A 45,503-nucleotide genomic window follows, 5' to 3' on the forward strand; every position below is an offset into this window, starting at 1 on the left:
AGCCCCCCGCATGGCTCTTCCCATGCCTGATGCCCCCATAGAAAATGATGATGATCTGATGCCCCCCTCCTCTATGCAAAATGTGGATTTTGAAACATCTGAGCTCAACAAGAAAGACGCGGCAATAGCCGCTCAGAAAGTTTACAACGGGGATTTCACCAATTACGAAGTCCCAGAAGACACGCTTTTAACAAATCCCAAAAATATTGACCAAACCCTGCTGAAGAAAGATTTACAACGCCAAGCCGAAATTCTTGAAGAAACCCTCAATAGTTTTGGCATTGAAGCAAAAGTTGGACAGATTCACTGTGGCCCAACCATTACATTGTTCGAGGTACATCCTGCCATCGGCGTCAAAGTGCAAAAAATTCGCACGCTTGAAAATGACATAGCCCTCAATATGCAAGCCAAGTCTATCCGCATTATTGCACCTATTCCAGGCAAAGCCGCCGTGGGAATTGAAGTACCAAATCAAAATCCTCAAGAAGTTGCGTTTAAAGATATTTTGCATGCTTACCAGCAAGGTGGCAGAAAATTTCACATACCCGTACTCCTGGGAAAAACGGTTCTCGGAGAGTATGTCATGAGCGACTTAGCAAAAATGCCCCACTGCATTATTGCAGGTGCCACAGGATCCGGAAAATCTGTTTGCATTAACACCATTGTGATGTCGATTTTGCTCAACGCAAAGCCCGATGAAATCAAATTGCTTATGGTAGATCCGAAGAAAGTCGAATTGACTCCTTATACCCGCTTACCACACATGCTAGCCCCTGTCATTACAGAACCGCACGGAGCTTGTGCCGCATTGAATTGGCTTGTAAAAGAAATGGAAAATCGATACGAGCTCTTAAAAATTTTATCCGTTCGAAATATTGAATCTTTTAATCAACGCAAACGCGACATTGCTTTTGAAGAAAGCTTAGAAAAAGAAATCCCCGAAAAACTGCCTTATATCGTGGGGATTATTGACGAGCTTGCCGATCTGATGATGGTGTCTAGCAGTGACATTGAAACTCCAATTGCCAGAATTGCACAAATGGCTCGCGCTGTAGGCATTCACTTAATTCTTGCGACCCAACGCCCCTCTCGCGAAGTAATCACAGGGATTATCAAAGCAAACTTCCCGACGCGGATTTCATTTAAAGTGGCTAGCCGAGTGAACAGTCAGATTGTGTTGGACGAAACAGGTGCAGAATCTCTGCTTGGAAATGGAGATATGCTCTTTCTTCCCCCAGGAAGCTCCCACCTCATTCGCGCTCAAGGCGCTTATATTCGAGATGAAGACATTATGGGTGTGGTGAAGAAAATTTGTGATCAAGCCCCACCAAATTACGTCATTAACTCTTTTGATCAAGGATCTTTTGAAGATTTTCAAGCAAGTCAAGCAGAATCCCCCGCTGATCAACTCTATGATAATGCCCTTGAAATTGTGCTAAGCACAGGCAATGCATCCACAACATTTTTACAACGTAAATTGAAAATAGGATACGCCAGGGCAGCTAGTTTGATTGATCTTTTAGAAAGTCAAGGTGTGATAGGACCAAATGAAGGCAGCAAGCCAAGAAAAGTTCTCCTCTCTAGAAAAAATGGGGGGGAAGAAATTTCTCACAAAAATGCAATCGCTATCGATGATGAGTAAGTTATTTTTTATCAGCGGGTAATTTTTTCTTCTCAAACTTGAGTAATCCCCCCCGCGAGTCTAAATTATCAATGAAATGCTGGTTAAGTTTTTCAAAACGTTCCAGCATTGCCTTGATGTGTGCTTGTGTCTCAGCATCAAAGCTATGTGATAGATGGCTACGCGCTAATTCTTGATCCAACTCCTGTAATTTACTAAGCAAATCGAATTCCAATAACTGTAATCGATTGATTTCTTCTTCCAGGGGAGCTTGTGTGGATAAAACATTGAGTTTTTCGGCCACCTCAACTAACTCCCTTAGAATAAGTTCGATGTGATTAATGAGAGTGATATTTTCACTTTTCATAATAAAGACCTCGGGTTTTTAATTAAGAATTATGAAAATTGCATGCCACTTTATAAAAAAACAAGCATGACGGCCTAATTACCGCCATGCTCAAAAAATTTTAAATCCTAGAAAGATATGCCTTTACTGAATCCATTTTCATTACTATACCAATAATCTCAAGCTCCCCTCGCTTTAGTGCAATATCGTAAGGGCGTTCGTCTTGCGTCTTCTTAAAAAATAGTTCCGGATCTTTTTCAATCATAAGAATGACTAATTCAAGCCAATCCTTATCGTTAAGAAATTTTTCGTAGAGAGGTAAAAAATACCTTTTTGATTCGTCGCCATAATTTTTCAATAAATAAGAACCAATATCAATAGATTTACCACTAAGAACGGCATCCCATATTTTTGCTAAAAGGGGATCATCTATAGTCACTTCCTGGAGAAGTTTTTCAAAGAAGGGCGAATAGCAACTTTTTACTGAACTAATTAACGCTTCACGATAGGCCTTTAGACGAACCCCTTCCGCCAGTTGAGCCACTACTTGCATAGCCTCAACAAATACGACATGATCTTTCGTATAAACAGCCAATTTTAAGACGGCATTTGGATCTTTGGCCGCTTTCTTAGTCTTCAAAAACGAACTAAAATAGCCCGCCCCCCTTCTCACATCTTTTTCAGAAGGGACACTCGAACTTTTGCAAAGAAACAGGAGTCTTTCCACATCTTTGTAGGCTGCATTCATTCCCTCGCTTAATTGCTGAGCTTGGATAACGATATCTTCAACTAAAGCATTTTCATCTTCCTCTAGCATAACGCCAGGATACGTTTGGCTTGTACTTTGAGATTGGGCACGGATGATTTGATTGAGCTCCGCTTTAATTCTGTCTTCTTCAGATTTTGTCGGCTGGCCATTTGTTTTTTTAAGAATCGCTAACTGTGCTAATAGCGCATTGACTTGTTCTGTTCCCTTATCATTTTCTCGCTGTGCTAACAGAGCTAGATTTATAAAATCATCAATATTTTTTTCGTGATGTTGCTGAATTGACTCTTCAAAGAAAGGTGTTTTTTCGGAAACTGGGGCTGAGGACAGTAATTTAAGCTCCTCCTCTAATAATTTTTTTTGATGCTTTTCTACCTGTTTGGCTTCATCAAATTTTCCCTGAGCTGTCAAAGATTGAATTATTTGCTCATCGTGAACTAACTCCTCATTCAACTTTTGCGCGAGAGGAGAAACATTTGATTGAGCCTCTCCATCTTCCACATAGTTTTCCAATTCAGATTGGAATTTTTTAATCTTTTCCTGGATATCTTCTATACGTTTTTGTTCTCTTTCGTAACTATCTTGTTCTTCTTTTAATTTTTTAAGCTCTTCTTCAGCCTTTACGATCTGCTTTAAAGGATCCATACTTCGATATGGATCCTCAGCCATTAAGCAGGAATTTTTTTTTTAGCGTTTTCTAATTCCTCTGAAAACTCACGCGCTGATTCAATGACGCTTTCCAGCTGTTGAACGGGATCTTTTTCCCTTTTCTCACTGGCCTCTGAAACTGAGGATTCAATCACAACAGCTGCACCATTTGAAACATCCTGGTTAACTTGCTGCGCCACTTCACTCTTGTTACCTGCAGGAATTGGTTCATCTTGCGAAACCCCTGATTTTCTAGTTATACGTACTTCCGCATTGATTTCCTCTTCTTCTTGCTTTATGAGTTGTTCATCGGCAAGTCTTTTTTCTTCTTCAGCTTTTGCTGCTTCCTCAGCTTTTTGTTGGGCTTCTAAAGCTGCTACACGCTCTTCTTCTTGCTTTGCAAGTTGCTCATCGGCAAGTCTTTTTTCTTCTTCAGCTTTTGCTGCTTCTTCAGCTTTTTGTTGAGCTTCTAAAGCTGCTACACGCTCTTCTTCTTGCTTTACAAGTTGCTCATCGGCAAGTCTTTTTTCTTCCTCAGCTTTTTGTTGGGCTTCTAAAGCTGCTACAGGCTCTTCTTCTTGCTTTGCAAGTTGCCCATCGGCAAGTCTTTTTTCTTCTTCAGCTTTTGCTGCTTCCTCAGCTTTTTGTTGGGCTTCTAAAGCTGCTACACGCTCTTCTTCTTGCTTTACAAGGCCTTCTTCAGCGTGATTTTTCGCTTCTACTTGAGTCGCGCCATCTTTTTGCTCAACTTCTAAATTTTCTTTTGAGGAATCGTTAGCTAAATCACCTATGATTAACTCTTCCGCAATTCGTCGCTCTTCAGCTTGCTCCGCTTTTTCTACTTCAGCTTTTTGCTGAGTGTCTGAAGCTATTTCTTCCTCAAAATTAGCTATAATATTTTGTTTGGCTTGCTCTTCAGTTTCTTCTTGCAGAGTTTCAGCTTCATTGGAAGTCTCTGCTTCTGATTTTTCTTCCTGTGCTTTCGTTTCCTTTTCTGTTTCAGCTTCCGGAGCATTTTCTTCTTCTGCTATTTTTTTTTCATCGTCTGTCGCTTGCTCTTGAACACCAGCTTGCCCTCCCACAGGTTCATTTTCAGGAGCCTTTGGTTCAGTTTTTTCACCTTCTTGAGTGTCTTGGCCTGTTTTTTCCTCTTTTTCTTTATTAGCTTGCTCTTCCGCAATTCGCTGATCTTCTGCAGCTTTTTGTGCTAATTCTTCTTGTAATCTCAGGGCCGCTTCTTGAGCAAGCTTCTGTTTTGTTAACTCCTCAGGACTAAATAGCGCCTTGCATTTTTCAAAATGCATTTTATAGCATTTTCCAACAGAATCATTTCGATTTCTAATTTTTAGAGGGAGGATTCTATTTAAGATAATTTCAAGATTTTGGCTATTTTGATTTACATGACTAAAATCTTTTATTAACTCATCTTTATTTGAATTGATATAATCGTGTAATTTTTCAGCAATATGCACAGAATCTCTACGGTCAATTTTAAAACCCAATAACTTTAAAAACCCCCTAAATGCTCTCCATAAACGTCCGTTGTATACAACCTGTAGCTCTGAAGAAAGCCATTTTCCTTTCTGCATGCTTTTTGCTACAGCATCTAAACGATTATTAATTGGCTCTTCGCCATTTTTTAAACTTATTTTTGGGGAATTCGTCATCATAGTCTCCTATTCAAGTAATATTTACCCAACTAACTTTTTTTTGATTTTTTCAACGCAGAATATGTTTTAGCACCAAATTAAGTCAACATAATAATTAAAAACCGATTCTTGTTAAAAAAACGCCCTTTATCCTTCCAATGATTCCGTATGTATGCTAAAAATGCTGGTTTAATCTCTTAAATTCATGGTTTCAAATGGAAGGTTTTTGTCCCTTAGCTTCAGGTTCCAAAGGAAATTGTATCTATGTTGGAACGCCCCATACAAAAATCTTGATTGATGCGGGTATTAGTGGAAAAAGAATTAAAGAAGAGCTCGCTCAATTGAATGTCGAATTAACGGACATTGATGCGATTTTTATTACCCATGAACATACGGACCATATTCAGGGACTAAGAGTTTTAGCTTACAAATTAGGAATCCCCGTATTTGCAAATCATGAAACTGCAAAGGGGATTGTAGAATGCTTCCATGATTGCCCAAAATTTAAAATCTTTACAACTGGAGAATCATTTCTTTTTGGAGATTTGGAAGTTCACCCTTTCAGTATCCAACATGACACGATCGATCCGGTCGGCTTCACCATTAAAACAGATCAATTGAAATTAGGGTTTTGCACTGATTTAGGTTTTGTCACCTCACTTGTACGCCATCAATTACAAAATTGCGATTACTTGTATGTCGAAGCCAATCATCAACCCTCTATGGTACATGCCTCTCCACGACCGATGGTTTACAAGCAGCGCGTATTAAGCCGTAGTGGTCACCTTTCAAATGAAGCCTGTGGGGAATTATTGTGTGATATTGCGCATGAAGGGCTCAAACATGTGCATTTAGCACACCTTTCGAGTGAATGTAACACGCCGGAAACAGCTCTTCAAGTTGTGCAAGGAGCTCTTCAAAACAGAGGAATTAAACTAGATATTAGCATCGCTCTTCAGCATAAAAGCAGTAAGCCAATCTATTTTAGTGAGCATCCTGCCTTAACACGATAAATAAAAAACCCTCAAATAGTCTAAAAAACTTACTTGAGGGTTTAAAAATGCGTATGGCTAACAGTCACTCTTAATGAAAAAGCCCCTTAATTTTATCTAGAAAGCCTTTGCGAGTAGGAAGATTGGTTGCATCTTCTAATTGAGCAAACTCTTCGAGTAACTCTTTCATTCGCTTACTGAGTTTTGTCGGGGTTTCGACGAAAATTTTTACTAAAAGATCACCTTTTCCTTGTCCATGGACATTCGGAAAACCCTCCCCTTTTACTCGGAAAACTTTCCCATTTTGGGTGCCTTCAGGAATGGTAATTCGACAGGTATGCGCTAATAAAGAAGGCACTTCTTTTTTGCAACCTAATGCAGCTTCCGTAAAACTAATCGGCAAATCGAGCAATAGATCATTGCCATCTCGTTCAAAAATTTCATGGGCTTCGACTTGGATAAAAACATACAGATCTCCGGGAGGGCCTCCACCCTGACCAGCATCTCCATAACCACTCATGCGTAAGCGCATGCCCGTATCAACACCAGCAGGAATATGCACTTTTACGTGTTGCTTTTCTTTAACAAGACCGCTTCCACGACAGTCAGAGCAAGGATCAACGATCATGCGTCCCTCACCATGGCATTGAGGACAAGTCATAGACATACTGAAAAAACCACGCTGTTCAAAAACCTGTCCAGCACCGCCACAACGATTACATTTTTTTATGCCTGCAGAGGATTTAGCACCTTTACCTGCGCACTCTTTACAAGTCACATAGTTTGTGACAACGAGTTCTTTATCAACTCCGCGAGCCGCTTCTTCAAAAGATAACGTGATATTGACCCGCTTGCTTGCACCTTGTCTGGCTCCCTGGCCACCGCCATGCCCTCCGCCAAAGTCACCGCCACCGAATACACTATCAAAAATCGAATCAGAGCCCATTCCACCGAAAGCACCCATAAAGGTACGCAAAGCTTCTTCCATGGAAGAATAGCTTGCCCCCCCAGCTGCAGAAGCACCCTGAACACCTTCTTTTCCGTATCGATCATATAACTGTCGTTTGTTGGTGTCGCTTAAAACTTCATAAGCTTCGGAAATCTCTTTAAACTTTTTTTCCGATTCTGCATCGCCTGGATTTTTATCTGGATGGTACTTCAAAGCCATTTTACGATAGGCTTTTTTTATCTCATCTTGAGTAGCGTTTCGCTGAACTTCTAGAGTATTGTAATAATCTGACATATGCTATTACCAAGTGGGTTCACACTTATGAGCGGTTGGCAGTACATAAGTACCCATGTCACGCTATAATTTGGATTTAATTGGAAATTTGATCTTTATAGAGGGCTGAATGACATCCCAATTTATCTCCTCGATCATAAGAGAGAAATTTAAGAAAAGGCCGCATAAACCGACATGAGCGTTATCTGACAGCCTTACTTTTTTTTAACGCTGCTTTTTATATTTTAAGGCAGCTTTAGACTTAGCTCGTTTTTTTACTGATGGTTTAGAATAAAAACGATGGGCTTTAACAGACTTCATGACGCCTTCTTTGTCGAGTCTTTTTTTAAGAGCTCTAAGAGCTTTATCAAGGGGTTCTCCCACCCGCACTTTAACAACTGTCATTTAACCTTAACCTACTTTTTAAATTTATCTTGCATAAATGCTTATTAAGTCAGGGGTGATTTAGTTTACAATTATTTTAAAATCACTCTAAACTTTCATAGTTAGCATTATCATACGAGAGTCGCAACATATAAATCAACCTAGAAATGCAACTCCCTAGATAAAACAATTTCATCCGTTGGCAGAATAGGTGACGTAGGTTTGGACACGATTTAGCCATCCTTCTAGCCATCTCTTTTCATTTCTTTGCGGAGGGGAATTCTCCACGCGATTTTTAAGAACAGCACTCGCACTCCGCGCAAATTCTTTAACAGGCTCAGAAGATGGATTCATACCAAGCAAAACTTGCCGTAACCCCCATCCAATTCCTTGATATCTTTCTTGAGGAGAAACACCCTCTCCCTTAAAATTTACATAATCCAATAATGCATAGGTTCCCGTCACAGATTCACTTAATTGACAAAATTGCGTATGAATTTTGTTTTGCTCTTCAGAAGTTAGGTTTTCAACTAGAATGGGCAGAGACTTTTCTAAACGCTCGAACATGAAATAAATTTGCAGATCAATATTTTCTAGTAAAAGCTGACGTAAACGCGTCAGCTTTTTTTCATCTTGAGCCGCAAGAAATTCCTCTCTCGTCTTCCAAGGGCATCCGTCTGCTTGCATTAACCAATTAGGAAGCGCAATCCCTTGCTTACACAAAAACTTGATTAGAGTTGGAAAGGATTCTTTAAAAGGAGAATCAGAACCTTTGGGGTGCCAAATAAAATGCCCGATCCCAAGCGAAGCAAACTCCTCCCCTGCATTCCAAGACGTTAAACCCGCAATCGATTTTTTACATTCATTCTTCCAAATTTGCTCACCCAATTGGCGAGCCTGCTCAGGAGAAATTTCAAGAGCATGATTTGGCAAAGCAAAACAAAGTAAAAGTCCTAAAACAGAAAAAATTAAGGGTTTGTAGTCGCGCATTGATACTCCTGGCGAATTAAATGTGCAGCAGAATTAAAAGAGCAGCAAACAGGGCTGTAAGTGCAAATGACAATCGATGCTTTTGAAAATAAAGTTTGATCCCAAGGATCTCGCCCTGCAACCACAATAACAGGAAGCCCCTCTTTTATCAATGCCTCAACAAACGTGACTTGTTGCGGATATCGCCATGCATTGTAAGTACAGAATACGCATAAGTCGGACCGCGCAGCTAAGGCTACCCCCGCATCAAACGCTTCCTTTTCAGGACTTAATGAATCATAAAAATACCGGGTTGTCAAAGGAGCTAAGTGCACTAAGTCACTTTTTTCTATTGCCTCCTGACAAATAGAAGGTGACACAAGAAGGATGCGCTGAGTCTTTAAACTAACTTTTTCTTGAAGCTGACAATACTTAACTTCTGTGGCAGTATCCGCTACTTTTTGTGCCAATTGTTGATGAATAGATGGATCAAATGATAGAGCAAGATCTTGGCATGCATAAATTTTTTTGGCTGCTAGAATTCTCCGAACAGATGCGTCGAGTCTCTGCTCAGAAATTTCTCCCGTTTGGACTAAAAACACAAGGGTCTGATGGATTTTTGCAATCTCATCGATCGTGATTTCAAATCCCCCTCCTTCTCCCAACAGCTGCTTTCCACCCAATAAAAGCACATCATGACCCGCTTTAAAGCTTTGAATGGCAGCATCGACGACACCTTGAGATTGCCCTAAACATCCTTGCATAGCCAAAGAATCTGTCAAAATCACCCCTTCGAAACCCATCTCTTTTCGAAGGACTTGCGTCACAGCATCGCATGAAAAAGTGATACATGTTTTTGCATCAAGCGCGGGCACAAACAAATGAGATGTCATCACGGCCTCCGAAAGAGGGAGAAGTTGATGAAAAGGATATAGTTCGACCTGATCTAATTCACCTCTTGTTTTGTTCAGGCAAGGTAAAGCTTGATGCGAATCAACTTCAACATCACCATGACCAGGAAAATGTTTTAATACGGACAAAATAGAGGATTTTCGAAATCCTTCCATCATTTCCTTTCCGAGAGAAGCCACATCTTTGGGTGATGATCCAAAAGCCCGAATACCTATAATCGGATTTTTCTCATTACAATTCACATCAACAACGGGAGCCAAATTTACATTAATCCCCACACTCTTTAATTCCAATCCTGTGGCATAAGCACAAGCTTCGGCATCCCCTGCTTTTTTTATTTGACCTAAAGCATAATTTCCTGGGAATTGCGTAAAACCGTTTTTCAATCGATTAACCACGCCCCCTTCCTGATCAATCGCAAGGAATAAAGGAATCGGATGAGCCCGTTCCTGCGCCAAAGACTGCAGCCCTCGGCTTAAAATTTGCACTTGCTGGGCATCCGCTAATCCATTAGCCCACTCATAATAAATGATTCCTCCAATATGAAAATCCTGAATGAGTTTTTTTGCATCCCCATTAGCCTCTGTCCCGTAAAAATGCACCCTCAAAAGCTGGCCGACTTTCTCCTCTATGGAGAGCTCATCTAATCTTGGGAGATTACTTTGACACTGAAGGGGTGGATAGCTAAATAGTAAAAGTATCCAAAAAATATATTTTCTCATGAATCCCTCTGAAAATATATCAGGATATCAAATCAGACGATTTCTTCAACACAAAAGGGAACCCCATGCAGCTGAACGACTACGTAGACTACAGACGCCTCCTAATGCATTTTCAAGCGACGAACCTTCCTGGCCAAAACGACCGAAATCACTTTACCCAAGAAATTTCCAGGGAAAGAGATCTGGCCAGCAAAAATATAACACAGATTGAACCATTATCCGCCTCACAGTCACAATCTCTTTTTTTTACAGTCTTACCAGAATCGATTCAAATTTATATCTTTGGTTTTTTAAAAAAAGAATCAAGCATTTGCACATCTGTCTGCCACGCCTTTCACCATCTTGTGATCAGAGATGTGATCAGAGAACAGCTCGCCCCCTTAAGTCACGATAAAGAAAAGATGATTTTGCAAGGCATGGTGGATGTCGAAAACACAATGAATCACGAATTGGGAAATGTGCATGCTTTAGATGAATTAACCAAAGACATTAAAAACGTTGCGGTAGTCAAAAGAAAACTCGAAAACATAGTATGTTTTTTATCTGTTTATAAAGCTCATTTTCTTTTCATGCTCTCTTTAGAAGAAAATGCACATTATAAAATACTGATTAAAGGAAATCTGATCGAAATTCATCATTATCAAAAAGAATGTGAAAGACATTTAAAAGAATGTACATATTATTTAAAAAGAAAGCATTAATCGATCTAATGAATTAGGGCCTTTTTATAGGCTCTATAATTCTCATCTAATGAATGCTTTCTTGTTATTCCTCTTGATCTCGACCCATTTTTGGTTTAAAATACATTTATTTAACCCTTATTTTAGTCAGATATGAATTCAGAGAAAAAACGTCAAAAAAAATGGGTTGCTTGCCCAATCGAAGATGAATATTTTGGTAATGATCGCAAAGCACACCGTCTAGAAAGAAAACTCGCCTCTCAAAAAGATCGCTCCAAGTATAAAAAAACAGATCGGGAAAAGCATGAAAAACAATTAGCTGAACAGCGTAATGCAAAATTTTCCAGAGATGAATTAGACAAAGGTCGCGTCATCTCCATTGTTCCACAGGGAATCCTCGTCGCTAGTGGCGACCAAGAATTTCTGTGTACCTTACGTGGAGTTTTGAAAAAAGAACGAGGATTAGCAAAAAATTTAGTCACGGTTGGCGATTTTGTTCTTTTTGAAAAAACTACTCCGGAAGAGGGTTTAATTGCACATGTTGAACCTCGCAAGACAATCTTATCAAGAGCAGACAACCTTTCCAGGCGCAAAGAACAGCTTATCGCCGCCAATATTGACCAAGTATTAATTACAGCTTCCGTTTTGAGCCCCCCGCTAAAACCTTCATTAATAGATCGTTATATTATTGCCACACAAAAAGGGGGAATGACGCCCATTATTGTGGTAAATAAAATAGATCTGCTCTCCACATCAGATGCTGAAGATCCCATACTCGAGCAAGAAAAAGCTCTTTTTGAGACATTTTTAGAAGGATACCGTCAAGCAGGCTTAAAGGTTATCCCTGTAAGCACGGTTACAGGAGAAGGTATTGAGGCATTAAAAGAACAAATGCGCGACAAATCTTCCGTTTTTTCTGGTCAATCAGGCGTAGGAAAATCCTCTTTGATTAATGCTCTGATCGGATCTGATTTGCGTATCGGGAAAATCGTGCACCGCACTAAAAAAGGGGCTCACACGACAACAACAACACATCTTATGCCACTCGATTTTGGGGGATGGTGCATCGATACACCTGGAATAAAAAGCTTTGGAGTCTGGGACCTGGACCAAAATGAATTAGAAAGCTACTTCTCTGAAATTTATCGGGTTGGACGCACATGCAAATTTCCGAACTGCTCCCATTTACATGAAGAAGATTGCGCTGTCATTCAGGCTGTAGAAGAAGGCAAAATCTCTCTTCTGCGCTTTGAATCTTACCACGACCTTTTGCATAGCATCACACAAAAACATTTGCGCCGTTGAATCTTTAAAACACAAAGTGAGGTAAATATGGCTTACATCCGATCTGTTAAAGCGATTGAAATTCTAGACTCTCGTGGGAATCCAACCCTTGAAGTCACCTTAGCAACCGATCGAGATATCGTAGTCAAAGCCTCCGTCCCTTCTGGAGCCTCTACAGGTGAACACGAAGCCGTTGAATTACGCGACAACGACCCCTCTCGTTACCATGGGAAAGGAGTCCAGCAAGCGATTGCCCACGTGAACGGGCCCATTGCGCAGATCTTGATTGGAAGACACGTCTATGATCAAACAGAATTAGATTTGCTCATGATCTCTACCGATGGGACTGAAAATAAAGGACGTTTTGGTGCAAATGCCATTTTAGGTGCATCCTTAGCATTAGCTCGCGCCGGAGCCGCCACTGCGCATTTACCCCTTTATCGTTACATTGGCGGAAGCCACACCTATATTCTCCCCTGCCCTATGATGAATATTATGAATGGCGGTGCCCATGCAGACAACTCGTTGGAATTTCAAGAATTTATGATTCGCCCTACTGGCGCCCCCTCTTTTCGTGAAGCGATCCGTTGGGGAGCTGAAATTTTTCACACTTTGAAAAAAATTTTAAAAGAAGATGGGCATGTGACTTCCGTTGGCGATGAAGGCGGATTTGCCCCTAATCTGCCATCTAATGAAGCCGCCATCGAATATATTTTAGCGGCCATTGAAAAAGCAGGCTATCATCCTGGCTCGCAAGTGACACTAGCCTTGGATTGTGCAGCTTCTGAGTTCTATGATAAAGCCAATAAGACCTATATCGAAAAGAAAAAGAAGCGGCAAAAACAAACTTTTGCAGAGCGATCGGCACAAGAACAGACGGATTACCTAGCATCCCTTTGCAATCAATACCCGATCGATTCCATTGAAGATGGCCTGGACGAAAATGATTGGAATGGCTGGAAGTATTTAACAGAAAAATTAGGTAAAAAAATTCAAATCGTTGGCGATGACATTTTCGTGACGAATCCTAAATTTTTACAAAAAGGATTCGAGGAAAAAATTGCGAACTCTATTTTAGTCAAAGTTAATCAAATTGGAACATTAACAGAAACGTTAGAGACGATTCGGCTCGCCCAAACACACGCTTATTCCGCAGTCATCTCTCACCGTTCGGGTGAAACAGAAGACAGCATCATTGCAGATATTTGCGTGGCTACAAATTCGGGCCAGATTAAAACAGGGTCTTTGTGCAGAACGGACAGAGTCGCGAAATATAACCGCTTACTAAGCATTGAAGCTGAGCTTGGCTCAATCGCACGTTATGCAGACAGTCACTCAGCCAAAAAAATCTAGCGCAAACTCAATACCTGTTTAAGTTCACGTGGACAGTTCGAAATAATGCCATCCACGTGAGCTTGGATAAGATAATTCATCATTCCAGGATCATCTACAGTCCACACCCACACTTTCTTTTTCATCTGCTTTAACAGACTCAGCATTCTTTGGGTGATCAATCCATAGTGCATGGCGACAATGTCGGGTTCGTACTGAACATGTTGCTGCCACTCTTTCTCCTCCTCAATAATCGAAACTAGAGGCTGGGAAGACTGTCTTTCTCGTAAGGCTTTCATAATTTCTGATGATAAAGATCCTACCACAACTTTATTCGCTTCTGCCGAAATGATTTTCAAGACAACTTCAGCTAATTCATTGGGAGAAGCCGAGCCCTCTTTAATCTCCACCATCAAGCCACATTTCCCTCTGCATAAAACCAATACATCTTCCAGAGAAGGGACTTTTTGACCTGCAAAATTAGGATCAAACCATATGCCAGCATCCCACTTTTGCAGTTCTGAAAAGCTAAAGTCTGCGACCGAGCCCCTAGCATGTGGCAATGTCCGTGAAAGAAAAAGATCGTGAATAACAATAGGAATTCCATCCTTCGTTAAATGCACATCTATTTCGATATAGTCCACGCCGATATCCAGTGCTTGCTGAAAAGCGCACAAAGTATTTTCTGGAGCATCTTTAGAATTTCCACGATGCGCTATATTTGCAATCGGAGCCGTAAGAGGAAGATTAGGATGTAAGGAAGTTTGAAAAAAGATATCCATCGGGAACACATCCGATTTGTTAAATCTAAACAATCACTCTAAGATTTTTTTTCACGAGTTGGCAGTGTTGGTTGATCCAAGAAAAACAATCTTTTCCGATTCTCACCGGTACATTGATTTTTTTTTCATCAACCGAAAAAGCTGTCGGTATTGTATTTAAACGCACCCAAGTTTGCAAGCGACGAAATAACTCCGTATTTAAATCCTTACGATGAAGAGTTTGCACAACGTCTTTGCCATCTTGGTGAATCTGTGGATAAGAAAATTGGATTCCCCAAGGGATATGATCTTGCCCAAAAATCATGGAACGAAACTTGCCATCAAGCGGAGAATAATCCAACGTATGGGCTTGAACTTGAATAACAGGCTTTCCAATGCGAACTAATTGCTGGTTTTCACCTGTTTGAATGCAATAAAGGGCGTCTAAATCCGAAGTAAAGATCGAAGAAAAAGAAGTAGAAGTGATTTGATAGTCCGGAAGCTTTCCAGCTAGCAAAGTCTGAATATAATCTTTATAAGCTTTTAAGAAGTCATCACGCAAGATTTCCCCTGCACCACATTCCACTACCCGACCAATCGAGTAGATATAAAACAACCCTAATTCCTCGAAAAGAGACTCCATCTGTTCACTACTAATGAGTAGTTGCAAATTTAACCATTTAGAGGCCTGCAAAGGGATGGCGTCCTCTAACTTGACAACACGCAGAGGAGACTTCATCATACATTCGCTTTTGTAGAAGACTTAGGTGAAGTGGAAACAAAGGAATAAAGGAAAATCCAGACAATTCCAATGCATATGGCTGAATCAGCCAAATTGAAAACGGGATAATCATAACCCCACAGAACAAAGTGAAGCATATCGACAACATGTCCATACAAAAAATAATCGACAATATTTCCGACTGCCCCCCCAATAATCAAAGCAAGGGGGATTTCTAACTTTTTTTCGTAACGATAAAAAAGTAAATAACAAAATAATGAGGCAATTAAAAGAATGCGGAAAACAAGCAGATACTCTTGAAAATCGGCAAATATCCCTCCGATTGCACCTCTATTTTCCACGTAATTCAGTGAAAATTGAACCCCAAAAAAATCTTGGAAAACCGGTATCCCACCGTAGGGATACCAGTAAGATTCAAACAAGGGCTTAGGCAAATAGTGAAAAGCATAATACTTAGATATCATATCCGACATCAAAACGACGATACTAATCCAGAATGCTTTAAACTTCATCATACCTAAATGAGACCTTTCTCTAACTTTTCTTGAGCTTTCACAGTCATGGAAGCATAAGGAACTGCTTCTAAACGTGCAAGAGGAATTTCTTCACCAGTCACATCACAAATCCCGTATGTATTATCGTGAATTTTTTCCAGTGCACGATCAATTTGTCTCAAAATCGCATATTCTCTTGTCGTTACTTCCAAATTGATTGTTCTGTCAAAGTCATCGGTTCCTTGATCAGCTTGATGTTGAGAATAGCCGGTCGCTTCGTCAGGTTTCTTGACTTCTTCCGTCGATCCTTTCAACATACGCGTCAGATGATCGCGCATCTCTTCTAGTCTTTTTTTAAATTTTGCCACTTCAGTTTTTTTCAGCGCCATTCGTTTCTCCTTATAGACCAATCTATTCGATTTTATTCATAATCTACCCTACCTACGGGAATGCTCTCCATACCATTCCTTCTGCCTTTCAAATTTTCAGATAATTTTGTTCTAGGTTTTAGATGCCAAGATCTACACGAGATGTGAGACCACAACATTCGAAATCTAGCCAAAAGATATCGAAGAAAGTTCAAAAAGCAAAGCCGGACGCGGTATTGGTCGGCAAGTAATTTTATGAATAAGAATTCGCTATATTTTATTAGACCTCTCTTTGTCAAGTATAACTTATTTTCCAAAAATTTTCATGCAAATTCACTAAGTAGGAAGGGATTTTTTAGCTTAGCGGATAGGGATACGCATTTGTGAGCTGAAGAAAGTCAAACTTTGGACAACAAAAAGTCCTGTTTTCATATTTTTTTATTCACCTCTGAATAAACAGCAAAAATTGTAGTTATTTCAGTAATAAAATGGAAGGAATAAATAAAGATATTAAAATTTAATTACATAGAAGTCCTTCAGACATAATGGATAAAGCTATCTTTTTATCTAAAATTCAGCTATTTTCTAACAAAAAATAAAAATTTATATAACGCCTTAGCAAGCAAACAAATACTTCCAATATCTAGATTCGAGCTAACTATGACAACTCCATTGATCGCAAGCAAATCTTTTTATTTACCCATAGTCTACGATCCGACAAAACAAAACAAGACCATTTCAGTAACAACAAAAAATATTCTAAAAATCTATTCTGAAGAACTTGAACGATTAGCTAAACTATCTACTGAAAAAGTTGTGCATTTAAAATTAGATGAACTTTTTGATTTTTCAAATCAGGAAAGTTGGGTTTTATACTTTAAAGCCTTAGATTTCATCCTTGAAAACCCACTTGCAGAGATTGCTTATTTTCTTATAACAAAATGGTGTAAGCAAGACCCATCAAAATCTTTGATCTTACTAAATTATCTTTTGCAAAAAACAGATCGAAATCAAGACGCCCTGTTCTCCCATTTTATTTTTATTTTAAACGAGCTCGAAGATGAACAGCTTAAAAATTCTGAAATAATTAAAAATTTGTCTCAAGCTTATATCTATTTACGTCTTGAATATTCTGATTTTCCTGGTGAAAATATAGATAATATTTCAAAAATGAAAGATCAATTGAAGAAATCCGATTTAGAAGCTTATAAAGACTTACTTTTTGAAGAAATAAAAATATGTATCCAAATGGAATTAACAGGCGATGCAGAAAAGACCTTAAAACGACTTTTACTTTGCCCCCTTTCTGAAGAAGAGACCATTAAAGCAACACTCCATTTTAAGCAATTTGTTGAAAATAAAAAAGACGCGGCTCAACACAAAAAATTTTTGAAAGAGATAGGATGGAATTCGATCAGCGAAACATACGCGTTCTCTCTCATTCGTACCAACAACCTTGTTGGATTTATCAGCTTTATAAATTGCATGCCTCCCATTCATCCAAAATTTTGGGAACGAGTCATCCACGAAGTCACACAATCCCACCACAAAAATATACAAAAGAGTTTTTTGGACTATTTAGCCGAGAAAGCCAGCTCAGTGCTCATCCATAAAGAAGTACATACAAGCTCATTAATCACCTGTATTTTTGAACATATGCATGTGCAATCTCTTTCGGCTTTTTTTTTAGTTGATCCTGAAATACAGGACCCGGTCATGTTTCTTCAGCAATCTCTTAAGCTGTTCACTGCGACACCCCATTTTAAACCCCAACAAGAATTGCTTTCCAAAATTCATGAGAAGTTAGAGTGCATTCAAACCCAGCAGCAAACTCAATGGGAAGTCCACAAATTTACATTGATCTTCGCGTATCTAAATTTATGCGTGAACTTTAGAGACTTCTCTTCTTTCAGCAAAGCTTTCGACTATTTAGAGGAATTATTAAAATCTGGTTTATCAAAGATTCATCATCATCCATTCCTTTCCCTACACGACAACCTATTAAAAACACTCAAAAGCGCAGGCCCCAAACATTTGAATAAAAGTCTTATTGGTGAAATGAGCATTTCCATGTTTAAGTATTTCGGATTTCTGCATGAGAATTGGACAGGGAAACGCATTGATTATATGCCAATCTGTGATGTGCTCAACCACATTTATACCTTAAGCCTACGTTCTGGACTTCAAAGTGAGTCTTTAATCTACATGGCGGGCAAATTGCTTTTTTTCGAGGAACAAAGAACGCCGATTACAATTTCTAAAACAAGAAATACAAAAAAATTAGAAATATCACCTTTTAGGGAGCATACCCCTCTTATCGAGGCCATTCTTAAGCGTCTGATGTCTTCTAATTGCAGCGAAAACCTCTTTATTGCTAATACATGTCTATCCGATCGACATCTTCAATTGGCTTCCCCACAAAATTATGTTCAGCTCAGAATTGATTGCTTTAACACACTCTGTGCTTTTTTGAAACGAACAGATCGTTTTAAAGAAATGCTGGAGATTTTAAATAGTTTTGATTACTTCCTTGGAACATGTCAAGAAAGCTTAAAAAAGCTTTCAGATCCTTCAATAAAACAATTATGGGAAAATATTCTGGTCTGCTCTCTGCTCATTCCTAAAGAATGGAATCTAAAAAGTAACACACGTCCATTTAACGGTTTCTGGATTTTCTTTGTCAAACATGTACAAGGCGCTAATTTTTATGAAAAGATGGCTTTTAAAATCAGATGCATTAGGGAATGTTTTTCTAATTTTCATATTTGCAAAAGTGAACAGGATGTTTTACATACACAACTTTTTCTAACTTTCGATCTTCATTTATTAAATGACGCACCAAAAGATTGTCCTTATGTGAAAAAAGCTTTTTTAGATGTTGTCTTTAGTATCCCTCCAAATCATCCTATGTTAAAAGAGGCTCATCTCAATAGAGTCAAAAATTGTCTAAAAAAAATCTTTGATCAGAACATTCTACGCAAAAATGATCCAGAATATGTTGTGATAAATACTTATTTAAATTTAGATATTGAGGATCTCTCTGCATCTCATTTAGATTATTTTGTTACCCAATTTTCTCTCTCAAAAAACAACATAAAAGTAAAACAACGCCTTTTATATATTTTGCATCGGAAACAACAAAATTTAAATTTTTCACATCTTTACAAACTGATGACAGCATTATTTAATGTCCCTCTTGAGATCATGGATCCACTGGAATTCATCACAATTGCAAAATTCATCATCCATTTAAAAAAATCGGCTTCCCCCACAAAAGCTCACCGAAAGTCTTTTCTGCAATTTTCCCAGCTTTTTTTAGAGAAAGCTGGAATCCATACTTTGGAGAGATCGAATTGCTTTTCATTTTTATGCATTTGGCAAAAATTGATTAAAACATATATACGATGGGGTTTCTACGCAAAAAAATCTTCTGTATTACTCAACTTACTAAAAAAGACGATTACAATTTGTGAAAGACTTCAATTAAAACCCATAGAATGCTCAAGCGCTCTTTTAGTCTATTTTCTTTTTATGTCGAAAAATTCCTCTACCCCACTACCTCCAAAATTTTTCGAACAACTAGATGAAATTTTAAACAAAGAGGCCATAAAAGTCCTCGAAACAACTCTTGATGAGAATCGCCGGTTTTTAATTTCTATTTTCAAAAAAATTTGTGAAAGAGAGGGTTTTAAATCCTTGCTACCCAAACTTTTTGAGAGTCTTTCTAAAATTAAAATGAACGAGAATTTTTCTGTGCTTTTTTCTGGGCAGCTAGAAAGCATATCTGCAATCATTAAAAAAGATCTTTCCGACCTTTTACTTTCAGAAATTAATGTGGGTTTCCATTTATTCCAGATTTATCCATTTAAGTTTTCTAATCCTATTCCTCATAACATATTCAAACCCATTTTAGATTAATCATAAATCGAGTTATTAAATGACTATTCATTCCGCCACATCCGCAATGACCTCAGAATTTTTGTTTAAATGTTTCATGCAAAGTGACTCGTATTCCACGCCCCTAGCGCCAAGGATTCAATCCCCTCATTCTAAGATGACATCAGAAATCCTAGAAAAGTATAGGAAAAAAGATATCCGCTCTCTAGCAAGGACTTTTAATCTAAAAGCTGAGGAATGGCTTTCTTACTTTAAAGGAGTCAGCCTTATCTTGGATCGTCCAATCCTCGAGATGGGCCTTCACTTGGTGCGACATTTTAGCCAAAATAATATCTTTCAAGCGCTTCAAATTCTTCGTTATCTATTTCTTTGCACAACGCATGCAAATGATGAGCTTTTACTTGCTTTTATCAACTTATCCAACCGAGCAGAAAATCACCCTCTTTTTAAAAATAAGGAAAATTTGGAGCTGCGTTATTCAATCTTTATTGATTTGCTCACAAACTTACCCAACCGCAAACCAACAGAAGTCGCACTCTTTCAAACTCTAGTTGCACTTGTCAAAGATCTTTCTTCTCAACAAAAATTCGATGAATGCCTACATATTTTTGGCGAAGAACAAAAAATTAAACTGCTGAAAAACAACCGAAAAGATCTTCACAGGTATAATCAAAACATTCTTTTTATAAATTGTCTCAAAAACATGACTTTGAGAGAAGCCAAAAGTCATGAGATGTCCGTTTTGCGTAAAACCCGCACAACATTGATTCCTGAAATTGTCAATCCTGCCCTCTGGACTTTTTTAGAATGGTTGCTTGAGCAATTTCCCAAAGAAGCCCTTTTTACATTGCATTATATTGCTAAAAATTATGACGGGGATAAATCTCTTTTTATTCCTTTCTTTTGCAAACTCTCTAACTCCACTCAAAATCTATTTGCAGAAAAAAAGTATACGAAATGTCGATACGAAATTAGCCTGGAGCTCTTAACAACAAATTTAAAAGAGCCTGCTAGCGAATTACTCAACCAGACAATCGACACGCTGCTTAAAGACTTAGACACTCATGCAATGGGCCAAGAATACCGGAAACTTTATTCTCAATTAAGAAATTGTGGACTTCTGTCAGATGCCCCAGTAACTTCCGCTCAAAATCACAACTCCATTTGCAGCGAAATTGAAATCTTTATTGAAAAGAAAAAATTTTCCGAAGCTATCCAATTATGGCAACAGCTTTTAGAAAGCTCCATAAGCCCGCAGGAAATCGAACTGGCGGCTAAATACTTGGAAGTATTTTTAAAAAAAGACCATTTGATTTCTTCAGTTCTAGCATCCCCTCGAACCTCTTCGTTCGCAAAAGTTTGTCACCTTAGCGCAAACCATCTTTTAGAAACCAAACTCCCTACAAAAGAACTGCAAAGTCTTTTAAAATTACTTGCAATTACACCTTTAAGAAAGTTCTTTAGGTGGAATGTTCTATATCAGAATGTTTCTCAAAATCAACAACTCGATTTCTTTCTGAATTTTTTAGAAAACACACATACTTTTGATTTTTTAAGCTTTCCGCAAATGCAACCACATTTGTTAAATATTTTCTTAGCCGCTATTCAACACAACCATTTAGATCTTGTGGAATATTTGCTCTCGCATGCACAAATTCTAATTGAACAGTATCAAATACGTTCTCGCAAAAAGTTTGAAATTGAATTAGAAAATATTCTGATGAACTTGATGCATAAACTGGATTCAAGCACATCCCCTCACAAGATCAGGGCTATTACTTCCCTCCTCGATTTTTACAAAACGTTGAGAAACTTTTCCAAAAAATCGACACAAAAAATCAAAGATAGGTCTATTCAGTTATGCATCAAATATGAAATATTTGAGCATTACGACTTATGCTTCAGACTTCTTAAAAGTTTTTTTAAACATACTCAGCCGATAGCCCCCATTCACTCCTCGCTCAGGCAACTTCTAAAAAGCTTATCTGAAGCAGACGATGCCGTATATGAAACAAAGTTAGATCCGCAAAGCATCACGACATTTGCCTATGTAGCCATAACATTTAAGCAAACCTGGAAATGTTCTCCGACTCCAGACTACATCCTTTTTGCGCATATTTTTTATCGAATATATAAACTTAAGCCAAAAGAATTGTTTGAGATCAAAATTTTAGATCTATCTTTTAGTCTATTGATAACTGCTTTCAAAGAAAGCTCAAATAAACAGCGAGCACTGGAACTCGTCAACACCAATTTAGTTAAAGATATTTTTTTATTGTGTATCGAAACAGACAGCCCTGGACTACTTTTTTCCGTTAATAAATACATCTCATTTTTAAAACTTTTTTTGCCGGAATCCGTTTACGAAGATTTACATCAAAAATTTTTTATAAAGGTTTTCCATGATACGTCTATCCCCAAAAGAGATTATCCGATATTTCTAGAAAGCTTTATCCTATATCAATCCAAGGCCTCCAAATTAAATGACATATTCGAAGGAAAAGCGATAGAATTATGGAGAACCGCCTTTTGCTACTCACTGTTAACTTTAGAGCATTTAAACGATATAAGTTACTTTAACAGGCTATGGCAACTCTTTAAAAACCAAACAATGGGAACTGAAATTGAAAAAAGTGTTTTTCGTTTAGAAATCATCAAGGATAGCCTTTTAGAAAAAAAGCACAGCAGAAAAAAAATATTTGAAAGTCAATATCTACTCATTCTCTCCCAGATGCGTGCCTATGAAACGCATCAATCTCCAGATTTAGCCAATTATCTCGCTGCTGCACTGACCAATTTCGTTTTCCTATTTCCTGTATGGGATGAACAACTTTTTACCCAATATGCAGAAAAGATCATAGACATGTTAACTACGGCAAGTACGAATGGAATCTTTGCCAAAAAAAAGCTTCATTGCAGATCCCTTTTAAGCTACTTAACCCTGCACTTCGAGCCTTATGAATACAAAAGATTATGTGATTTCGTTGTCATGCAAACAAGCGATGACTTAGATGCACAAGTAAGATGCCGACTTTTCTATTTATTATTTCACAATGACACACTTATTCAAGACAATTTGAGAGAGCTTCTAAATCGCTTTTTCCACATTTTAGATAATCTCGTGAACATTGATGAGTTTTTCGCTGTCAAGCCCATTGAATGCGTGATAATCACGCAATTTTTATGCTCGCTTGACCTTATAAACACAGATAAATTATTTAAGAATCAGGAGATTTTGCTAAAATTTGGGGATCTTTTTTTAAATAAAATTTTGCTCATTCCACCTCCTTTCAACCGCTACCGGCTAATCTGTTTTTGGACGGAATTAATGAAATTCTATGTCGATAACCACTTATATGAGAAAGATCCTATTATATTACTAGATAACATCGCACGTTTATGCATGGTTCCGAAATGTGAAACACCCCCCAATCTTACGCCTATCATTCCCATTCTCGACCTGCTAGAGCATTTCGAAAAAACGGCAAGCAAATGTCCTGCAGAAAATTTCGACACGATATTGAAAGATATAAAAACAGCCCTAATGAATGCCATTCAAAAATATGATGATGCAACAAATCCTAAAGAAAATAATCTAAGGATGAAAGCCTGTATTGTAAAACAAAATCCTATTTTAAGCCTTTTGGATCATATCGAAATTTATGAAACAAGCTCCGTCCTTTTTGAAGAGGAAGGCTCGTTATTATTTTCTCTACAACCGCATGACTAAGGAGATAATCGTCTAATCTCCCACTGATTTTGTTGCAATTGAAACGTATATTCAAAGCGATCATGGAGCCTATTTGTCCGTCCTTGCCAAAATTCGAAACGCGAGGGGATTAGACGAAAACCTCCCCAAAATGGGGGTAGAGGTATTTGCTGCCCTTCATATTGCTTGAGCAACTGCGCATAAGTCTGCTCAAGCTGCTCTCTTGATTTTAATTCGACATCTTGCCTGGATGCCCAAGCCCCTATTTGGCTTGCCCTTGGACGATTAGAAAAATAGTCCCTAGATTCTGCAGAGGGCAATAAAACCACCGACCCTTCAATGTTGACTTGTCTTTCCAACGTGTTCCAAAAAAAATTAATTGCCCCCAAAGGATTTTCCTGCAATTCGCGCGCTTTCCGACTCTCCAGATTTGTAAAAAAAACAAAACCCTGTCGATCAAAATACTTGAGAAGCACAATTCGCGATGAAGGCCGTCCCGCTAAATTGGCTGTTGATAAAGTCATGGCATTAGGCTCCGTTTTCTCTTCTTTTATAGCCTCTTGAAACCATCTATGAAATTGTTCGACTGGATTTGCTAACAAATCTTTCCGCCTCAATTCCAATTTGGCATACTCTCGACGCATGGGTTGATTTTTCTCTTCCATTAAAGATTCCTTTACAAGGATTTATTCAAGACGTTAAAAAAGTAATAACAGAATATGTATTTCACACAAAGCTTGAGGAGATCAATATGTCCAAACTCTCACTTTCACAACTTCCCATTAAAGGTAAAAAAGTGCTTGTTAGAGTGGACTTTAATGTTCCTCTTGATCGAGAACAAAAAATCACTGACGATACCAGAATTCGGGCTTCCCTCCCAACGATTCAGTACATTCTGGACAGTGGGGGTGCCGTGATTTTGATGAGTCATCTGGGCCGTCCTAAAGGCAAATCATCTGCGGAATTTTCTCTGAAACCCTGTGCAACCCGTCTTTCTGAATTGCTTAATCATCCTGTTATAATGGCTCCTGATTGCATAGGAAATGAAACACATCAACTGGCCGCCAATTTGCAACCAGGTCAAATCCTTTTGCTTGAAAACCTGCGTTTTCACTTAGGAGAAGAACACCCTGAAAAAGAACCTTCATTTACTCAACAATTGGCTTCTCTAGGAGATGTCTATGTTAATGATGCTTTCGGCACAGCTCACCGTGCACATGCCTCTACGGCAGAAATCACACGCTATTTTCCTGGAAAAGCCGCAGCCGGTTTTTTGCTTGAAAAAGAGGTGAAGTATTTAAACAGTTCACTTGTCCAACCTACTCGCCCGTTTTATGCCATCATTGGAGGGGCAAAAATCTCTACAAAGATTGGGGTTCTAGAAAGTCTGTTACAGAAAGCGGATGCCATTCTCATAGGAGGTGGCATGGCGTACACATTCTTAAAAGCACAAGGTCTTGCAATTGGAGACTCCATTCATGAAGATGAATTCCTAGACAAAGCCAAACAGTTGTTGGCTCTCTCCCAATCAGGTAGAGCAAAAATTATTTTACCGCAAGATCTGGTCATTGCAGATTCTCTTTCAAAAGATGCTGTAGTTCAAATTATCCCAACTGAACAAGGCATTCCTTCATCTTTCCAAGGAGTAGATATTGGACCTCAAACAATTCAAAACTTTACCACAATTTTACAAGATGCAGCCACGATCTTTTGGAATGGTCCGCTTGGTGTTTTTGAAATTGAACCTTTTTCTAAAGGAACGTATGCGATCGCACATGTTTTAGCAGAGTCTTCCGCAACTACCATTGTGGGTGGAGGGGATTCGATTGCCGCCCTTCAATCCGCTGGACTTGCCGAAAAAATTACCCATCTTTCTACTGGAGGGGGTGCGTCTTTAGAATATATTGAATTTGGAACTTTGCCAGGTATTGAAGCTTTGAGTGATGCAACTTCATGAAAAGCTTTAGCTAAATAGCCATTGCAAAAAATGATCTTCTGGTGTACAAATTATGACCGTAAGTATTGTACTTATGGAATTTATGAAAATTATGTGCCCCATATATATACAGTCATATCATTCTTATCCGTTAGCCTTATCATTTAAGATTTCTTTTCTTTTTTTGCAGGCATTTATCCTTAATTGGGTCGTTTGCAAGCAATTTTGCGTTTCGTCTTTTTCTAAAAAATTTCCAATTTTTAACCGAAGGGTCATTTGTGGAAAATTCCGCTTACGGAAATCCTGTATTTAGTAAATGGCGGGCAATGCTTTGGCCCGTTCACCGCGATGAGTTACTCAAACTCATTCCTCTGTTAATTATTTTCTTTTTTATTTCCTTCGATTATAATGTCCTCAGGACGATGAAAGATACTTTAGTTGTCACAGCTAAATCATCAGGCGCTGAAGTCATCCCCTTTATTAAGCTGTGGGTCCTTCTACCTGGCGCTCTTTTGATGACTTTTTTATTTACTCGGCTATCCAATCGTTGGTCACAAGAAAAAGTTTTCTATGTGATGGTTTCTACGTTTCTAATTTTCTTTTTCTTATTCACCTTCTTTCTCTATCCGAACCGTGAATTTTTACACCCACATCAAACTGCCGATGCTTTAGAAAAGATTTTACCTCATGGATTAAAAGGGCTCGTTGCCATGTTCCGCAACTGGACATTGACACTGTTTTATGTCATGTCAGAGCTTTGGAGCAATATCATTTTATCTATGCTCTTTTGGGGTTTTGCTAATCAAGTCACTCGCATCAATGAAGCCAAACGCTTTTATGGCATTTTTGGTATAGGAGCTAACTTATCCGGAATTTTTGCTGGACAAGCATCTGTTTTTCTTTGCCAAACAGTCTATAATCCAAATTTGCCATTTGGACAAGATGCATGGGAACAAACACTTATTTTGCTGGTTTCGCTTGTGATCGTAGTTGGAATTGTCGCCATGCTCTTATTCCGCTGGCTCCACAAAAAAGTACTTTCTCTCCCACGTTTTTATGATAATGAAACAGTTGAACAGGAAAAAGAGGCAAAAGGAAAGCTTTCTATCCGAGAAACTTTCGGCTTTCTTCTCCGTTCTCGTTACATGCTTTGTATCGCAATCATTACCATTACTTATAACCTCGTCATTAACCTGGTTGAAGTAGTGTGGAAGCACCAATTGCGAGAACTTTATCCTGATCCGATTCAATTTAACCTTTATATGAATCAGGTCTCCACCATCATTGGGATCGTCGCAACAACCACAGCGATCTTTATCTCAGGCAACATGATTCGTAAATTTGGCTGGACCTTTACAGCACTGTTAACTCCGATCATTCTGCTTGTCACCAGCATTGGCTTCTTCTCGTTCTTCTTCTTTAGGGATTCCCTTTCACACATTGTTAATATCACACTAGGAACGACACCGCTTGCTGTCGTGGTATTCTTTGGATCTGCCCAAAATATCTTATGCCGTGGTGCTAAATACACTGTATTTGACGCAACCAAAGAAATGGCTTTTGTTCCTTTGGATGTGAAAAGCAAACTAAAAGGCAAAGCTGCTATTGATGGAGTCTGTTCCCGTTTAGGAAAGTCTGGTGGATCCTTGATTCACCAGAGCTTATTGGTCACTTTTTCAACGATTATGGCAAGTGCTCCATATGTTGCTGGATTTTTATTAGTGATTATTGCAATCTGGATGTACGCTACGCGTTATTTAGGAGCGCAGTTTAATGAATTAACTTCGTCAGGCTCAAAATCGATTCTTCATGAAAAGAAACCGATTAAACCTCGGTTAATTGAAGAGGCTGTTTAAGCTCCAGATGACAATAAATAATAAAAAAACGACTTTTTTGAATTTAGTCTTAAAAGTCGTTTTTTATTTTTTAATTAAATTGATTCATAAAAATCAATTTAAACTTTTAATTGCATTTTATCCTTTTTTTTAGTAAACTAGATGGTAAATAAAGGAGTTCTATGACTCAGCCTTTACTTTCTGAATTCGGTCCTCTTCGATCAATAATTTGGCCAATTCATACACATGAATTAAAAAGAATCGTCCCCCTTCTGTTGATGCTATTGCTCATCTGCTTCAACTACACGGTTCTTCGCAACATGAAAGATGCTGTCGTTGTCACAGCTTCTGGTGCCGAAGTGATTCCATTCATTAAAGTCTGGGTCATGCTTCCAATGGCAGTCCTTCTCACCTATCTATTCACTAAACTCGCAGATCGGTATAGCCAAGAACAAGTTTTTTATATTGTCATGGCAACCTTTCTCCTTTTTTATGCTCTCTTTGCTTTTGTTATCTATCCTCAGCGTGAAGCTCTTCACCTTCATCAAACCGCTGACCTTGTTGAACAATATCTTCCCACAGGTTTTCGCGGACTCATCTCCATGTTCCGCTACTGGTCATTCACCGTGTTTTACGTGATTTCCGAAATGTGGAGCAATATTGTCATGACAGTCCTCTTCTGGGGATTTGTTAATGAGATCACAAAGATTAATGAAGCCAGCCGTTTTTACGGGGTCTTAAGTGCCGGAGCTAACATATCGGCGATTATCGCAGGACAAGCCGCTATCTATATCTCAAAAGCTGACGGTTTTAGCTTACCGTTTGGTAACGATCCTTGGGAACAAAGCATGATGACACTTGTCTTAGCTGTGATTATCTCAGGTATGGGTGCCATGATCATCTTTAGATGGATGAATAAAAACGTCCTGAATGATAAAAATTACACAGCGCTACACTCCTCTTCAAAGCCACTTAAAAAGAAAAAGAAGCTCTCTTTGCGAGAAAGCTTTGGATATCTCTCTAAATCCAAATATCTTCTCTACATCGCAGTGATTGTGGTGGCTTACAACCTCGTGATTAACCTGATCGAAGTTGTCTGGAAAGACCAAGTGAAGCAGTTGTATCCGTCCCCTGCCGACTTTAACGTGTACATGAATAACTTAGCTTCAGTAATTGGAGTTGTTTCCACCTTTATGTCCTTCTTCATGGCACATATCATCAATCGAATGGGATGGACTAAAACAGCGTTGATCACACCAATCGTGATGTGTGTGACATGTGGTGGGTTCTTTACCTTCCTATTCTTCCAAGACCACTTGGGAGGCATGGCACTCGCACTGACAGGATTTGCTCCTCTGACAATCTCCGTCTTCTTCGGATTCGCCCAAAACTGCTTAAGCAAAGCAGCTAAATACTCCGTGTTTGACGCGACGAAAGAGATGGCCTTTATCCCGTTAGATCACGATCTCAAGTTAAAAGGAAAAGCTGCAATCGATGGAGTTGGTTCTCGCTTAGGCAAATCTGGAGGATCTCTGATTCACCAAGGATTGCTCATGATCTTCGGAACATTTACAGGTAGTGCACCATTTGTCGCAGGAATCTTGATGGGAGTTATCGCCATCTGGATTACAGCTACGCGAGCTTTAGGAAAACAATTTGGAAGCCTCACTCACACGGAAGAAGAGGAAGAAAAATTGCAACCAGCTATTAAAGCCAAAGATCAACCAGCCGTTGCATAACACGACACAAGGAGAAGAAATCTCTCGAGATTATCTTCTCCTTCCAATTTCGATATTCTAAAAATTTCCTTTAAGGTCAGATTTAAACCAAACAACATGAACTATGCCACTTTGAGCAATGCTTCTCCGATCATTCCTCGAGGAAATTGGACAAAAAATTGAAAAGCAATCAAGCATGCGAAAAAGCTTCTGAGAATTGGTTACCCCCCCCCTGAAAGATATTTCTTGGCAATCTTAGAGAAGGAAGTCATTTGGAAAGCAAAAGAATTCCAAAATCCCTTCCATCCAGTTTTTTATCCCATCTCTCTATAATTACATTTCCATATTTTGCTTAGAATCCTACAAATTATTTCAGATTGCACTAAAAAAATAAAATAAACATAATTTGCAAAAAAAATAATTCATTCTTTTCATGCATGGACAAATCCATTGTTTTCAAAACAAATTAAAAGGGCATCGTATGCTAATTCGAATAATTATTTCTGCTGTATTTTTTTATTCTTTATGGGGTTATGGCTTTGCAGATCGTTACATTATACCTACGACATATGATTCTCAAGATGAAGTTTTGATTCAAGGTGCTTTGGCAACGATTTCAAATAAAAAAAATAGCCTTTTGATGTATCAAACATGCGAAAAAATTGTCTGTAACAAAGCAAATTTTTATTTCTCTTTTTCCAATCTTACAGATCACCCAATTCATTTATACTTTTCAAATTTAAAAGTTACAGATCAGCTTGGAAGACCAATAAAAGTCATGCATAAAAAAGAGCTCATAGATAATAAAAAAAGTGAGAAAAATTGGAAAATATTTGCATCAGCTATATATGCGGGCATTCAAACAGCTAATGCGGAAAATGCAGGCAGAATCGATTATGTATCAAAAACTAAGAAGCATTCCAAGACTCATTTCGATGTCTGTGATTCTAGAAAAAGGATTCATGGCACGGTAAAAGAATCTAATAAATCCGTTACGAAAGGAACAATCCACTGTGAAGCTTTGCGACAACAAGCGTTAAGACGGGTGGACGAAGATTCTGAAAAACGTGATAGCTTGATTCAAGATAACTACAAGGCCTGGGAATATGGCTTAAACCATTTTTATTTTGATTCAACAACAGTCTTTCCAGATACTATCTATGCATCGAATTTCCAAATCGAAGTGCCTAAACAGATAGAAAAAGAACTTGAATATCTAATTTTCACATTTGAAACCGAAGGCGAAAACCATTCTTTTTGTTTTTATTGCGGTGATGCAGTAAAAAAATGCTACCACTTTGAAAGCTAAACATATGGAGAACAAAACTCGAAGGCCTTGTTCTCCTGCTAACAACCCTTGCTATTCTTTTGTAAATCGTCCCATTTTTGGCTGAACTAGAGAAAGTAAGTCCTTTCCTTGCATAATGATCGATTCTGTCGTCAAACCACAATTGAATGCCACACGCTCAGCTTCTTTCAATTTTTCATCGTAGAACGTATCCACATTTAACAAATTGCCAAAAGGTGGTACGCCACCAATGATCAGACCAAATCGTTCTTTAATCACAACCGGATCTTCGAACTCACATTTTTCCCCGACTAATTCCGCAACAGCTTTCATATCTAGCTTCAAGTGAGAAGGAATGTTGAGTTGATAATTCTTTTTTGAGCTTTTCCCTTTTACAATAATCGATTTGACTCCCTCTTCAAGCTTAGTTCCTCTGACTCGGGCAGAATCTTCAGAAGTTGGCGTTACTTCATGCTGAACATGCTGGAACGCTAGGTCTGCTTGCTTAATAAGACGAATAATTTCATTGCGAATGCTTTCTTCTCCAAAAAAGATTCTAGCCTTAATCCGGTTTCCAGCAATCCGTTTGGGATCGGAGGGAAAGAGTGAGCATTCGCGGATATTTTTCAGGCGCAAAATTGTCATTGTGATTCTTTCCAATCCCATGCCAAAACCACCATGAGGAGGCATTCCATATTTGAAAATACTGAGGTAATCCTCAAAATTTGCTGGGTCCATCTCTTTTTCAAGAATCCCTTCCACCATAGATTCGTAAGTATGTCGACGTTGGCCACCTGAGGTAATTTCTGTGCCTGCACAAAGCAAATCAAAGGTGTTCGTTAACTCTGGCTGATCTTCCTTTGGATAAGAATAGAAAGGACGCTTACTTCTTTTCCAGTCTGTTACAAAGATGAGATCTGTCCCAAATTTTTCTTGTGCATATAAGCACAGCTCGCGCTCCGCAGCTGGACTTAAATCGGGCTCTTGCCGCTCATCAATACCAGTGCGCTGAAAGAAGATTTCTTGCGCCTCAGCAAAAGTCACTCGAGGAAATGCGACATCTGCCGGAGCTTTGATAAGTTCTTTCCCCAAAACCTCGATCTCTTTTGTACAATGCTTTTCAAGGTGAGACATAATGGCTTTGATGCAACCTTCTTGCACATCCATCACTTCATGCCAATTTTCAAAAAAACCCATTTCGAATTCAAACTGCTTTCCCTCGGCCAAATGACGAGTGGTTTGAGAATTTTCAGCACGGAAAAATGGCATTAAGGCAAACACACGCTCATTAACACCCACCATAATTTGTTTGTATAGCTGGCTACTTTGTGCCAAAGTTGCGGTATAACCAAAATAATCGACATTGAAAAATTCAGCCCCTCCCTCGGAAGAAGCCCCAATGATATTCGGGGCAAAATACTCCACAGCTCCCACCACATCATGCATGAAAAGACGGAAAGCATGTGTAATTTCTGCTTGAATTTTAAATATAGCTTGAATTTGACGATTGCGCAAAGCAATGGGTCTGTGATCGAGAATGTAATCCAAATCGGATTGAATCGTCGGCTTATAGTAATCAACAGGAGGAACATCGGTCACAGGAACTTCGATATCAATTTTTGGATCCACAATTTCAACGCCTAGCTCAGCTTGCGGAGCATCGGCAACTTTTCCTACAATTTTTAAAATGGAACCGGGCTGCAGCGCATTTACTTTTTTCCAGACTTCTTTATCCTGAATCACAATTTGAGCAAAACCTGAGCGATCGCGCAAAATCAAAAAATTTAATTTTCCAAAAGGCCGAGTGTTATTTAACCATCCTCTTAAAATGACTTCTTGGTCCACAAAATGAGGCAACTCAGCCGCTAAAACTCTTTTCATAACATCCCCTTGATTGATGACATCGGAAGAAAAGTATAAAAGAGAAAAGGATATTTAGCTAGTCGTGCTTTAATACACAAATTCCCGATTGAAAAAGAGGGGATCCTAGTGCTATAACTGCGATTTGTATCTTAAAAATTCTTAAATATCCACGCGCTAGAGAGAAACCTATGCAAGTCCAAGACTGGGGAGAAGAAGGTATTATTCATTACCTCTCCCATTGCTTTTCTGCAAAAAATGGCATTGTAGGCATTGGAGATGATTGCGCCGTCATCCCTGCGGAAAATGAAGAAGCTTGGCTTGTGACCACAGATGCCCTGATTGAAGGGGTACACTTTTTAAAAGATCAAATTGCTCCCATCGATTTAGGTTATAAAACCATCGCGGTTAATGTGAGTGATGTTGCCGCTATGGGTGGTACACCAAAATTCGCCTTTTTAACGCTAGCCCTCCCCTCTACTGTCCATTGTGAATGGACTCGCCTGGTTCTTCAAGGGATAAAAGAAGCCTGTGAAAAATGGCATATTCAACTGCTAGGAGGCGATACCGTAGGTTCCAGGAGAGACATTTTTATCAACCTAACATTAATAGGCTCTGCACCCCAAAAACATATTAGATATCGTAATCAAGCTCAGCTAGGTGACCGCATTTGTGTGAGCGGAAATTTGGGAAATTCAGGAGGCGGTCTTCAAGCCCTTAAAGAAAAAATACAGACCACACCAGAAGTTAAAATCCTTCTAGAGGCACATTTTCGCCCGACTCCTCATATTCAGCAAGGTAGATGGCTAGCATCACAGCCTGGAGTGCATGCAATGATGGATGTCTCGGATGGATTGGATCTTGATTTAAAACGGTTAATTAAAAGCTCTCATAAAGGAGCCCATGTTGATATCTCAAAAATCCCCTTATCAGAAGAACTTTTAAAAATGGCTCAAACAAAAGGATGGAATCCCCTCCAATTAGCTTTAACAGGTGGTGAGGATTACTGCTTGCTTATCACTATCGATCAAAAAAAACAGGGTGTGATCCAAGATTTTTTTAAAAAATTTGGAGCACCTCTGTATGAAATCGGACAAATCACCGATCAAGTGAACGAATTGACTTATTACGATCATGGAGAAAAAAAAGAGATCGATTTTCCTCCGTTTGATCATTTCCATAAATCAAGTTGAATAAAGACCCATAATTCTATATCGTCTACCGCTTTAAAAAGACAGGATGTCCTTTATGAAGTTTACAGATCACCTTTGGCAACAAATTTCGCCCATCTATCAAAAGATTTTATCTAACCCTTTTTGCGTGGAGCTTGCTTCAGGGCAGTTAAGTCAGGAACGTTTCCACTTTTATATTCAGCAAGACGCCCATTACCTGATGCACTACTCGCGTGCTTTGGCTCTCATTGCTGGTCGTTCACATACGCCACAAATGATCGATATATTTTTGAATTTTGCACTGGATTCTATTGCAGCCAAACGCCGCTTATATAACACTTTTTTACCAGAAGGTTATTGCGACAGTTCCCCTAACCTTTCTACTGCCTGCATTGTCTACCCCAGATATCTCATTGCAACCGCCACAACCGCTTCTCTAGAAGAAGCAATTGCATCTGTAGTGCCATGCTTTTGGCTTTATCGAGAAGTAGGCCATCATGTGGGAAGTCAAATGGGCGACGATAATCCCTATCTGCTTTGGAAAAGTACCTATTCCAGCCAAAAGTATTCGGATGATACCGATAAGCTGATTGCTATTTTGGACGAAATCGCGGATAAAAGCTCAAATTCTACGTTAGCTCGTATTGAAGATACCTTTAAAGATTGTTCTCAATTTGAATGGCAATTTTGGAATGACGCTTACTATATGCATTACTTCCAGAAAAATTCTGTAAATAATGCCATATGCGCAGCCTAAAGCTTTCTAATGTCGTTGTTTAAAACATCTCTTGAAAAATTTGATCACATCATTTACCAATAGATTTTACTTTAAACAATTTACTTAATCATGCCGCTAGAAAAACGTCCTTCCCCACGCAGCATTTTTGGTCTGAGTTGGATGATTTTCTTTTTATCCGATGTGCGCCCAGGCATTGGTCCTTTTTTATCAATTTTCTTAAAATCATATCTGAAATGGAGCTCAGATTGGGTTGGACTTGCTCTCGGAACGATGGATTTAACAGCAGCCCTTAGCCAAATCCCTTGTGGCTTACTTGTTGACGCATTAAAAATAAAGCGAGCCTTTTTATTTTGCTCTTGCTTAGCCATTTCTTTGGGCTGCCTGATTATTTTATACATCCCACAGTTTTCTACGGTTATTTTTGCCCAGGCATTGATCGGTCTAGCAGCGGCTATTATTCCACCCGCCATTGCTGCAATCACTTTAGGGCTTGTGGGAAGAAAGCAGTTACCTAAGAGAATCAGCTTAAACGAAACCTGGGGACATGCGGGCAACGTCGCTACAGCAGGCATCGTGGCTTTAGCTGGATACCTACTAGGGAGCACCTGGATTTTATATTTTGTCATCTTCTTTGCCTGTGCGAGTGTCTTTTGCCTATCTTTCATCAATCCAAAAGAAATCGATCACTCCGCTGCTCGGGAATTAGCTATAGATTCTGATGGGAGACAAGAAAAGCCAATTCAAATTTATAAATTTTTGAAAGAAAGTTATTTGCTAATCTTTTGCTTCTCGGTATTTCTTTTCCATTTTGCAAATGCTGCTCAATTACCCCTTATTGGGCAGCTCCTCTCGTTAAAAAACGCAGCAATGAGCTCTTTGTTTATGGGAGGTTGCATTATTTTAGCACAAGTTGTCATGGTTGTAGTTGCGTATAGCTTAGGATTTGCAATGAATCATATCGGCCGAAAACCTATTTTTTTGCTCGGATTGGCCATATTACCACTACGAGCCACCCTGTATACGCTAACACTTAATCCTATCGCACTTCTAGCTATCCAGCTGCTGGATGGAATTGGGGCAGGAATCTTTGGAGTCATTGGAGTGATTACGATATCTGATATCGCTAAAGGAACAGGTCGTTTTAATTTTTCCTTAAGCTTAATGGCTTTATCGCAAGGAATCGGAGCCTCTTTAAGTAATGTAATGGCTGGCTATGTCGTGAGTCAGCTGGGCTTTAATAGTGGTTTTTTGATGCTTGCTTGTATCGGATTATTCGGCTTGTTTTTCTTTGGAATCTTTATGCCAGAAACAAAAAATTAAATATGGAAATTGCAGCATTTACGATTTTTTTTCTCGTTTATTTGGGAATGATATTAGGATTTTGGCCAGGTTTAGCGCTCGATCGCACAGGGATTGCGCTCCTTGGAGCTATCGCCTTTATCGAATTGCAAGGAATTTCAATTACAGAAGCTTCAAATTATGTTGATCTTCCTGCCCTGTCGATGCTTTTTAGCTTTATGATTATTTCTGCTCAATTTTATTACAGCGGCTTTTACACATCCCTCATTCATCGGATGGAGAAATGCTTACTCAGTCCGCCTCTTTTTCTACTGCTCGTCATCCTGATTTCCGCTATTTTATCTGCCGTTTTAATTAATGATATCGTTTGCTTGGCTCTTTCTCCGTTAATTATTAAAGTCTGTTTTCGTAAACAACTAAATCCTATTCCGTTTTTAATCGGCTTGGCCTGTTCTTCAAATATTGGGTCTGCATTCACGCTGATTGGCAATCCTCAAAACGTTTTGATCGGGCAAGTCCTGAATATTCCTTTTGTCCAATATTTACAGTTTGCTTTTATTCCTTGCCTTCTGAGCTTGGCTGTAACTTGGTGGATTATCAAACTAAGCGTGCAGGGAAATTGGTTTCAAAAAGGCCCTGAAGTCATTTCTGACTCGATTTCCTATGATTTTTGGCAAAGTTGCAAAGGGATTTTTGTATTAATCCTTCTTCTCATCGCCTTCTTTTTTACATCGCTGCCTCGCGATCAGATTTCACTCGCTGCAGCTGGCTTTCTTCTGCTAAGCCGTCGAATGGCCTCTCAAACTATGTTAAATTTTATTGATTGGCAACTGTTAGTCTTATTTATTGGACTTTTTATTGTAAATAGAAGCTTTTTGAATATGCATGAAAAAGATTTTTTCCCTCATCTATTTGAACAACTTCACTTAGATCTCGCTTCACCTATTCCATTGATCACACTCTCTGCGATTTTATCGAATGTAATCTCTAACGTTCCCGCTGTGATGCTGATTCTCCCTTTTGTGCATACACCTTTGAATGGAACTTTATTGGCATTGTCTAGCACACTCGCTGGAAATCTGTGCTTGGTTGGCAGTATTGCCAACCTCATCGTGATCTCTCAAGCACAAGTCTATGGAATAAAAATTGATTGGAAAAAACACATGCGGGTAGGACTGCCTATCACACTCGCTTCTTTTATCATTTTGCTAGGCTGGATGTCTTGGATGCTGTAAAGTCCGGAAAATCCAATTAGGACTCAAAGGATTCTTATCGAACTTGATAGCAAACGTTACAATTTAATCGCAAAGACAGCTAAATAAATGGCTAAATCAAACAACGGGGGATTATACAACCTTCGTGCCGATCTCGTCTGTAAACTTGGAAACTGTTTCTTATTTAAAGAAATCACATTAAAGAGCCTTTTGCGAAGAATCCGCTTTTTTCAGTAATTCCTGAAACAGTGCATCATTGCGCAATACGTCAAATTCCTTTTTCTCCAAAACTCTTCTCGGGAAAGGCAAACCGTCTTGAATCGCGCAGTTAAGCCAGCCAATGGCGGGACGCACTTCTCCTAATAGAGAATGACATAGAGCATTAATTAAAGCGCTTTCAAATCCAGGTTCATTTTGGTACAGTTGATTGCCTAGATTGATAGCGTGGCGCAATACACCCTCACGATAAGCCAGCTGTTGCAAAAGGAGTGTTCCATCGGTACTTAACTCTCCCTTCACTTCTTTTAAACAGTCATATGCTTCTTTGAATTTGCCTTGTTGACTCAAAATTGCAGCGAGATGTTCTGTTGCTGTAGTATGCAAAATTCCATTTTGAGAAAGTTTTCGGATTTCCTTAAATTCATGAATCGCCTCGTCAAATTTACCTAAAGCAGCATCTTGCTCAGCTTTTCTAAATAACGATTGAATTTTTTCATCTTGATCTTGCGGAGTCAGAGGTAAGCTATTTTTCCAGCTGCGATAATTTTCAAAGGTAAGCATCAGAAATAAAGCCCCAGCAAAAACCTGACGAAACATGAAAAAAACAAAGCTGCATAGAGCCGAAAATAGCATGCTCAAAAATAAAGCAATTTTGATTCCTCGTATTCCAAAAATACCTTCCATCACAATAGATAGCAGACGCCCCCCATCCAGAGGATAAACGGGCAACAAATTCACAATTGTCCAAAAGAAATTAGCCATTGCCGTGATTTTTAAAGCATAAATCCCCACATTATCCGGAGATCCTTTAAAAAAGCGGAGTAAAAAACTGGCAATTATAAAGAGCATAAATCCTGCGATAGGACCATTCATAACAATGATAAACTCTTTCCACAAATTTAATTTTGTCCCAGATCTTTGCGTCACACCACCTAAAGCCACAAGCTCAATACGCGCGCGTTGTCCGAAAGCAACGGCTGTCAAAGCATGCCCATACTCATGAATCAACACAGACAGAAACACAATCACGGTCCAAACTAAAGTCCCCCCAACTGTTCCGCTACTCAACCAACCAATTAGCGCTGCAAGCAGCCAAAAGACGGGGTGAATATGCACAGATATTTTGCTGAAAGGAGAAAAAAGATTCATGATGACCTTAACGCTTTGTGAATTGTACTGCCCATTTCAGCTGGAGAAGTTGTCACATGCACTCCTGCTTTCTTGAGTGCCTCTATTTTACCTTGTGCCGTCCCTTTTCCTCCAGAAACAATTGCTCCGGCATGCCCCATTCTTCGTCCTGGTGGGGCCATTGTCCCTGCAATAAATGCCGCGACGGGTTTAGTACAATGCTCTTTGATCCACTCCGCAGCCTGTTCCTCGGCTTCTCCACCGATTTCCCCAATGAGTAGAATAGCGTTTGTTTCGGAATCTTTTTCAAATAGCTCCAAAATATCGATAAAATTCGTGCCATTTAAGGGATCTCCCCCAATCCCTACGCAACTAGATTGTCCGAGACCAAGTTGAGTCGTTTGCCACACAGCTTCATACGTTAAAGTTCCCGATCTGGAAACGATTCCAATATTCCCTTTTCGGTGAATATATCCTGGCATAATCCCAATCTTACATTCTTCAGGTGTAATAATTCCTGGACAATTGGGACCGATTAAGCGACTGGTTTTACTGGTTCGCATAACCGAGCTAACTTCCAGCATATCTCGGATAGGGATTCCTTCTGTAATGCAAATGATAAGAGGAATACCAGCATCCTCTGCCTCCAAAATTGCATCTGCAGCAAAGGGAGGGGGAACAAAAATCATGGAAGCATCACATTGTGTCACTTTTTTTGCTTCGTAAACCGTTTCAAAAACAGGTAATCCAAGGGTTTCTTGGCCACCCTTTCCTGGCGTTACGCCACCCACAAAATGGCTACCATATTGCAGGCACTGTTCTGTATGAAAATTACCGGCTTTGCCTGTAATACCCTGTGTAATCACTTTGGTCTTTCGATTAACTAAAATTGACATTGAGAATATCTCCCTTACTTTTTTACAGCCGCAACAACTTTTTCAGCAGCTTCTGCCAGACTATCTGCAATTACAATGTTGACTCCCGAATCTTGGAGCATTTTTTTGCCTTTTTCAACATTCGTCCCTTCCATTCGAATGATTAGAGGAACGGTGACGTTCAGTTCTCCAGCAGCCGAAATAATCCCCGCAGCTAGGGTCACACAATTCATAATTCCACCAAAGATATTGACTAGGATCGCCTTGACTTTGGGATCGGCTAAAATAATCTTAAATCCTTCCGCCACTTTTTCTTGTGTGGCCCCTCCTCCTACATCGAGAAAATTAGCAGGTGCGCCTCCATAATGGTGAATAATATCCATCGTTGCCATAGCTAAGCCGGCTCCATTGACCATGCATCCGATTTCTCCGTCTAGAGCCACATAGGCAAGATCGTACTCTTTCGCCGCTGCTTCATTAGCAGGAATTTGTGAGGGATCATAATAAGAAGCGATTTCTGGCTGACGATAGAGCGCATTTTCATCGACACTGAGCTTGGCATCTAAGGCAATGAGTTCATCGTGCGCATTCAATACGAGGGGATTAATTTCTAGTAAGGAAGCGTCCGTTTCGATAAAAGCTTTCGCGATGTTTTTTGCCAACCTCATCCCTTGCTTGGCAATGTCCCCCTTCCATCCCATAAATTGAGAGATTTTTAATTGCTGAAATGGCTTTAAATCGCCATTAAAACTGATGGGGACGGTCATTATCTTGTCAGGAAATTTCTCGGCCACTTCCTCGATGTCCATGCCGCCCTCAGGAGAAGCAATTAAAACCGCCTGCGCTTTTTTTCGGTCAATAATAGCTCCCAAATAATATTCTTTTTTCACATCAACTAATGGAGAAATGATAATTTGATGTGCAACAACACCTTCAGGACCTGTCTGGTTATTTACAAGTTTCATCCCCAGCAAAGTCTTGGCAGTTTCTCTGATCTCTTCTCGACTTCTGGCAATTTTTACGCCTCCCGCCTTGCCTCTTCCCCCTGCATGAACCTGTATTTTTAGGACAGCTTCATCTAATTTTAACTGATCCAAAACGTGAGGAAGTTGCTCTAGTTTAGAAATAACAGCATAGTCTGAAATCGGCACGCCGTATTTTTTTAGAATGTTTTTCGCTTGAAATTCATGAATATTCATACGTTCTTCCCCTTTCCGTTTTTTTCGTTATGTGCTAGATTCTCATTTCTTAGCAATAGTTAACCACATTTGTAAACAATAGGGAAAGATGGCTTTTAATTTTTTAAAAAATTCATTTGAGAAAATGAAAAATGCGTTAACACACGCAGGCTCTCTTCTAGGCAATAAAATCCGCGCTCTTTTTCAAGGTCCCATTGATGATGAAACATGGGGAAAACTTGAGCAACTCCTATATGAGGCGGATTTAGGTGTTCAAACGGCCATCGAGTTAACCGAAAAGGTTAAAAAACTTTCTCAACAAAATTCTTCTCTAAAAGGAGATGAGTTATTAAGTTCTGTCCGCACAGAAATTTTACAGGTCTTAAATCAACATGCCTCCCCTTTAAGGGAAATATCCTCCAGCAATGAACCGCTTGTGATTTTAATTGTCGGAGTCAATGGCAACGGGAAAACCACCTCTACGGCTAAACTAGCTAAATTTTTTCAAAGCCAAGGAAAAAAAGTGCTCGTTGCCGCAGCCGATACCTTTCGCGCTGCCGCTGTTGAACAACTAGATGTATGGGCTCAAAAGCTGGGGATTGATATTGTGAAAGGCGCTCCTAAAAGCGATCCCGCCGCTGTCGTTTTTGATGCCCTTAGTGCAGCAAAAGCTCGCCAGGCTGAAGTCGTGATTGTTGACACAGCAGGCCGCTTGCAAACCAAAATTGATTTAATGCAAGAATTAGAAAAAATTAAGCGTTCCTGCAAAAAATTCAATCCTGAAAGCCCGCAAGAAACACTCCTTGTCCTCGATGCCACAACTGGACAAAATGGGATTGATCAGGCCAAAGTGTTTAATCGTTACACCCCGATTACAGGTCTCATCCTCACGAAACTAGATGGCACATCCAAAGGGGGAATCGTTGTAAATATTCACAAACAACTCGGAATTCCTGTTAAATTAATCGGAATTGGGGAAGGAATAGATGATTTAGAACTATTTGATCCCGAAAAGTTCACAAATGCTCTTTTTTCTTAAAAGGCTTATATAAAGCATGTTACTAATTAATTAATCAATTGTTTGACACTTTATTAATTAATTCTATAAAATGTAATTATAAAAGCTGATAGTAATACTATTAGCATCCTTAACATAAGGAGTTATTGTTTTTATTCTTCTCCTATAGAGAAGGTATAAAAATCAGAAGCTTAGCTTTAGTATTTTATGAATGAGGCGGCTTCTTACTCTTTACCTCAATTTATACTCAAAACCTTTCTAATTTCTTCATACATTAAATACTAGAGCTAAGCTTAGTTGATTGAGAAATCGATTGTTTCTCAATGATTCTTTTCATTTATAAAAAAAGGATCGTATTATGAAAACAATAAAGCATTTATTATTATTAGCTGTTTTAGTTGTTATGCCCTTTGGATTTAGTCAACTTCAAGCTGCACACGGCGGCGGTGGTGGCGGCCATGGCGGTGGCGGTCACGGCGGTGGTGGTGGACACTGGGGCGGAGGTGGAGGCCACGGAGGATGGGGTGGCGGCGGTCACCATGGAGATTGGGGTGGAGGACATCACGGAGGCTGGGATCGCGACTGGGGAGGACGCAACTACTCTTGGTGGGGTGGAGGATATGGTGGATATCCTTACTACTACTACAACAATTACTATCCCTCTGATTCCTATTATGATTCTTCTTATTACTATCCCTATTATTATGATGATAGTAGTGGACTTTATGATTACTCTTATTAATTCTTGCAGAAGAGGGATTTTAATTCTCTCTTTGCATAAGAGTTAAAGGATATAATAAAAATTTGACAAATTAATCTTCTAATTATATAATAAAATTATAGAGATAGAACGATTGATTGAGGTTTTGGCCTATAGAAATTACTGCAAACGCATTGTTGGTTTAGCCAACTCCCGTCACCCACCAGAGGGTATGGGCCTTTTTGAGTGCTATACTCGAAAAGGGAGGTAATCCTCAAAAGCATATTTAAGGCTTTTACCCAACCTTAAGTGACAGTTTACCAAAAACTGATGACGGAGCGTTTGCAGCTTTTTTATAAGATCGCAATGAAACATGAAACGCCTTGGTGCCAAAGGAGGCGGATATGAAAAAGTATTTATCTTGCTTATTTTTCTTCTTTTTATTTGGCATGTATATGTTTAACGCCACAGAAGCTTTAGCTCGGGATGGCGACGGACATGGTCATAATAATCGAAACTTTGGTTATCATCGCCATGGGCGTGGATATGAAAATAAAGGCTATTACCGTGGGTACCATTCCCCTTATTTTCATTACCCTTATTCTTCCTCCTATAACGTTTATCCTTATTATCCTTCTTCAGCTTATTACTATACTTATCCCTACAGTTATACTTATCCTTCTATTTATTATTCTTATCCCTATAACCCTTCTCCTTACTATTACGACATTTATACAGTTCCTTCTTACTATTGAATATGAAAGAGGCTTAAATGAAGAAAATTTGCTTTTGGTCGGTAGGTGACGGTGAATATGCAATTATGTTACAAAATCTTGTTCACTCCTTTCGAGAAGTGGGAATGGAAGAGGATTTTATTGCCTTTAGCGATCGGCCGATTCAAGGAGCAACCCAAACGATAATTACGCCTTCCTTCGATAAAAAGTTTTACTTATTTAAATTCTCTTTTCTCAAATGGTTTATCAACCAAAACTATGATTATGTTGTCTTTCTAGATTCAGATAATTTTTTCGTACGACATACACCTAACCTTCTCGAATTGATGAATGACACGCCCATCCACACATTTTTTGAATGCGACCTCTCCTATCCGGCCGAACGCAAAACCTGGTGGGAATGTCCATTAGAAAAATATGTGAGCATGATGCACGATTGTGGAATCACAAGTGAGAAGGTTTATAATATTAACGGTGGATTTTTTATTATTAAAAGAGAAGCCATTCAACTGGTATGTGAGCTAGCACAAGATTTTTGGACATATGCTGCGGAACAAGGTTTTTTACTTACCGATGAACCCCCATTGGCTTACGCCGCTCAAATGCTATGCGGGGATATTGAAAAACATCTACTTAAAAACCATTTCGACATTTGGGCCACTGATTGGACTGCTCAATATAAAGATAGGCTTCCAGATGGACATGAGTGGATCTTTAAAGATTATATGCGTTATAACACGTTTGTAATCAACCCTGCCATTGTGCACGCCTTAAAAAGTAAAAAAGCCTTAATCTCGGAAGGCTCAAAATATTTGAAAAGATCTAATGGTCTAATGATAAAAAAATAATTGCCGCTATTTCATTTTTTAAATTAACCTCCCCACTAATGAAATTTGCCTAATTAAATTGATTTTAATATAAAATAAGCGTATAATTAGCTTTTCTTCCTTCATAAAAGGAGATAGCATGTCCGATTTTAATTATGCTCTTGATGAGAGCCGCTACACCTGGCAAAATGCTTTACTTTGGGGTAATTTTACCGGACATTGTAAAAAAGCGACTCAAGGAAATTGGAGAAATAGAATTGTGCATACGCTCATAGCTGGAGCTGAATTTCTCCCAATTATAAGCCAAATTGCCTCCACCTTTGAGAAACTGATTGTAAATCCTAAACCACAAAATCTCTCTGATTCACAGCGTATTCCCCCACAACAAGATCCCAGATTATTGGCAAAAGCTTCTTCTGCCTCCAAACGTTTGCAACGATCCTTTGAAAATGAAACACCTGAAAAATGGCAAAAACGATTTAATGAATTTCTTCTTAATCCTCAGGATTTTACGGGAATCGAGGGAGGAGAAAACTATTTGATCGGAACCCCATTTTCTGAATGCCACTGTTTTTCCCGCAATCACCGACAAGAAATCGAGAAAATCATTGTAGACGGTATCGACAAAAGGATAGAAAATAAGAGTGGCACCCTTCGCCTAGCTAGCTTTGGAGCAGGAGGATTGCTGCAGGATTTAATTATCCTCGGTAAGTTGATTCTAAAGGGGTTCAAAAATATTACGATTGATTTTGTTGATCTCCTCCCACCTAATCAAGAAAGAGCCAAAAAGCTCGAAGAAATGCTCAATAAGCTTCCTGGAGTAACAATCAACACATGTTGCATTTCTAGGATTGAACCCGAAAAAATGTACGATATTATCCATAGTATCGACTTTACCGACATCAATATTAGCAACGGTTCTGGATGGCAAGCGATTTTTAATGCTAAGCAGTCTTTGTTAGAAAACGGACAATTTTATTTATTTGGCGCCGGCAAATTCATACAACTCATTCTTAATGAAGATAATCATTTCACAGATCTACGCAACGATGTTGAAGCTTCCGTAGAAGGACTTTGCTCCAATACCCAATTTTTAAGTCTCCATCATGTGCCTAAAATCCATATTGTTGTGACAAGAGCTAACTGTTCTGCGAATTTTGATCTCCCGCACATTGCCAAAATACTTCAACTTTTGGCTAAAGAATTCGATAAGCCCATTCATGTAAGCTTGTACGGCAATGAAGACATAAGAGTACCTGATAGTGCTTATCGTTTAACGGGCTCAGCAAACGAAAAAGTTTTGCAAACTCTTTCTGGAATAGATCAGCTAAGTGTCCAATACTATAAGGAAGATTTTAGTGAAGCACAACACCAGACAGCCCCGCAGATCTTCATTAAAAACCCCTTCGCCGAAAGCTTAACTGTAGAATTTACATCTTAGTGTAAACCTTTAATCTAAAAAGAAATCTTCTTTTAAGGGATTACCAGGAGAAACGGCATAATGACTAAAGTCCGTTACCCCCTTATCGCGCAATATATCCTCATCAATAAAAAAATGGCCGGTGCATTCCCGACTGTCTTTCAACAAAATTTCATACGCTGCATCTGCAACGATAGAAGGTAAGCGACAATGCTTAGTCGTACTTTCAATCGCTTGGGGGTCTTTTAAAATCGCCATAAGCGCAGCCGTGGCAATGACTGTTTTGGGCCATAAAGCATTGCTGCAATTCCGTCTTCGACAAATTCCGCGGCCATCCCTAATACGTACAAGCTCATCCCATATTTTGACATAGTATAAGCTAAATAGTCCTTAAACCATTTAGGGTTCATTTCCCATTTACGCATTGTTTAGACATCATTCCTAAAAAATTTTTATACGTGTGCATCTATAAAAAAATAGCTGCTAGTTTAATTGGCTTACAAGGACAAACTTCATCATCGAATAAGTAAATTTAGGAAAAATTATAAAAAAAACATTGACACGTATTTTCAATTTTAATATAAACACTCTGTTTTATTCATTTTTATTTTGAAGAGGGTGACATGAGATCTTTTCTAAATCTACTAGCCAGCCTAATTTTGCTCCTTAACCTCTTGATGGCAGAAGAAGATCTCACGCCTGAACCCTCAAACGAAGAGGTTAAAATTCCCCGCTCAACGACGGATGACAGTGATGGCCGCATTTCTTTTGCCAACCTTTTAGGCCTGCCGAGTGGAATCGTTGCGGGGATGGTGAATGTGGTCACAGGCGATTTTGTGCAACAC

39 protein-coding genes are annotated in these 45,503 nt (G+C 39.1%); 21 read left to right on the plus strand and 18 right to left on the minus strand.

What is annotated here, in order from left to right:
* The coding region (locus AB7E63_RS04040) for a DNA translocase FtsK (RefSeq protein ID WP_428418781.1) at positions 1-1,642 on the plus strand (1,642 nt) is incomplete at its 5' end.
* 1 nt (position 1,643) lies between these two features.
* On the opposite strand, the gene AB7E63_RS04045 is transcribed toward AB7E63_RS04040, so the two are convergent.
* From AB7E63_RS04045 to AB7E63_RS04055, 3 genes are all read right to left on the minus strand, one after another.
* Positions 1,644-1,988 (minus strand): hypothetical protein, encoded by a 345-nt coding sequence (locus AB7E63_RS04045; RefSeq protein ID WP_006341415.1) that lies wholly within the window; start codon positions 1,986-1,988, stop codon positions 1,644-1,646.
* Positions 1,989-2,088: 100 nt separating this feature from the next.
* Positions 2,089-3,378: a hypothetical protein gene (locus AB7E63_RS04050; protein WP_013925570.1), complete on the minus strand. Its 1,290-nt coding sequence runs from the start codon at positions 3,376-3,378 to the stop codon at positions 2,089-2,091.
* A gap of 23 nt (positions 3,379-3,401) precedes the next feature.
* Entirely contained in the window at positions 3,402-5,051 is a 1,650-nt protein-coding gene (locus AB7E63_RS04055; RefSeq protein WP_148265748.1) for a hypothetical protein, read from the minus strand.
* Between the two features lie 194 nt (positions 5,052-5,245).
* On the opposite strand from AB7E63_RS04055, the gene AB7E63_RS04060 reads away from it, so the two are divergent.
* Positions 5,246-6,043, plus strand: coding sequence for an MBL fold metallo-hydrolase (locus AB7E63_RS04060; RefSeq protein ID WP_006341689.1), 798 nt, complete (start codon positions 5,246-5,248; stop codon positions 6,041-6,043).
* A 70-nt stretch (positions 6,044-6,113) separates the two neighbouring features.
* Here the strand turns inward: AB7E63_RS04060 and dnaJ are convergent, their stop codons facing one another.
* The 4 genes from dnaJ to AB7E63_RS04080 form a co-directional block, all read right to left on the minus strand.
* Positions 6,114-7,265 carry a molecular chaperone DnaJ gene (gene dnaJ, locus AB7E63_RS04065; RefSeq protein ID WP_006341690.1) on the minus strand — a complete coding sequence of 384 codons (1,152 nt, stop codon included), beginning with the start codon at positions 7,263-7,265 and terminating at the stop codon, positions 6,114-6,116.
* 204 nt (positions 7,266-7,469) lie between these two features.
* Positions 7,470-7,649: a 30S ribosomal protein S21 gene (gene rpsU / locus AB7E63_RS04070; protein ID WP_006341691.1), complete on the minus strand. Its 180-nt coding sequence runs from the start codon at positions 7,647-7,649 to the stop codon at positions 7,470-7,472.
* Positions 7,650-7,820: 171 nt separating this feature from the next.
* A complete protein-coding gene (locus tag AB7E63_RS04075; protein ID WP_013925572.1) occupies positions 7,821-8,618 on the minus strand; it encodes a hypothetical protein in 798 nt (265 codons plus the stop codon).
* On the minus strand, positions 8,597-10,231 hold the full coding sequence (locus tag AB7E63_RS04080; RefSeq protein ID WP_428418785.1) for a glycoside hydrolase family 3 protein: 1,635 nt from the start codon (positions 10,229-10,231) through the stop codon (positions 8,597-8,599). Before AB7E63_RS04080 ends, AB7E63_RS04075 begins: the two co-directional genes overlap by 22 nt.
* 65 nt (positions 10,232-10,296) lie before the next feature.
* On the opposite strand from AB7E63_RS04080, the gene AB7E63_RS04085 reads away from it, so the two are divergent.
* From AB7E63_RS04085 to eno, 3 genes are all read left to right on the plus strand, one after another.
* A complete protein-coding gene (locus tag AB7E63_RS04085) occupies positions 10,297-10,932 on the plus strand; it encodes a hypothetical protein (protein ID WP_013925574.1) in 636 nt (211 codons plus the stop codon).
* A 132-nt stretch (positions 10,933-11,064) separates the two neighbouring features.
* Positions 11,065-12,216, plus strand: a complete 1,152-nt coding sequence (gene rsgA / locus AB7E63_RS04090; protein ID WP_006341695.1) for a ribosome small subunit-dependent GTPase A — start codon at positions 11,065-11,067, stop codon at positions 12,214-12,216.
* Positions 12,217-12,243: 27 nt separating this feature from the next.
* Entirely contained in the window at positions 12,244-13,548 is a 1,305-nt protein-coding gene (gene eno, locus AB7E63_RS04095) for a phosphopyruvate hydratase (RefSeq protein WP_006341696.1), read from the plus strand.
* Here the strand turns inward: eno and AB7E63_RS04100 are convergent.
* Genes AB7E63_RS04100 through AB7E63_RS04115 form a run of 4 tightly spaced genes read right to left on the minus strand, consistent with a single transcriptional unit; the run spans position 13,545 to position 15,913 of the window.
* Complete coding sequence (locus tag AB7E63_RS04100) at positions 13,545-14,309, minus strand: glycerophosphodiester phosphodiesterase (RefSeq protein WP_006341697.1); 765 nt, start codon at positions 14,307-14,309, stop codon at positions 13,545-13,547. The genes eno and AB7E63_RS04100 overlap by 4 nt on opposite strands.
* 25 nt (positions 14,310-14,334) lie before the next feature.
* Entirely contained in the window at positions 14,335-15,030 is a 696-nt protein-coding gene (locus AB7E63_RS04105; protein ID WP_006341698.1) for a hypothetical protein, read from the minus strand.
* Positions 15,027-15,545: a signal peptidase II gene (gene lspA / locus AB7E63_RS04110; protein ID WP_006341699.1), complete on the minus strand. Its 519-nt coding sequence runs from the start codon at positions 15,543-15,545 to the stop codon at positions 15,027-15,029. Before lspA ends, AB7E63_RS04105 begins: the two co-directional genes overlap by 4 nt.
* Positions 15,546-15,547: 2 nt before the next feature.
* Positions 15,548-15,913 (minus strand): TraR/DksA family transcriptional regulator, encoded by a 366-nt coding sequence (locus AB7E63_RS04115; RefSeq protein ID WP_006341700.1) that lies wholly within the window; start codon positions 15,911-15,913, stop codon positions 15,548-15,550.
* Positions 15,914-16,552: 639 nt separating this feature from the next.
* Between AB7E63_RS04115 and AB7E63_RS04120 the strand changes: the two genes are divergently transcribed.
* Both AB7E63_RS04120 and AB7E63_RS04125 read left to right on the plus strand, forming a co-directional pair.
* Positions 16,553-19,810, plus strand: a complete 3,258-nt coding sequence (locus AB7E63_RS04120) for a hypothetical protein (protein ID WP_013925576.1) — start codon at positions 16,553-16,555, stop codon at positions 19,808-19,810.
* Between the two features lie 19 nt (positions 19,811-19,829).
* Positions 19,830-23,519, plus strand: a complete 3,690-nt coding sequence (locus AB7E63_RS04125) for a hypothetical protein (protein WP_232503215.1) — start codon at positions 19,830-19,832, stop codon at positions 23,517-23,519.
* Here the strand turns inward: AB7E63_RS04125 and pdxH are convergent.
* Positions 23,516-24,163 carry a pyridoxamine 5'-phosphate oxidase gene (gene pdxH, locus AB7E63_RS04130; RefSeq protein ID WP_013925578.1) on the minus strand — a complete coding sequence of 216 codons (648 nt, stop codon included), beginning with the start codon at positions 24,161-24,163 and terminating at the stop codon, positions 23,516-23,518. The two genes, AB7E63_RS04125 and pdxH, sit on opposite strands and share 4 nt — an antisense overlap.
* Positions 24,164-24,249: 86 nt before the next feature.
* Here pdxH and AB7E63_RS04135 point away from each other — a divergent pair, with 86 nt between their 5' ends.
* From AB7E63_RS04135 to AB7E63_RS04150, 4 genes are all read left to right on the plus strand, one after another.
* Positions 24,250-25,455, plus strand: a complete 1,206-nt coding sequence (locus AB7E63_RS04135; RefSeq protein WP_013925579.1) for a phosphoglycerate kinase — start codon at positions 24,250-24,252, stop codon at positions 25,453-25,455.
* A 257-nt stretch (positions 25,456-25,712) separates the two neighbouring features.
* Entirely contained in the window at positions 25,713-27,290 is a 1,578-nt protein-coding gene (locus AB7E63_RS04140; protein ID WP_006341707.1) for an Npt1/Npt2 family nucleotide transporter, read from the plus strand.
* 161 nt (positions 27,291-27,451) lie between these two features.
* Positions 27,452-29,008: an Npt1/Npt2 family nucleotide transporter gene (locus AB7E63_RS04145; protein WP_006341708.1), complete on the plus strand. Its 1,557-nt coding sequence runs from the start codon at positions 27,452-27,454 to the stop codon at positions 29,006-29,008.
* Between the two features lie 460 nt (positions 29,009-29,468).
* Positions 29,469-30,296: a hypothetical protein gene (locus tag AB7E63_RS04150; RefSeq protein ID WP_226987481.1), complete on the plus strand. Its 828-nt coding sequence runs from the start codon at positions 29,469-29,471 to the stop codon at positions 30,294-30,296.
* Between the two features lie 51 nt (positions 30,297-30,347).
* On the opposite strand, the gene aspS is transcribed toward AB7E63_RS04150, so the two are convergent.
* Positions 30,348-32,156, minus strand: coding sequence for an aspartate--tRNA(Asn) ligase (gene aspS / locus AB7E63_RS04155; protein ID WP_428418792.1), 1,809 nt, complete (start codon positions 32,154-32,156; stop codon positions 30,348-30,350).
* Positions 32,157-32,326: 170 nt separating this feature from the next.
* On the opposite strand from aspS, the gene thiL reads away from it, so the two are divergent.
* The 4 genes from thiL (at position 32,327) to AB7E63_RS04175 (ending at position 36,580) form a co-directional block, all read left to right on the plus strand.
* Positions 32,327-33,328, plus strand: coding sequence for a thiamine-phosphate kinase (thiL, locus tag AB7E63_RS04160; protein ID WP_013925583.1), 1,002 nt, complete (start codon positions 32,327-32,329; stop codon positions 33,326-33,328).
* Between the two features lie 55 nt (positions 33,329-33,383).
* Positions 33,384-34,064, plus strand: coding sequence for a TenA family protein (locus AB7E63_RS04165; RefSeq protein WP_013925584.1), 681 nt, complete (start codon positions 33,384-33,386; stop codon positions 34,062-34,064).
* Positions 34,065-34,154: 90 nt separating this feature from the next.
* Positions 34,155-35,366 carry an MFS transporter gene (locus tag AB7E63_RS04170; RefSeq protein ID WP_006341714.1) on the plus strand — a complete coding sequence of 404 codons (1,212 nt, stop codon included), beginning with the start codon at positions 34,155-34,157 and terminating at the stop codon, positions 35,364-35,366.
* Positions 35,367-35,368: 2 nt separating this feature from the next.
* Positions 35,369-36,580 (plus strand): SLC13 family permease, encoded by a 1,212-nt coding sequence (locus AB7E63_RS04175; protein WP_428418795.1) that lies wholly within the window; start codon positions 35,369-35,371, stop codon positions 36,578-36,580.
* A 177-nt stretch (positions 36,581-36,757) separates the two neighbouring features.
* On the opposite strand, the gene AB7E63_RS04180 is transcribed toward AB7E63_RS04175, so the two are convergent.
* From AB7E63_RS04180 to sucC, 3 genes are read right to left on the minus strand one after another with little or no spacing between them, the layout of a single operon-like run.
* Positions 36,758-37,927: a site-2 protease family protein gene (locus AB7E63_RS04180; RefSeq protein WP_428418797.1), complete on the minus strand. Its 1,170-nt coding sequence runs from the start codon at positions 37,925-37,927 to the stop codon at positions 36,758-36,760.
* Positions 37,924-38,802: a succinate--CoA ligase subunit alpha gene (sucD, locus tag AB7E63_RS04185; RefSeq protein WP_013925587.1), complete on the minus strand. Its 879-nt coding sequence runs from the start codon at positions 38,800-38,802 to the stop codon at positions 37,924-37,926. Before sucD ends, AB7E63_RS04180 begins: the two co-directional genes overlap by 4 nt.
* Positions 38,803-38,816: 14 nt before the next feature.
* Positions 38,817-39,980: an ADP-forming succinate--CoA ligase subunit beta gene (gene sucC / locus AB7E63_RS04190; RefSeq protein WP_006341718.1), complete on the minus strand. Its 1,164-nt coding sequence runs from the start codon at positions 39,978-39,980 to the stop codon at positions 38,817-38,819.
* 88 nt (positions 39,981-40,068) lie between these two features.
* Here sucC and ftsY point away from each other — a divergent pair, with 88 nt between their 5' ends.
* The 5 genes from ftsY to AB7E63_RS04215 all read left to right on the plus strand — a co-directional run bounded on the left by ftsY (position 40,069) and on the right by AB7E63_RS04215 (position 44,679).
* Positions 40,069-40,998, plus strand: a complete 930-nt coding sequence (ftsY, locus tag AB7E63_RS04195) for a signal recognition particle-docking protein FtsY (protein WP_013925588.1) — start codon at positions 40,069-40,071, stop codon at positions 40,996-40,998.
* A gap of 337 nt (positions 40,999-41,335) precedes the next feature.
* Entirely contained in the window at positions 41,336-41,719 is a 384-nt protein-coding gene (locus AB7E63_RS04200) for a hypothetical protein (protein ID WP_013925589.1), read from the plus strand.
* Positions 41,720-42,081: 362 nt separating this feature from the next.
* Positions 42,082-42,432 carry a hypothetical protein gene (locus tag AB7E63_RS04205; protein ID WP_006341721.1) on the plus strand — a complete coding sequence of 117 codons (351 nt, stop codon included), beginning with the start codon at positions 42,082-42,084 and terminating at the stop codon, positions 42,430-42,432.
* Between the two features lie 17 nt (positions 42,433-42,449).
* The gene (locus AB7E63_RS04210; RefSeq protein WP_013925590.1) at positions 42,450-43,259 is read left to right on the plus strand and encodes a hypothetical protein; all 810 of its coding nucleotides are present in this window, start codon (positions 42,450-42,452) and stop codon (positions 43,257-43,259) included.
* A 118-nt stretch (positions 43,260-43,377) separates the two neighbouring features.
* Positions 43,378-44,679 carry a hypothetical protein gene (locus AB7E63_RS04215; protein WP_013925591.1) on the plus strand — a complete coding sequence of 434 codons (1,302 nt, stop codon included), beginning with the start codon at positions 43,378-43,380 and terminating at the stop codon, positions 44,677-44,679.
* A gap of 9 nt (positions 44,680-44,688) precedes the next feature.
* Here the strand turns inward: AB7E63_RS04215 and AB7E63_RS04220 are convergent, their stop codons facing one another.
* Together AB7E63_RS04220 and AB7E63_RS04225 are read right to left on the minus strand one after the other, a co-directional pair.
* Complete coding sequence (locus tag AB7E63_RS04220; RefSeq protein ID WP_013925592.1) at positions 44,689-44,916, minus strand: hypothetical protein; 228 nt, start codon at positions 44,914-44,916, stop codon at positions 44,689-44,691.
* Positions 44,904-45,083, minus strand: a complete 180-nt coding sequence (locus tag AB7E63_RS04225; protein ID WP_013925593.1) for a hypothetical protein — start codon at positions 45,081-45,083, stop codon at positions 44,904-44,906. Before AB7E63_RS04225 ends, AB7E63_RS04220 begins: the two co-directional genes overlap by 13 nt.
* A gap of 198 nt (positions 45,084-45,281) precedes the next feature.
* On the opposite strand from AB7E63_RS04225, the gene AB7E63_RS04230 reads away from it, so the two are divergent.
* Positions 45,282-45,503, plus strand: a 222-nt coding sequence (locus tag AB7E63_RS04230; RefSeq protein ID WP_428418801.1) for a hypothetical protein, incomplete at its 3' end; no start/stop codon positions are given.

The sequence above is a fragment of the Parachlamydia sp. genome (assembly GCF_050255895.1).
Lineage (GTDB): Bacteria > Chlamydiota > Chlamydiia > Chlamydiales > Parachlamydiaceae > Parachlamydia > Parachlamydia acanthamoebae.

Coding starts and splice junctions, on each gene's coding strand:
- AB7E63_RS04050 (WP_013925570.1), bottom strand. CDS start 3,378: ATGGATCCTTTAAAGCAGATCGTAAAGGCTGAAGAAGAGCTTAAAAAA.
- AB7E63_RS04175 (WP_428418795.1), top strand. CDS start 35,369: ATGGAAATTGCAGCATTTACGATTTTTTTTCTCGTTTATTTGGGAATG.
- pdxH (WP_013925578.1), bottom strand. CDS start 24,163: ATGGAAGAGAAAAATCAACCCATGCGTCGAGAGTATGCCAAATTGGAA.
- AB7E63_RS04135 (WP_013925579.1), top strand. CDS start 24,250: ATGTCCAAACTCTCACTTTCACAACTTCCCATTAAAGGTAAAAAAGTG.
- dnaJ (WP_006341690.1), bottom strand. CDS start 7,265: ATGTCAGATTATTACAATACTCTAGAAGTTCAGCGAAACGCTACTCAA.
- lspA (WP_006341699.1), bottom strand. CDS start 15,545: ATGATGAAGTTTAAAGCATTCTGGATTAGTATCGTCGTTTTGATGTCG.
- AB7E63_RS04045 (WP_006341415.1), bottom strand. CDS start 1,988: ATGAAAAGTGAAAATATCACTCTCATTAATCACATCGAACTTATTCTA.
- AB7E63_RS04170 (WP_006341714.1), top strand. CDS start 34,155: ATGCCGCTAGAAAAACGTCCTTCCCCACGCAGCATTTTTGGTCTGAGT.
- eno (WP_006341696.1), top strand. CDS start 12,244: ATGGCTTACATCCGATCTGTTAAAGCGATTGAAATTCTAGACTCTCGT.
- AB7E63_RS04180 (WP_428418797.1), bottom strand. CDS start 37,927: ATGAATCTTTTTTCTCCTTTCAGCAAAATATCTGTGCATATTCACCCC.
- sucC (WP_006341718.1), bottom strand. CDS start 39,980: ATGAATATTCATGAATTTCAAGCGAAAAACATTCTAAAAAAATACGGC.
- AB7E63_RS04125 (WP_232503215.1), top strand. CDS start 19,830: ATGACTATTCATTCCGCCACATCCGCAATGACCTCAGAATTTTTGTTT.
- AB7E63_RS04115 (WP_006341700.1), bottom strand. CDS start 15,913: ATGGCGCTGAAAAAAACTGAAGTGGCAAAATTTAAAAAAAGACTAGAA.
- AB7E63_RS04200 (WP_013925589.1), top strand. CDS start 41,336: ATGAAAACAATAAAGCATTTATTATTATTAGCTGTTTTAGTTGTTATG.
- AB7E63_RS04220 (WP_013925592.1), bottom strand. CDS start 44,916: ATGGCGATTTTAAAAGACCCCCAAGCGATTGAAAGTACGACTAAGCAT.
- aspS (WP_428418792.1), bottom strand. CDS start 32,156: ATGAAAAGAGTTTTAGCGGCTGAGTTGCCTCATTTTGTGGACCAAGAA.
- ftsY (WP_013925588.1), top strand. CDS start 40,069: ATGGCTTTTAATTTTTTAAAAAATTCATTTGAGAAAATGAAAAATGCG.
- rsgA (WP_006341695.1), top strand. CDS start 11,065: ATGAATTCAGAGAAAAAACGTCAAAAAAAATGGGTTGCTTGCCCAATC.
- AB7E63_RS04080 (WP_428418785.1), bottom strand. CDS start 10,231: ATGAGAAAATATATTTTTTGGATACTTTTACTATTTAGCTATCCACCC.
- thiL (WP_013925583.1), top strand. CDS start 32,327: ATGCAAGTCCAAGACTGGGGAGAAGAAGGTATTATTCATTACCTCTCC.
- AB7E63_RS04100 (WP_006341697.1), bottom strand. CDS start 14,309: ATGGATATCTTTTTTCAAACTTCCTTACATCCTAATCTTCCTCTTACG.
- AB7E63_RS04165 (WP_013925584.1), top strand. CDS start 33,384: ATGAAGTTTACAGATCACCTTTGGCAACAAATTTCGCCCATCTATCAA.
- AB7E63_RS04085 (WP_013925574.1), top strand. CDS start 10,297: ATGCAGCTGAACGACTACGTAGACTACAGACGCCTCCTAATGCATTTT.
- AB7E63_RS04075 (WP_013925572.1), bottom strand. CDS start 8,618: ATGCGCGACTACAAACCCTTAATTTTTTCTGTTTTAGGACTTTTACTT.
- AB7E63_RS04120 (WP_013925576.1), top strand. CDS start 16,553: ATGACAACTCCATTGATCGCAAGCAAATCTTTTTATTTACCCATAGTC.
- AB7E63_RS04205 (WP_006341721.1), top strand. CDS start 42,082: ATGAAAAAGTATTTATCTTGCTTATTTTTCTTCTTTTTATTTGGCATG.
- AB7E63_RS04225 (WP_013925593.1), bottom strand. CDS start 45,083: ATGCGTAAATGGGAAATGAACCCTAAATGGTTTAAGGACTATTTAGCT.
- AB7E63_RS04060 (WP_006341689.1), top strand. CDS start 5,246: ATGGAAGGTTTTTGTCCCTTAGCTTCAGGTTCCAAAGGAAATTGTATC.
- AB7E63_RS04055 (WP_148265748.1), bottom strand. CDS start 5,051: ATGATGACGAATTCCCCAAAAATAAGTTTAAAAAATGGCGAAGAGCCA.
- AB7E63_RS04150 (WP_226987481.1), top strand. CDS start 29,469: ATGCTAATTCGAATAATTATTTCTGCTGTATTTTTTTATTCTTTATGG.
- rpsU (WP_006341691.1), bottom strand. CDS start 7,649: ATGACAGTTGTTAAAGTGCGGGTGGGAGAACCCCTTGATAAAGCTCTT.
- AB7E63_RS04145 (WP_006341708.1), top strand. CDS start 27,452: ATGACTCAGCCTTTACTTTCTGAATTCGGTCCTCTTCGATCAATAATT.
- AB7E63_RS04215 (WP_013925591.1), top strand. CDS start 43,378: ATGTCCGATTTTAATTATGCTCTTGATGAGAGCCGCTACACCTGGCAA.
- sucD (WP_013925587.1), bottom strand. CDS start 38,802: ATGTCAATTTTAGTTAATCGAAAGACCAAAGTGATTACACAGGGTATT.
- AB7E63_RS04210 (WP_013925590.1), top strand. CDS start 42,450: ATGAAGAAAATTTGCTTTTGGTCGGTAGGTGACGGTGAATATGCAATT.
- AB7E63_RS04105 (WP_006341698.1), bottom strand. CDS start 15,030: ATGATGAAGTCTCCTCTGCGTGTTGTCAAGTTAGAGGACGCCATCCCT.